Raw genomic sequence first — 57,671 nt, 5'->3', positions numbered from 1 at the left:
TCACCACACCGGCCGGCACCGCCCTGCGATCCAGCGCCTCCAGGGTCAACGCGGTGTGGTTGAGCGTGCCCAACCCGGCACGGGCGACCACCACCGCCGGCGCGCCCAGCGACACCGCCAGGTCGGCCATCGTCCACGGCTCACCCGACGGCCGCAGCCCCATCGGAACCAGCAGCCCACCCGCACCCTCGATCAACACGAGGTCGTGCTTGTCGGCCTCCGCACGGACGGCGTCCACCGCCGTGTACAACTCCAGCGGCGGCAGGTCGGCGACCCGTGCGGCGGCCAACGGAGCGAGGGGATCCGGATAGCTGGCCAGGGTCCGACCGGTCAGCGGCGCAGCCAGCCGGTTCACCGCGTCCACGTCACCGGGCTCACCGCCGGCCGTACCGGTCTGACCCGGTTTGACCACCGCCACCCGCAGCCCGGCAGCCTGCGCGGCGGCCGCGATCGCCGCGGTCACCACCGTCTTGCCGACCTCGGTGTCCGTCCCGGTAACCAGAACCGGCCCCGCCCACCCGCTCACGGCGCGACCTCGGTTCGCGACTGCGGGGCTCGCAAACCCGGCTCACTCCTCGCGCTCACGGCGCACAGTCCACGATGACGTCCAGCGCCCGCTCGAACGCCTCCCGGGGCACCCCCGCGCTGACCGTGAGGCGCAGGCGGGAGCGGCTGTCCGGGGTGGACGGCGGCCGGAAACAGCCCACCGCGACACCCCGGTCCCGGCAGTCCGCGGCCCACGCGGTCGCCGCCTCCGGCCCGGGGCGGTCACCGAGATCACCGCCGCGTCCGGGGCGGAGACGGTCAGCCCGGCCGCCCGCAGTCGACCGACCGCCAGCCCCACCCGCTCGGACAGCTCAGCACGCCTGTCATCGCCGGCCTGGGCGAGCCGCAGCGCGGCGTGCACACCGGCGGCGACCGCCGGCGGCAGTGCCGTGTCGAAGATGAACGTGCGCCCGGTCTCGACCAGATGTCTGACGAACTCGGCCGGGCCGGCGACCACGCCACCCGCGCCGCCGAGCGCCTTGGACAGGGTGGCGGTGACCACCACGTCCGGCTGGCCGCCCAGGCCGGTGGCCGCCACCGCGCCCGCGCCGGCCGGCCCGGTCAGGCCGAGCGCGTGCGCGTCGTCGACAAGCAGCAGCGCGCCGTACCGGCGGGCCACCGCGTGCAGCCGAGCCAGCGGGGCGAGGTCACCGTCGACCGAGAAGATCGACTCGGTCACCACCACCGCCGGGCGGCCGGGGGCGGCCGCGAGCGCGGCGGCGACCGCGTCCACATCGGCGTGCGGTGTGACAACCGTCTCCGCACCGGAGAGGCGGCAGCCGTCGATCAGCGACGCGTGGTTGTGCGCGTCGGAGACGAGCAGCGTCCGGGGTTGGACGAGCGCCCGAAGCGCACCGAGGTTGGCCAGGTAGCCGGAGGAGAAGACCAGCGCGCCGTCGGTGCCCAGCCAACGGGCCAGGTCCTCCTCCAGCGCCCGGTGGGCGTCGGTGGAGCCGCGCACCAGGCGCGACCCGGTCGCCCCCAGCCCGTACGCCGAGAGGGCCGCCGTGGCCGCGGCGGTGACCTCCGGGTGGGTGGCCAGGCCGAGGTAGTCGTTGCCGGCCAGGTCGGTCATCCGATCGTCGGCCGGACGCGGATGCAGTCGCCGGGTGAGCCCGGCCTTCGCCCGCAGCTGGGCGCGGCGGTCGAGCGCCGCCAGCCAGTCCGCCACCGTCACCCTCCCCCGCTGTACGTGCCGGTCAGCCCGACACCCGCCGGGCGAAATTACCACCCGCCGCCACCGGCCCGACGAATCCACTCGGTGCGAGCTGTCCGCGAACTGCCAGGGCATTCCGGCTGATCGGGGGGCCCGAGGCCCGTGCGAGAGCCCTCGGCCGGCCTGCGACGGGCCCAGACAACGACCGGCCGCGTTGGATGTTCGTCCGGATACAACACCGGTATCCAGACGAACATCCGCCTCGCCGGACCGCCGCCTGGACTCCGTCTCGGCTCGACCCAGGGCTCTCGCACAGGCCTTGTAGGGTACGAGCCATGCCAGAGATCCTCGACCAGGCCCGGACCCAGGTCCTGGGTGACGGTGTCGGCCTCGATCAGGCCGGCATCCTCGCCGTGTTGAACCTGCCCGACGAGCACCTGCCCGCCGCCCTCCAGCTCGCTCACGACGTGCGGATGCGCTGGTGCGGCCCGGAGGTCGAGGTCGAGGGAATCGTCTCGCTCAAGACCGGCGGCTGCCCGGAGGACTGCCACTTCTGCTCGCAGTCGGGCCTGTTCACCTCGCCGGTCCGCTCGGTCTGGCTGGACATCCCGTCGCTCGTCGAGGCGGCGAAGCAGACCGCCGCGACCGGGGCGACCGAGTTCTGCATCGTCGCCGCGGTGCGCGGCCCGGACGCGCGGCTGATGAAGCAGATGCGCGAGGGCGTCGCCGCCATCAGGGCGGCTGTCGACATCCAGGTCGCGGCGTCGCTGGGCATGCTCACGAAGGAGCAGGTCGACGACCTGGTCGACATGGGCGTGCACCGCTACAACCACAACCTGGAGACCTGCCGGTCGTACTTCCCCAACGTGGTCACCACGCACTCGTGGGAGGAGCGCTGGGAGACGCTGCGGATGGTTCGCGACTCCGGCATGGAGGTGTGCTGCGGTGGCATCCTCGGCCTCGGCGAGACCGTCGAGCAGCGGGCCGAGTTCGCCGCGCAGCTCGCCGAGCTGAACCCGCACGAGGTGCCGCTCAACTTCCTCAACCCGCGCCCCGGCACCCCGCTCGGTGACCGTCCGGTGGTGGAGGGCAAGGATGCGCTGCGGGCCATCGCCGCGTTCCGGCTGGCCATGCCGCGCACGATTCTGCGGTACGCGGGTGGTCGCGAGATCACCCTCGGCGACCTCGGCACCCGCGATGGTCTGCTCGGCGGCATCAACGCGGTGATCGTCGGCAACTACCTGACCACGCTGGGTCGACCGGCGACGGCCGACCTGGAGCTGCTCGACGAGCTGAAGATGCCGGTCAAGGCTCTCTCCGCCACGCTGTGACGACCATGACGACGACGGAGCTGTGGTGCGACAGGTGCGGTGAGCCGGCGACGGCCACCGCCCACCCGGCCTGTGCTTCGGCCCGTCAGTTGGAGCCGCCCCGGTTCTGCCCCCGCTGCCGACGCCGGATGAAGGTGCAGGTGCTGCCGGTGGGCTGGTCGGCGGTCTGCGTCGAGCACGGCGAGATCCGGGGCTGAGCCGATGCTGCGGGGGCGGGCGGTGACACTACGACCGGCGACGGTCGCGGACGTGCCGGCCCTCGCGGCGATCCGGGCCGACCCGGAGGTACGCCGGTGGTGGCGGGGCGGCGACGACCTGGCCGATTCGGTCCGCGCCGACCTCGGCGACGACGACCTGCACGTGTACGCGATCGAGCACGACGGCCGGGTGATCGGCGCGATCCAGTGGTATGCCGAGGCGGACCCGGACTACCGGCACGCCAGCCTGGACGTCTTCCTCGACCCGGCGGAGCGCGGTGCCGGCCTCGGTGGTGACGCCATCCGTACCCTGGCCCGGCACCTGATCGACGAGTACGGCCACCACCGCTTCACCATCGACCCGGCGGCGGCGAACAGCGCCGCCATCCGGGCGTACGCGAAGGTTGGCTTTCGCCCGGTGGGGGTGCTGCGCCGCTACGAGCGCGGCGCGGACGGGCGCTGGCACGACGGCCTGTTGATGGACCTGCTCGCCGACGACCTGGTGGAGTGAGCGGGCACCCTCACCTTCGTCGCATTTTATCCCATAACACCCATATCGGGCTTATCGTGCCCTGGTGGCGGTGGAGACGAGGGGACCAGACACGCGCGCCGGCCCGATCCTCGCGGGCCGGTTCCGTGGTGACATCGAAGGGCTGCGTGGGCTCGCGCTCGTGCTGGTCCTGGTCGGGCACGCGGGGGTTTCCGCGCTCCCCGCCGCGTTCGTCGCCGTCGACGTCTTCTTCGTGATCTCCGGCTTCCTGATCACCGGCCTCCTCGTCGACGAGATCCGCCGGACCGGCGGAATCCGCATCGTCGACTTCTACGCCCGACGCGCCAAGCGGTTGCTGCCGGCCGCCAGCGTCGTCCTCGTCGCGAGCCTCCTGCTCACCTACCTGTTCCTGCCCCCGATCCGCTGGTCCGAGACCGCCCGGGACGCCCTCGCCAGCGCCGTCTACGCGATGAACTGGCGTCTGGTGGAGCAGTCGACCGACTATCTGCGCTCCGAGGAGGCACCCAGCATCCTCCAGCACTTCTGGTCGCTCGCCGTCGAGGAGCAGTTCTACCTGGTGTGGCCGCTGCTCCTGCTCGTCGTCGCCCTGCCCGTCTCGCGCCGCGCGTCCCGGCGTACCGACGCGCGGCGTCCGACCCCGGGTGACCGGTCGGGCCGGCACCGCCGACCGTTCCTCGGCGACCGGATGTCCCCGTGGCTGCTCGCCACCTTCGCCCTGGTCGGCATCCCGTCGCTGGCCTGGTCGATTCACCTGAGCCAGACCGAACCCGCGCGGGCGTACCTGGTCACCACCACCCGCATGTGGGAACTGGCGTTGGGCGGTGGCCTGGCGATCCTGGGTGGGCACCTGACCCGGTTGCCGCGCCCGGCCGCGATCACGCTCGGCTGGGCCGGGATGGCCACTGTCGCGCTGGCCGCGACGCTGATCCGACCGGAGACTGCGGCCTACCCGGGATATCTGGCGTTGCTGCCCACAATCGGTGCCGTCGCGATCATCGCGGCTGGGCCCGGCGCCGGACGGTACGGGCCGGCCCTCCTGCTCAACAGGCGCCCGACGCGCGCGGTCGGCGCCGTGTCGTACTCGTGGTATCTGTGGCACTGGCCGCTGCTGGTGGTGGCGGAAGCGCGGTGGGGGCCGCTGGGAACCACCGCCGGACTCGCGATGATCCTCTGTTCGGCGGTCCCGGCGGTGCTGACCTACCACCTGGTGGAGAATCCCTTCCGGTACGCACGGATCTCCAAGGCCGGCGTGCTACGGATGGGACTTGTCGCCACCAGCGCCACAGTCCTCACCGGAATCGGACTGCAACTGGCGGTCCGACCACCCACCTCCGGTCAGGCGCCTCTCGCCGGAGGCCCCTCGGCGGGGGCGTCACCCGGGGGCGAGCGAGCAGCGGCACCGGTGGACCGGTTCGTTCGCATCACACCCGATCCGCTCGATGCCCGCGACGACCTGCCCGACGTCTACCGGGACGACTGCGTCACCCAGGCACAGGACGCGAGCCTGCGCAGCTGCACCTACGGCGACCGGGACTCGGCGGTCGAGGTGGCCCTGGCCGGCGACTCGCACGCGGCACACTGGGTGCCGGCCCTCCAGGTCATCGCGGCGGAGCGCGGCTGGCGGCTGGTCACCTACATCAAGACCACGTGCTCCTTCCTGACCGCGCCGATCAGCATCGCCGGGCGCCCGGACCACAGCTGCACGGAGTGGAACCGCAACCTCCGGAGGGCGCTCACCGGCGAGCGGCGTCCCCGGCTGCTCATCGTCTCCAGCGTGACCCAGATTCCGCTGGTGGACAGCAGCACGCCGCCACCGGGCCCGGCGACGGCCGACGCGCAGACGGCCGCGTTGTCGCAGACCTGGTCACAGGTGACCGGGGCCGGCCTGCCGCTTGTGGTTCTCCGGGACACCCCGTCGTTCACAGTGGACATGGCCGAGTGCGTCTCGGCCCATCGCGAGCGGCTCACCGCCTGCGCGCAGCCCCGGCAGCGCGCGCTCGCGTGGGGCTTACCGCAGGAGCGCGCCGCGGCCGCGGTGCCCGACGTGCGTCTGGCCGACCTCAACGACGCCATCTGCCCCACCGAACCGTGCCCCGCGGTGATCGACGGGTTGCTCGTCTACCGGGACGCCCATCATCTGACCGCCACGTACGCCCGCAGCCTCGCCGCGAGGCTGCACGACCGGCTGCGTCAACTCGCGTCACAGCACCTGCCGTAGGACGCGTGTCCGCTTGCAGATCTTGGACAGTTTCCGTTCCGGCCGAACGGAAACTGTCCAAGATCTCAGAGTCGGGACGGGGTCAGGCGATGGTGCAGGGGGTGTTGTTGACGGTGAAGGCCGTCGGTTTCGGGTTGGCGCCGCTGTACGTGCCGTTGAAGCCGAAGCTCACCGACGCACCCGCCGCGATCGAGCCGTTGTAGGACAGGTTCGTGGCGGTGACCGCCGCGCCGCTCTGGCTGATCGCCGCCGACCAGCCCTGGCTGACGCTCTGCCCACCGGGGAAGCTGAACCGCAGGGTCCAGCCGTTGATCGCTGTGGTGCCGGTGTTGGTGATCGACACGTTGGCGGTGAAGCCGCTGCCCCAGTCGGTGGTGGCGTACCCCACCGTGCAGGTGCCGCCGACCGGCGGGGCCGCGGTGGTCACCGCGACCGGTGCGGACGCCACGGAGGTGTTGCCCGCCGCGTCCACTGCCACCACGTAGAACTGGTACGCCGTCGAGGCGGTCAACCCGGTCACCGCCTGGGTGGTGCCGGTCGGCGAGGCGACAAGCACGTCGGTGGCGCCTGCCTCGCGGTAGACCCGGTAGCCGGTGACGCCCACGTTGTCGGTCGACGGGGTCCAGGCCAGGGTGAGCCCGGTGGCGGTGACGGCCGAGGCGACAGGCGTGCCGGGGGTGCTCGGCGCGGTGGTGTCGGCGCTGCCGGTGGGCGGTGTGGTCACGCTGAGCGTCGGCGAGGACGCCGACGTGTTGCCCGCGCCGTCGCGGGCCACGACGGTGAACTGGTACGTCCGTTCGGGCAGCAACGTCGAGATGGTCAACGTGATGCCGGTGACCGGCCGGATCACCACCACGTCGTTGCCGACCATGAACTCGCGCACCTCATAGCCGGCAAGGCCGCTGCCGCCGCTGTCGGTGGACGCCGCCCAGGTCAGCGTGACCGCGCGGGGCGCCAGGCCAGATGCCACAGGGGTGCCCGGGGCGGTCGGCGCGGTGGTGTCCGGTACGGCCGGACCCGGCTCCTCGCCCCAGACGCGGGTGCTGCCGGAGTAGAGCGGTACCTTCCGGTTGGGCCCGGCGGTGGCCTGGTACGACGGGTCGTTGGTCGGGTCCCAGGTGCCGCCCTCCGGCACGCCGACCTTGAACTGGACCTCCATCCGGTGCTGCGACTGGCCCGCCGGGGCGATGGTGTACCCGGCGCAGTCCACCTCGACGTACCAGATGTCGCCGCTGAACTGCTTGGCCGTGGTCGGGGACGGGCAGCCCTGGGTGTAGCCGGCGGTGACCTGCACCGGGCCGGTGCCGTCGGGCCGGAAGTAGTACCGGAACCGGCCGTCGGTCAGCGCACGGGCCGGGAACGCGGACTTGTTGTAGACCATCACCTTGAGCCCGGTGGCCCGAGGTTCGGCCTGCGTCACGGTGGTCTCCACGGTCAGCTCGTCGATGTCCGGCGTCTCGGCGACCGGGAAGTTCGCCAGCGGCGTACCGCCGTACTCGGAGGTCAGCCGGACCAGCGCGGACGTGAAGCCGGCGTTGTAGTCGGTGGCCACCTCGTTCATCACGTAGTCCGACCGGCTGTCGCTGTACGCGTCGTTGGCCGAGGACGGGCCACCGACCAGCGCGCCGTAGAGGGTGTGCCGGGTCTCCACGGGCACGGTCTGGCTGTCCCACCAGGAGCCGTGCGCGGTGCGGTGGTGCGGGTTGCGCGGCGAGTTGGCGCCGAACCCGATGACGTAGCTGGAGTTGCGGGGGTTGTCGCCGAGCGCGTAGTTGATCTGCCGGACGGCGAAGTCGTGGTAGCGCGCCTTGCGGGTGGTGTCGGTGGTCTTGTCGCTGTAGACGAGCGCGGCGAAGGAGGTGTTCGCGGCGTAGCGCAGCGCGCCCCACGAGTCGAGCACCGCCATCCCGCCCGGCGAGTACGGCACCCGCTGCCCGTTCACCCCGACGGTCCAGTAGTCCAGCCACCGGTTGGCGTCGTCGACGTACTTCTGCTTGCCGGTCAGGTTGGCCAGCAGCACGTACGCGCCGAACTGCTTGTTGTCCCAGGCGATGGTCCACTTGTAGGAGCGGGTGGTGGACTGGTTCTCGGTGCCGAGCTTGTCGTACTCACTCTCGGCCTTGGCCAGGTAGCTGGCCTCGCCGGTGGCCCGGTGCAGCCAGATCGCGGCCCAGACCAGCTCGTCCTGCCAGCCGCTCCACGAACGGTAGAAGCTCGTGGCGTCGGTGATGCACTCGTGGTAGGACTTCCGCACGTTGTCCGCGAAGGTGTAGAGCTGCCGGGCGTGCCCGAGCAGCTTGTCGGCGTAGGTCGCGTCGGTGGGCCGGAACACCATCGAGGAGGCGGCCATCGCAGCCGCCGTCTCCCCCGCCAGGTCCGCGCCGCCACAGCTCGCATCGATCTTGTACGCGGGCCGCGCCATCTGCATCACCTCGGCCGGGCCCCACCACTTGTGGTCGTCGTCGCCCTTGCCGACCTGTCCGTAGAGGACGTTGGCCGAGGGGTGCGCCTTGATGAAGTAGTCGTTGACGAAGCGCAGGTTGTTGAGCAGGTGCGGCAGTTGCCCGGACGAGGCGTAGCCGCTGCGGTATTCGACAGCGCCCCAGGCGAGCATGGTGGCGCTGAACGCCATCGGGAAACCGAACTTGACGTGGTCGCCGGCGTCGTACCAACCGCCGGTGAGGTCCACACCCGAGCTGGCGCCGTCGGTGAGCGCGCTGTCTCCGCGCCAGGAGACCCGGTTCCAGTCGGGCAGTTGCCCGGACTGCTGCGCCTCGTAGAAGAGCAGCGACTTCTGCAACGCCTCGGCGTAGTTGTAGGTCGCGGCGGGCGCGGCGGAGGCGGGCCCGGACGGCGGCGTGGTCACCGCGAGGGACGCGCCGGTGAGCAGCGCGACGCCGATGGCCAGCAGCCGCCGCGGCCAGGGCTGGTCGACGGCCGGTGACCGGCCAGGCTGGCCGCTGAACGGCCGGGTCAGGTGGCGCATGGGCGGGCTCCTGTCGGAGGCGCCGCCGGCGGTCGCACCGACGCGGGACGGCGTACGGGCGGCACGGCCACCGGCGACAGCGGGGGTGGCGGTGTGACCACGGGTCATGGAAGCGCTCCCATGGATAACCGACAATGTAATGCGCCCGTCATCGATTTGTGAAGGGGTACCCGGGCCCGCACGATCGCCACACCGTCGTCGCGTCCGCGACTAGCGTCACCACCAGGCGCTACGACGAGGGCGCCCGCAGCGAGCCGGGGGGTCACATGAGCATCAGCGCGCAGAAGTGGGCGCCCGATCGTTCCCAGGGCGATCGGCTCGCGCTGCACCAGTGGGACCTGCCCGAGCCCGGACCCGACGAGATCACCATCGCCGTACGCGCGGTAGGCATGAACCGGGTCGACGCGAGCAACGTGTCGGGCGGAGAGCCGGACATCGGTTACGAGGTGTCCGGAACGATCGCGGCCGTCGGACACGGCGTACGCGGCCATGACGTCGGCGATGACGTGCTGTCGTTCCGGGTGCGGGGCGGCTACACGACCGCGATCACCGTCGCGGCCCGGGACGTCTTCACGAAGCCGTCGAGCCTCGGCTGGGCCGAAGCGGCAAACCTGCTGCTCACCGGCACCGCCGCCGCCGAGATGCTCTACCGGACCGAACTCTCGGCGGGTGATGTCGTCCTCGTCCACGCCGCATCCGGCGCCGTCGGCATCAGCGCCGTCCAGCAGGCGAAGCTGGTCGGGGCGCGCGTGATCGGAACGGCGAGCCAGCGCAACTGGGACCTGCTCCGACAGTTCGGCGCCGAGCCGGTCGCCTACGGACCGGGCCTCGAACAACGCGTACGCGACCTGACGGACCACGTCGACGCCTCGTTCGACGCGGTCGGGACGGACGAGGCCGTCGACGTGGCACTCGCCCTGGTCGCCGATCGTCGGCGCATCGCCTCCAGCGCGGCATTCGATCGCGCCAGGTCGGATGGTTTCTGGATCGTCGGCCACGAGACCGACAGCGCGGCCTACCGGGACCGGGTGCGATCCCACCTGATCGAGCTCGCGGGCGCGGGACACCTCACCGTGCCCATCGCGAAGTGCTTCCCGTTCTCGAAAGCCCCCGACGCGCTGGACCTCGTGGCGTCGGGACACGCCGCTGGCAAGGTCGCCCTGCTCGTGTGATGTAGGCCAAACCGGACAAACGTTTTGTTGCTGGCCCCCTGCGCGGCGCGCGACAGTACGTTTCACCAGCGGTGCCGTCGACGCCGCCGCTCCCCGGTCAACCCTGAGGAGAACGCGATGGCACTACGACTCGCCGACGGCACCGCCTGGTCCGACGTCCTGGCCCGCGCGGTGGCCGCCACCCCGGAGGCCTTCGGCGCCGAGATCGACGGCGTCACCACCCTGCACAACCTGATCGAGGGCGAATGGCGGGCGGTCGGCCAGCCCGTTCCGGTCCACACCCCGGTGGACAACACAGTCCTCATCAACCTGCCCCGACTCGACGCCGACACCGCGCGCGCCGCGGTCGCCCACGCCGCCGCCGCACACCGGGCCTGGGCCCAGACCCCGCTGGCCGACCGCAGGGCACGGGTCGCCGACGCCCTGGACTCGCTCACCGCCCACCGCGACCTGCTCGCCCTGCTGCTGATGTGGGAGATCGGCAAGCCGTGGCGGCTGGCCTGCGCCGACGTGGACCGGGCGCTCGACGGCGTCCGCTGGTACGTGGGCGAGATCGACCGGATGCTCGCCGACGGCCGCGAGCCGCTACCCGGCCCGGTCAGCAACATCGCGTCCTGGAACTACCCGATGAGCGTGCTGGTGCACGCCGAGCTGGTGCAGCTCCTGGCCGGCAACGCGGTCATCGCGAAGACCCCGTCCCAGGGCGGCGCGGTCTGCCTGACCGTCGCGCACGCGCTGATGCGCCGCGCCGGACTGCCCGCCACCCTCGTCTCCGGCGGCGGCGAGGAGCTGTCCGAGGTGCTGGTCCGGGCACCCGAGATCGGCGCGGTGGCGTTCGTCGGCGGTCGCTCCAACGGTGGCAAGGTGGCCGCCGCGCTGCTCGACAGCGACAAGCGGCACTTCATCGAGCAGGAGGGCCTCAACGCCTGGGGCATCTGGAACTTCTCCCAGTGGGACCTGCTCGCCACCCACCTCAAAAAGGGCTTCGAGTACGGCAAGCAGCGGTGCACCGCGTACCCCCGGTTCGTTGTGCAGCGTGACTTGGTCGACGAGTTCCTCGACATGTACCTGCCGGTGGTCCGCTCGGTCCGCTTCGGCCACCCGCTCGCCGTCGGCGACGACTGGGCCGCCGGTGACCCGCTGCCCGAGCTGGACTTCGGGCCCCTGATCAGTGCCACCAAGGCCGACGAGCTGCGCCGCAAGGTCGACGAGGCGGTCCGTGGCGGCGCGGTGCCACTTCACCGGGGCAAGCTCACCGGCGCGCCGTTCCTGCCCGGGCAGGACACCTCGGCGTACGTCGCGCCGTCGGTGCTGCTCGCCCCGCCCGGCCGGTCCCGGCTGATGCACGCCGAGCCGTTCGGGCCGGTCGACACGATCGTCGTGGTGGACACCACCGACGAGCTGCTGGCCGCGATGAACGCCTCCAACGGCGCCCTGGTGGCCTCGCTGGCCTGCGACGACACCGACGAGGCCGGCAAGCTCGCGGTGGACCTCCAGGCGTTCAAGGTCGGCATCAACAAGCCACGGTCACGGGGTGACCGGGACGAGCCGTTCGGCGGCCGGGGCGCCTCCTGGAAGGGCGCGTTCGTTGGCGGCGACCTGCTGGTGCAGGCCGTCACCGTGGGCGGCGACGACCGGCTCTACGGCAACTTCCCCGACTACAACAGCTACCCCGCAACCTGACCGGCGGCGGCTGGAGGGGCACCGGCTACCCCGAGGTGCCCCTCTGGTCCGCCAGGACGGCGGCGGCGAGCGGGACCGTCACGGTGAGCAGCCCGCCGTCGCGCTGCACCGAGACGGGCCGGTCCAGTCGGCGCAGCGTCCGCAGCATCGGGTCGTTGCTGGCCTGGACGTGCAGCACCAGCGCCGCGTACCCGGACCGGTCGGCGTGCTGAACCAGCCGGCGCAGCAACGCCGAGCCGAGCCCGCGCCGCTGCCAGTCGTCCCGCACCAGCAGCGCCACCTCGGCCTCGTCGCCCTCGCCGAGCAGGTTCGCCATGGCGACCACCGACTCGGCAGTGCCGTCGACGCCGGTGGTGGTGGCGACCAGTGTCAGCCCTCGGCTCGGCTCCAGCAGCCGGCGCAGGCGGGCCGGCTGCGGCAGCGCGGCCCCGCCCAGATAACGCCGCTGCCGGCTGCGCGGTGAGCACGCCTCGTGCAGCTCCACGACGCCGGTCAGATCGTGCGCGCCGGCCGGACGGACGGCCACCTCCGCGCCGTCGGGCAGCACCACCGTGACCTGTTCGGCGGCCCGGCGCGCCACGGTGGCGGCCAGCTCGACCAGGGCCTGCGCCCGCGCGTACTCCGCCGGGGTGAAGTCGGGCGCGGCCCGGCGCAGCGCGAACGAACCGCCCGCCGGGTCGGCCAGCAGCATGCTGGCCCCGGTGATCCCCCGTTCGACGCCGACCGACGCTGGTCGCCAACTGACGACGTCGGCGGCGAGCAGGGTCCGCAACGCCTCGCCCGTCGCGTCCGGGTCACGCACCAGCCGGGTGGCCAGCCCGAGCACCCGGGTGGGCTGGTCGGCCAGACCACGCGCCTCGCTGCGCGCCACCCAGCAGTCCCGGCCGCGACCCCGCTCAACGGCGGCGATCAGTTCGGCCTCGTCGAGCGCGTCCGGCGCGTCGACAAGGAAGTCGTCCACCGCGCCCTGCTCGGTGGGTTGCACCTGCACGGTGAGGATGTTGACCCCGCGCAGCGCGAGGCTCGCCGTGAGCACCGACAGGTAACCCGGTCGGTCGTCCACCGTCGCTCGGATCCGCCACAACGTCATGGTTGGCTCCCTTCCCCGGTAAGAGCCTCACCCCGGCCTGTTGCCGCCGGGTTGCCCGGCGGTGTCGGCCCGGGAACTCCTCGGGCCGCTCAGGGGCCGGCGATCACCGGCGGCGCGCCGACGAGGTCGAGTCGGTCACCGAGGATCACCGCGCAGGCGCGGACGAGCTGGGTGAGCCGATCCACCTCGGTGCTGTGGAACGCCGCGGCGGAGAGGGTCTCGCTGTGCTCGCGGGCCGCCACCAGCACCAGGCCCGCCCGGCCGAACGGCGCGATCGCGTGGTGGGTGCCGTCGGGCGTGGTCATCGACCGGCCGCGCAGCGGGGTCACCTCCGGCAACCGCGGGGGTACGGGAGCACGCCAGCTCGCGTGCCCCACTGTCGCCCCGCCGCCTCCGGTCCGCGAGGCCCAGTCGACAGGCACCACGGCGGCCACGGCCCAGTCGGCGGCCAGCAGCCCGGGCACCGCGTCGACAAGGGTGGCCAACCCGTCGGCCGGGTTGGCCGCGACCTGGGCCAACAGCTCCGCGTCCTGGCCGGTGGTGGTGGGCGCGCCGATCGCCCGCCACACACCGTCCACCCGCACGCCCGGAATCGCCGCGAGGCCAGCCAGCAGCCGCTCCACCCGCGCCGCGCCCGGCCAGACGACTGTGAAATCGTCCACCGCGCGCCCGCCGAGCCGTTCGAGGACCACCACCTGGACGATGTCCGCCCCGGAGACGCCCAGCGTGCGGGCGACCTGACCGAGGGTGCCCGGACGGTCCGGCAGGGTGACCCGAACTCGCAGCAACATGTCTGTCCCTCCGCTCGGCGGGCCGGCGAAAGAGCGGCCGGCAGGCTGGTCCCAGCCTGGTAGTTGACCATTTCGTCCCTGTTGCAGGGGCATGTCCCGAGCGGAAATTCTGACCTTGACAACGTGAGCGGGCTGCCATCAACTAGTCGGATGAGCGATCCGGCCGTCGATGCGCCACGGCCGGAGGCCGTTCCCGCCTCCCCAGCGGGCCTGGCCCTGGACCGCCTCGCCGGTCATCTGGCGGAGCACCGGCCCGAGCTGGCCGTCGGGCCGCTGCGTGCCCAGCTGATCGCGGGCGGCAAGTCCAACCTCACCTACCTGCTGCACCTCGGCGACCGCGAGGTCGTGCTGCGCCGCCCCCCGCTGGGGCACGTGCTGGCGACCGCGCACGACATGGCGCGCGAGTTCCGGGTCATCTCGGCGCTGGCACCGACCGAGGTGCCGGTCCCCGGCGCGCTGCTGCTCTGCACCGACCCCGAGGTGATCGGCGCACCGTTCTACCTGATGGAGCGGATGCCCGGCGAGGTGTTCCGCACCCGCGCGCAGACCGACCCGCTGGGCGACGAGCGCCGCCGGTCCCTCGCGATGGCGATGATGGACACGCTCGCCGCGCTGCACAGCGTCGAGCCGTCCACTGTCGGGTTGGGTGACTTCGGCCGCCCCGAGGGCTACCTCGCCCGGCAGGTCCGCCGCTGGGCCGGGCAGCTCGACCGCTCCCGCAGCCGGCCACTACCCGGCATCGACGAGCTGCGTGACCTGCTCGCGGCGACCGCCCCGGAGGGCGCGAACGCCGGCCGGATCGTGCACGGCGACTACCGCCTGGACAATCTCCTCGCCTCGGCCGACCCGGTCGCCGTGCACGCGGTGCTCGACTGGGAGATGGCCACCCTCGGCGACCCCCTCGCCGACCTGGGGCTGCTGCTGACGTACTGGGACGTGCTCGGCGGCAGCGACACCGCCGAGGGCAACCCCGTCGCCGACGGGCTCGGCCCACGCGCCGGCTTCCCCACCGGCAGCGAGCTGATCGACAGGTACGCCGGACGCAGCGATGTCGACGTCGGGCCGCTGCACTGGCACGTGGCGCTCGGCTGTTTCAAGCTCGCGGTCATCTGCGAGGGCATTCACTACCGCCACACGCTCGGGCAGACGCTCGGCGAGGGCTTCGACCGGATCGGCGAGATGGTGGCACCGCTGGTCGCGCACGGGCTGACCGCCGCCAGGGAGCGGTGATGGACTTCTCATTCGACAGCCGGACCGAGGAGCTGCGCGACGAGCTGACCCGGTTCCTGACCGAGCACGTCTACCCGGCCGAGGCCGTGCACGCCGAGCAGGTGGCCGCCGGGGACCCGTGGTCGCGTACCCCGGTGTTGGCCGAACTGAAGGCGGAGGCCCGCAAGCGCGGCCTGTGGAACCTCTTCCTGCCCGACCCGCGCTACGGCGCCGGCCTGACCAACCTTCAGTACGCTCCGCTCGCCGAGCTGACCGGGCGCAGCCCGCACCTCGCGCCGGAGGCGGTCAACTGCGCGGCACCGGACACCGGCAACATGGAGCTGCTTGCCGAGTTCGGCTCGGAGGCGCAGCGACAGCGCTGGCTGATGCCGCTGCTGGAGGGTGAGATCCGCTCGGCGTTCTGCATGACCGAGCCGGACGTCGCGTCCTCCGACGCCACGAACATCGCCACCCGGATCACCCGCGACGGCGACGAATACGTGATCAACGGGCGGAAGTGGTGGTCGTCCGGCGCCATGGACCCGCGCTGCGAGATCTTCATCGTGATGGGCAAGACCGACCCCACCGCCGACCGGCACCGCCAGCAGAGCATGGTGCTGGTCCCCCGGGACACCCCTGGTGTGGCAGTGCGCCGGGGCATGACCGTCTTCGGTTACACCGACGGATCGCACGGCGGGCACGCCGAGATCGACTTCACCGACGTCCGGGTGCCCGCGGAGAACCTGATCGGCGCCGAGGGCACCGGCTTCGCCATCGCCCAGGCCCGGCTGGGGCCGGGCCGGATCCACCACTGCATGCGATTGATCGGAATGGCTGAGCGGGCATTGGAGCTGCTCTGCAAGCGGGCGCTCGAGCGCGTCGCGTTCGGCCGGCCGCTGGCCGAGCAGGGCGTGGTCCGGGAGTGGATCGCCGAGTCGCGGGTCCGCATCGAGCAGGCCCGGCTGCTGGTGCTCAAGACGGCGTGGCTGATGGACACCGTCGGCAACAAGGGCGCGCACACCGAGATCCAAGCCATCAAGATCGGCACGCCGGCGATGGCGGAGTGGGTGATCGACAAGGCCATCCAGGGGTACGGCGGCGCTGGCGTCAGCCAGGACACGCCACTGGCCGCCCTCTGGGCGCAGACCCGCACCCTGCGCCTCGCCGACGGCCCCGACGAGGTCCACCGCAACTCGCTGGCCAAGCGCGAACTCCGCCGCTGGACCCGGTAACCCCACCCTAGTTGATCATGAAGTTATTGCCCGCCGCATCGGCGTGTCATGGCAATAACTTCATGATCAACGGCGCAGCCCGAGTGGGTGGGTCAGGCGGAGGCTCGGTGGACCAGTTGGGTGTCCAGGAGGATGTGGGAGGCAGGTAGCTCCTCGCCACGGATCCGGGCCACCAGCAGGCGGGCCATCTGCCGGCCCATCTCCTCCACGGGCTGGAAGACAGTGGTCAGCGGCGGTTCCGCCTGTCGGGCGATGGTCGCGTCGTCGAAGCCGATCACCGCGACGTCCTGCGGCACCCGGCGGCCGGCCTCGCGCAGGGTACGCAGCGCGCCGAACGCCATGAGGTCGGACGCGACGAACACCGCGTCCAGGTCCGGGCAGGCGTCCAGAAGCCGGCGCATGCCGGCCGCGCCGCTGCCCTCGCTGAAGTCGCCGTACGCGATCAGGTCCGGGTTGACGCTGGCACCGGTGGCCTTGACCGCGTCGGTGTAGCCGGCCAACCGGGCCAGGCCGGCACCCATGTCCTGCGGACCGGCGATGGTGGCGACGCGTCGCCGCCCCTGCCGCGCCAGATACTCCACCGCCTGCCGGGCCCCGCCAACGTTGTCCACGTCGACAAACCAGGCCGGTTGGGCGCCGGGTTGCAGCATGCGGGCGGGCCGACCGCCGAGCACAGCGGGCAGGCCGCGCTCCTCCAGCAGGGTCGGCAGCGGGTCGGAGTCGTGCAGCGACAGCAGCAGGACGCCGTCGACGTGCTGGTTCGTGAGGTGGTGCTCGACCCGCTCCCGCTCGACAGGCGACTGGGCCATGGCCAGCCAGAGCTGCATCGGCGTCTCCAGCAGCCCGGAGCTGATCCCCCGCACGATGCTGGCGAAGAACGGCTCGGTGAAGACCCGCTCGCCGGATTCGGACACCACGAGCGCGACGGAGTCGGTCCGCTGGGTGACGAGCGCACGGGCCGCCCGGTTCGGCACGTACCCCAGCTCCGCGATGGCCTGTTGGACCGCGGCCCGGGCCTCCGGGCTGACCTGGGGCGAGCCGTTGACCACGCGGGAGACCGTGCCCCGACCGACACCGGCACGCGCCGCGACCGCGTCGAGGGTCGGGCGCCCGAGCGACCGGGTGCGCTGCGTTGTCATCGTCTGCTCCTCCGACGGCGGGCGGACCCGGCGCCACCTGCGGGAGGTGAACGCCGGGGCCGTCCTGATGGCTGGCCCGAGCCTATTGTGCGGCCAGACCGTTGCGCCGGATCACCGAGGCGTACCACTTGGCGCTGGACTTGGGGGTGCGGACCTGGCTGTCATAGTCGACGTGGACCATGCCGAACCGCTTGGTGTAACCCCAGGCCCACTCGAAATTATCCATCAACGACCAGGCAAAGTATCCCCGCAGAGGCACCCCGGCGTCGATCGCCTCGTGTGCGGCCCGCAGGTGGGCGTCGAAGTAGGCGAGCCGATCGACGTCGTCGACCTGCCCGTCGACCACCGAGTCGACGAACGCGGAACCGTTTTCGGTGACGTACAGGGGCAGGTCGGTGTACTCGTGCACCCGGCGCAGCGTCTCGGCCAGGCCCGGGGCGTCGATCTCCCAGCCCATGTCGGTGACCGGGACGCCACGGCTGACGAACCGGACGTCCTCGCTGCCCGGCCAGCACGACGGGGCCGGGTCGGCCTCGACGCCCTCGACCGCTGCGGCGACCACGTGCCGGCTGTAGTAGTTGACGCCGACCAGGTCCAGCGGCGTGGCGATGGTCGCCAGGTCGCCGTCCCGCACGTGGTCGAAGTCGGTCACCGTGCTGAGGTCGGCCACCAGGTCCTCCGGGTACGACCCGCGCAGCAGCGGGTCCAGGAAGAAGCGGTTGGCCAACCCGTCGATCCGCCGGGCGGCGTCGGAGTCGGCGGGGGTGTCGCTGGCCGGGTCGACCGGGTAGAGGTTGACGGTGACGCCCACCTCGGCGGTCGGCCGGGAGGCCCGCAGCGCCTGCACGGCCAGGCCGTGACCGAGCATCAGGTGGTGGCCGGCGCGCACCGCGTCCGCTCCGTCGGTGCGGCCGGGCGCGTGCACGCCGGAGCCGTAGCCGAGGAACGCGGAGCACCACGGCTCGTTCAGCGTGGTCCAGTAGCGCACCCGGTCACCGAGCGCGTCGGCCACCAGGCCCGTGTAGTCGGCGAAGCGGGCCGCGGTGTCCCGGACCGGCCAGCCACCGGCGTCTTCCAGCGGCTGCGGCAGATCCCAGTGGTAGAGGGTCAGCCACGGCTCGATGCCGCTGGCCAGCAGTTCGTCGACCAGCCGGCGGTAGAAGTCCAGGCCCTGCGGGTTGGCCGCGCCGGTGCCGCCGGGCTGCACCCGGGACCAGGAGACCGAGAAACGGTACGACTTCAGGCCCAGCTCGGCCATCAACGCGACGTCGTCGCCGAGCCGGTGGTAGTGGTCGCACGCCACGTCCCCGGTGTGCCCGGCGACGACCCGACCCTCGGTGTGGCTGAAGGTGTCCCAGATCGACGGGGTGCGGCCGCCCAGGGCCGCGGCCCCCTCGATCTGGTACGCCGCCGTCGCGGCCCCCCAGAGGAAACCGGGTGGAAAGGTCAGCCCGGGGCGCTCGTCGAGGACATCGACGGCGAATGGGCTGGCGGGGTTGCTCACGACTTGACGGCACCTTCCATGATCCCGCCGATGATCTGGCGGCCGAACACGAGAAAGACGATGACCAGGGGGATGGTGCCGATCGCCGTGGCGGCGAACACCTGGGAGTAGTCGGTGTAGTAGGCGTAGGAGAGGAAGGAGAGCGAGACCTGCAGGGTCGGGTTCTCCGGGGTGAGGATGGCGTACGGCCAGAGGAACGAGTTCCAGGTCTCCATGAAGGTCAGCAGACCGAGGACGCCGGCGGCGGGACGCAGCGCGGGCAGCACGATGCTCCAGTAGATCCGGAACGTGGTCGCCCCGTCGACGCGACCGGCCTCGATCAGCTCGTCGGAGATCGCCTGGCTGGCGTACTGCCGCATCATGAACACGCCGAAGGCGGTGACCAGGAACGGCACGGTGACCGCGTAGAGGGTGTCGTACCACCCCAGGTCCTGCATCATGCCCCAGAGCGGGATGAGCCCCATCTGGGTCGGGATCATCATGGTGACGATGATCGCCAGCAGGAGGGCGTTGCTGCCCCGGAACTTCAGCTTGGCGAAGGCGAACCCGGCCAGCGAACCGGTGAGCACCACCGACACGGTGACCACCGACGAGACGATGATCGAGTTCATCATGCCGGTGAGGAAGTTGGCGGCGTCGTTGTCGAGCACCCGCCCGAAGTTGTCACCGAACGCGCCACCGGGGGTCAACGGCGGCGGCACGTCGTTGATGTTGTCCAGGCTGCGAGAGCCGATCACCAGCATGTAGTAGAACGGGTAGATCGACAGCAGCGCCGCCAGGACGAGCGCCAGGTAGGTCAGCGGGCTGGTGCGCCACAGGCGCTGGGAAGCCGAGATCATCGATCTCTCCTCACTTCGCCGAGCGGCGGACGAGTAGGAAGTTGAACAGCGACACCACGATGATGATCATGAAGATCGCCCAGGCGACCGCCGCGCCGTAACCGGCGGTGTTCAGGTTCACGATGCCCATCTCGTACATGTACATGGCCAGCGTCTGGAACTCCCGCTGGTTGCCGCCGATGATGTTGCCGTTGCCGAAGAGCAGGGGCTCGGTGAAGAGCTGCATGCCGCCGATCGTGGAGAGGATGACCACGAAGATGAAGGTGGGCTTGAGCATCGGCAGGGTGATCTGCCAGAACTGCCGCCACGAACTGGCGCCGTCGATCTCCGCGGCCTCGTAGAGGTCCTTCGGGATCGCCTGCATGCCGGCGAGCAGGATCAGGGTGTTGTACCCGGTCCATCGCCAGTTGACCATTGAGGAGATGGCCGTCCAGGAGCTCCACCGGTGCCCGTCCCAGTCGACCGGGTCGACACCGACGAAACTGAGCAGCCAGTTGAACAGGCCGAACTCGCGCTGGAACAGCATCCCGAAGACGATCGCGACAGCGGCCACCGACACCACGTTCGGCATGAAGATGGCCATCCGGAAGAAGGTCTTGGCGCGCAGGAGGCTCCGGTTGAGCAGGTTCGCCAGGAAGAGTGCGAGCAACAACTGCGGGATGGTCGACAGGGCGAAGATGCCGAACGTGTTGACCAGCGCGTTCCAGAAGTACTCGTCCGACACCAACCGGGTGTAGTTGTCGAAGCCGATGAACGTGTGCTCGCCGATCATGTCCCAGTCGTGCAGCGACATCCAGGCGGTACGCAGCATCGGGTACAGCCCGAAGACGCCGAAGATCAGGAAGAACGGGGCGATGTAGAGGTACGGCGAGTACTTGACATCGAGGCGGTTGAGTAACCTTCCCCGTCGACGTCGGCGAGAGACGTCGGGAGAAGGCGGTGCTGCTGGCGACGGCCGTGCCGTCGTGGCCGACAGGCTCATGCGAATTTCCTTTTCCGGCGAGGCCCGGGGGCCCTCGCGCAGGGCGCTACGCGGAGGGGACCGGCCGGTGGCGTCCGGGAGACCCCGAACGCCACCGGCAGGGAATCACTCAGAAGGCACCCTGAGTCTTTGCGTCCTTCGTGAACTGCTCCCAGGCCTTCGCCTTGTCGGCCTGCCCGTTCTCGAACGCCCGCAGGGCCGGCTCGAGCGCGTTCTCCTTCACCGCCTGGTGCTTCGGGCCCAGGTGGGTCGGCTGGATCTTGGCGACGCTCTCCCCGAAAATCTTGCCGGTCGGCGCGTTGCTGAAGTACTCGTTGGTGTAGCCGATGAACGCGTCGTTCTTCAGCGCTTCCAGGTTGGTGGGCAGCGGGCCCTTGAGCTTGAATGCCTCGACCTGGCTCTTCGCGTTGGTCAGGTACTCGGCGAGCTTCGCCGCCTCCTTCGGGTACTTGCTCTGCGCCGGAACCGCGAGCCACGAGCCGCCCCAGTTACCGCCGCCGCCCGGCACTGCCGCGACATCCCACTTGCCCTTGTTGGCCGGACCGGAGTTGTCCGACACGATGCCGAGCATCCAGGACGGGCAGAAGGTGGCCGCGAAGGTGCCCTGCTTGAAGCCACCCGACCACTCCGGCGACCAGGTGGACGCCTTGGCGGAGATGTCGGCCATCGAGGTGGCGGTGTCCCAGGCGTTCTTCACCGCGGGGCTGGTGTCCGCGATGATGTTGTCTTCCTTGTCGTAGAACAGGTCACCGTTGCCCTGGAAGAGCACACCGTTGGAGACGGCGGTGATCGAGTCGATGAACGCCTTGCCGCCGCTGCCCTGCTTGTACTTCAGACCGGCGTCGTGGAAGCCCTTCCAGTCCGGCCAGAGCGCCGACACCTGGTCGCGCTCGGTGGGCAGACCGGCCGCCTGGAACAGGTCCTTGCGGTAGCAGACGGCAAGGCTGCCGACGTCGGTCGGCAGGCCGATCAGCCGGCCGTCCGGCGCCTTGCCCAGCTCCCACTTCCAGGGCAGGTATTCCTTCGAGTGGTCGGCGACCAGCGGGGTGAGGTCGGCCCAGTTGCGCGCGTTGGGCTTGAACTCGTTGAGGATGCCCTCTTCCAGGGCGGTGACGTCGGCCGCGCCCTTGCCGGTGGCCAGGTAGCGGACCAGCTTCGGCCGGTACTCACCAAGCTGAGCGGTCTTGCGCAGCTCGACCTTGATGCCGGTGTCCTTCTCGTACTGCTTGACGAGCTCGTCGTAGCCCATCTCGCCGAAGGTGTCGACGACCAGCTTGGCGGGCTTCTCGCCGGCCGCTGGCTTGTCGTCGTCGTTGCCGCAGGCCGCGAGACCGCCGATTGCGGTGATCGCGGCCAGGGCAGCGGCCGCCAGGCGGGTACGCCGCGTGGTGACACTCATGCGCTGACCCCTCTTTCCGGTGGTGAGGCTGATGTGTGTGGTGGGGGGTGCTCAGTCGCGCCAGGCCGGGGGATGCGTGAGTGACCCATGCCACCCTCGGGAGCGCTCCCATGAGATTGCCGGCGGGTAACGGGAGTGTCAATAGGGCGTTGGGAGCGTTCCCAGATCGTTACCGCTGATCACTCTGACCCCGCCCACCCCAGCAGACCCCCGCCTCCACCCCTGTCGATCAAGAGGTTCCGGTCAGGAATCGTGGCCCTGCTGACGCGAACTTCTTGGTCAACAAGGCGGCGCCCGGCGGGGCTGGTCAGCAGAAGCGGCGGAGGAGGGTGGTTGCGCGGTCGGCGTCGAAGTGGGACGGGTCGAAGGTGGACCCGGCCCAGTCGCGCAGCACCGCGTGGCGGGAGCTGACCAGGTCGGCCGTGGCGGTCTGCTCGTCCAGGGCCTCCAGGAGCGCCTGGTAGCCCAACGGCCCGCCGACACCCTCCGGCGGGCAGGCCCGGTCGCCGGCCCGGCAGATCGGGTACCGCTCGTCGGGGTCGACGGTCAGCGCGTCCTCCACGACCAGGTCGTGCTCCCACCAGTCGCCGAAGTCGTACGTGTAGGAGAACCGGCTGCCCTTGCCGAGCACCGCGTCGAGCCGCACGTCCAACTCGTCGTGCAGCGCCAGCTCCCCGTCCGGGTCGGGCTCGCCGTACTGCACCGCGTCGATCTCGAACGAGTGCAGGTGGCAGTCCCGCCAACCCATCGCGTGCTGCACCACCCGGTGCAGCCGGTCCAGCGTGTAGCCGGCCGGCACGAGCACCCGGCGCCACACCGGCGGGCGGGTCCCGGCGAGGGACATCTTCAGCTGGAAGATCTGACGCGGCATGCTGTCCTGTCCTCCCGCGGCTTAGGCTGCGAGCATGATCTGCCGAGCGTGCCGGGCCCGGCGACACGACGACTGCCCGGGCCGGAACTGGTGCGACTGTCAGCACCGTACCGCCGAACCGACCCCTCCGGTCACCGGTCCGGCCGGCGAATGACCGTCGGAATTCCGATCCGGCGGCTCTGGCCGGAGCCGTCCACGCAGCCGCTCGACGACGCCGCGCTGACCGCTCTCTACGGCCGCGCCGACGAGCCCCGGCTGCGGGTGAACTTCGTGGCCAGCCTGGACGGCGCGGTCACCGTGGACGGCTACTCCGCAGGCCTCTCCGGCGAGCCGGACAAGCGGGTCTTCGGCCTGCTGCGGATGGTCTGCGACGCCCTGGTGGTGGCCGCCGGCACGCTCCGCCACGAGGGGTACCGGGCGGTCCGTCTCGACGAGCGCCGCCGCGCCTGGCGTCGTGCCAACGGGCTGGCCGACTACCCGACGCTCGTGGTCGTCTCCAATTCGCTCGACCTGGACCCGGCGCAGGCCGCCTTCGCCGACGCGCCGACCCGCCCGGTGGTGCTCACCCACGCCGACACCAGCCCACCACCCGGGCTGACCGACGTCGCCGACGTGCTGCGCTGCGGCGCCGAGCGGGTCGACCTGGCCGCCGGTCTGGCCGAGCTGCACCGACGCGGGTTCACTGAACTGCTCTGCGAGGGCGGCCCACACCTGTTCGGCGCGCTCACCGCCGCCGACCTGGTGGACGAGCTGTGCCTCACCGTCTCACCGCTGCTCGCCGGGCCCGGACCGGGCCGGATCACCGCCGGCGACGCCGCGCCGCCCCGGCACCTGCCACTGCGGCACGTGCTCGCCGCCGAGGACGGTGTCCTCCTGCTCCGCCACGCCCGCCGGTGACCCGCAGTCGCCCGGCCACACACCCACCGTCGTGAGTGTGACGGCGCATGGTGTCGTCCGCCGCGTCGCGTGGCGACCTGTCGTACTCCTCGGGCAGGATGCAGGGCATGCGCGCCGACCGTGATGCCCGAACGACCCGAGTCGCCCGATGACCGACGCCGACCTCGACAGCCCGGGCGAGGCGGTCGGGCGGGTGCTGGGCACCGCCGACGCCACCCCGTTGCAGTTCTGGACGGCCGTGGCCCCCGGCAGCTACCTCCAGCTCGACGACGTGGTGGTCACCCGGCGCGAGCTGCCGAACCGGGAGCCGGTGACGATCGCCGGGGTGGTCACCCAGGTCCGCGCTCGGCACGAGGGCGCCCAGTTCGATTCCGACGTGTTCGCCATCGCCGACGGCACGCTGCCCGCCCAGGTGCAGGAGGCGGCCGAAATCACCACCACCCGGGTCGATCCCGAGCTGTACGTGCCGCCCACCCCGGGCGCTGTGGTGCACCGGGCCGAGGGTGACGCCCGGGCGCGCGCGCTGCACTTCGACCGGATGGAGCGGCGCATCCCGATGGGGATGGGTCGAGACGGGGTCCCGGTCTATCTCAACGCCGACTTCCTCGACGGCAGCCGGGGCGCGCACGTCTCCATCTCCGGCATCTCCGGGGTGGCCACCAAGACCAGCTTCGCCACCTTCCTGCTCTACTCGGTGTTCCGCTCCGGGGTGCTGGGCGGCGACGCGGTCAACGCCAAGGCACTGATCTTCAACGTCAAGGGCGAGGATCTGCTCTTCCTGGACCACCCCAACACCCGCCTCGACGAGCCGACCCGCGCGGCGTACGCGAAGCTCGGGTTGAGCGCCGGCGCCTTCCCCGACGTGCGGGTGTACGCCCCACCCCGGGTCGGCGACGCGGCCGGCACGCCGGATGTGAGCAGTCGGCTCACCGGGGTCGACTCGTTCTACTGGACGCTCAGCGAGTTCTGCGCCGACCGCCTGCTGCCGTACGTCTTCGCCGACGCCGACGACGAGCGCCAGCAGTACACGATGGTGGTCCACTCGGTGGCCGCGCACCTGGCCCGCTACGCCCAGCCCGCCGACGGCGGGGTGAGCATCGACGGGGTCCGGCTCGGCTCCTACGGCGACCTGGTCGACCACATCGTCGACCAGCTCAACGACGACGAGACGCGCTCCGACTGGGCGGGCAGCGCGGTGGGTCTGGGCACCGTCAACGCGTTCGCCCGGCGGTTGATCGGCAGCAAGAAGGACCTCGCCCGACTGATCCGTGGTGACCTCGCGGCCCGCCGCCCCCACTCGATCAACACGAGCGAGTCGGCGCAGGTCACGGTGGTCGACCTGCACAACCTCCCCGACCGCGCGCAGCGGTTCGTGGTCGGTGTGACGCTCAAGAGCGAGTTCGAGCGCAAGGAGAAGTCCGGCACCGCCAAGCCGCTGCTCTTCGTCGTCCTCGACGAGCTCAACAAGTACGCCCCCCGGGAGGGCTCCTCGCCGATCAAGGAGGTCCTGCTGGACATCGCCGAGCGGGGCCGCTCGCTCGGGGTGATCCTGATCGGCGCGCAGCAGACGGCGAGCGAGGTGGAGCGGCGGATCGTCACCAACTCGGCGATCCGGGTGGTCGGCCGGCTCGACCCGGCCGAGGCGTCCCGCCCGGAGTACGGCTTCCTGCCGCCCGCGCAGCGCCAGCGCGCGTTGCTGGCCAAGCCGGGCACCATGTTCGTCAACCAGCCGGACATCCCGGTGCCGCTCTGCCTGGAGTTCCCGTTCCCGGCCTGGGCCACCCGGGTCTCCGAGGCGGGTCGGGCACCATCGGAGACGCTGCGCTCGATCACCCAGTCCGCCGACCCGTTCGCCGTGGTGGGCTCCGGCGGCGGCACCGACGACGACATCCCGTTCTAGCTAGGGGCCGGCACACCCATGAAGATCCTGCACACCTCCGACTGGCACGTGGGAAAGGTGCTCAAGGGGCAGTCCCGGGCCGACGAGCACAAGGCCGTGCTCGCCGGGGTGATCGAGATCGCCCGTGCCGAACAGCCGGATCTGGTGATCGTCGCCGGTGACCTCTACGACACCGCCGCGCCCAGCTCGGAGGCGACCCGCCTGGTCACCCGGGCGTTGACGGCGCTGCGGCGTACCGGCGCGGACGTGGTGGCGATCGGCGGCAACCACGACAACGGCCCGGCGCTGGACGCGCTGCGGCCGTGGGCCGATGCCGCCGGCATCACGCTGCGCGGCGGCGTGCGGGAAAACCCGGACGAGCACGTCATCGACGGCACCACCGCCGGTGGCGAGCGGTGGCGGCTGGCCGCGTTGCCGTTCCTGTCCCAGCGGTACGCGGTGCGCGCGTTGGAGATGTACGAGCTGACCGCCGCGGAGACCAACCAGACGTACGCCGACCATCTGGGCCGGGTGCTGGGGCGACTCACCGAGGGCTTCACCGAACCGGACCGGGTGCACCTGGTCACCGCGCACCTGACGGTGACCGGCGCGGCCACCGGTGGCGGCGAGCGCGACGCGCACACCGTGCTGGGGTACGCCGTTCCGGCCACCGTCTTCCCGGCCACCGCGCACTACGTGGCGCTGGGTCACCTGCACCGGGCACAGCGGGTCGCGGGCCCCTGCCCGGTGCGGTACAGCGGCAGCCCGCTCGCTGTCGACTTCGGTGAGCAGGAGAACGTCCCCTCGGTGACGATTGTCGAGGTGACCGCCAGCACCGCAGCCCGGGTACGGGAGGTGCCGGTGACGGCGGCGAGCGCGCTGCGGACGGTGCGGGGCACCCTGGCCCAGCTCGCCGAGATCGAGGCACCGGACGCGTGGTTGCGGGTGTTCGTGCGGGAGCAACCCCGCGCCGGCCTGCGCGAGGAGGTCCAGGAGCTGCTCCCCCGGGCCCTGGAGATCCGGATCGACCCGGAGCTGTTGGCCGCGCCGGGCAGCGGCGCGGCCATCGCCCAGCGTTCGGGGCGTTCGCCCCGCGAGCTGTTCGCCGACTATCTGGACAGCCGGGGCCACTCCGACGAGGGTGTCCGGGAGCTCTTCGACGAGCTTTTCGAGGAGGTCGAGTAGTTGTCAACTATCCCTGACTTGCGCATCCGCTGGGGGTCATACGTACGTTCAGCGACGGTCATGCGTGTTCCGCCGCCTCACCGAAACATTCAAAGGCAAACTCTCATCGCCGCGAGGGGCCGACGGTGAAAGTTACCCGAGTTGCGTACTCGACTGCCCTCAACCGCGGCAAATATGCGGAGTTGGTGGAGCAGGCTCGTCGGTTGGGTCGGGTACGCAGCGAGGTGTGGCAGCGGTATGGTTCGGTCGCCGGTATCGGGTCAGGATTGACGGACCGGCAGGTACGGGATCAGTGGATGACCGACGGTACCCACGAGCGGTTCGGTCTATTGGCGAACGCCTGGAAGGAAACCGTCCGCGACGCCATCGCGGACATGAGGGCGAACATGGCGGCGGCCACGGCGCAGGTTCGCCGGACGATCAACCGACGAACGAGCGATACGACCGAGCGGAAGCGACTGCTGACGGCGCTGAGGTCTGGCTGCTGGGCGACTGATCCGTTCCTGGCTCGGCAGATGCGCAAGCGTTGGAAACGTGGCCGCAATCGCACGTACAACCAAATTGTGGTGCGCGCTGACCAGTACAACGTCGCTGTTGACGCACATGGAAACCTCTGGCTCGCAATTCCTGGCCTGCAACGTCGCAGATTGGTCAGGATTCCGTTGTCTACGATCGTCGCTCCGACCGGCACGCTGCGGTTGATGCTGCGGGGCGGCCGGGTGGAGGTGCACTACCAGACCGACGCATCGCAACTGCGGTCGTCACAGCGGCCGTGCGGCAAGCGTACGATCGGCGTCGACAAGGGCTACACCGAAGCGTTAACTGATTCCGACGGGGATCAGCACGGACGGCTTCTCGGTGAGATTCTTTCCAGCGAGTCGGATCGGTTGAGGGAACGCAATCGGCGTCGGGCGAGAATACGCTCGATCGCAAACAACGCCGCCTCGCGTGGTGACCATACGAAAGCACACCGGATCCGCTGCAACAACCTCGGCACCGTCAAGCGGAGCCAGCAGGCTGCCCGCCATCGCGCGCGGGTCCGCACAGAAATCTTCACTGCTGTGCACCGAGTCGTCGACAAGGCCGCCACCGTCATCGCCGAAGACCTCACCAAGCGCTTCGTTGGACGCAAGACGTTTGGCAAGAATGTCAACCGGCGCCTCGCCGCGTGGACCAAAGGAGTCACCGCCGAGGCGCTGACGAACGTGTCGGAGCGCAGAGGTTCTGTGCTCGTACACGTCAACGCCGCCTACACCTCACAAGCCTGTCACCGCTGCGGCAGCCTGCAACGACGTAGCGGGGACCGGCTTCACTGCAAGCCGTGCGGGGTGGTGTGGCAGGCCGACGTGAACGCCGCGATCAACATCCTGCAACGAGCAGTCGACCCCGACATCGCCCTGCACACCCCGCACCTCCGGGTGAAGCAGATCTTGCAGGACCGGACTGATCGCCACCGGACCAGACTGCCGGTCCAGGACTCCAGCCCGGTTACCACCGAGCGGAGAGCGAAACATCCGAACTGCTCGGCAACGAGCAACAGTAGGAAGCAGGTCGAGCACTGATGCGTCCGATGCGGTTGGACATGGCCGGGTTCACGGTCTTCCGGGACGAGACCACAGTCGACTTCACCGACGCCGACTTCTTCGCGCTGATCGGCCCGACCGGTTCGGGCAAGTCCACGGTGCTGGACGCCATCTGCTTCGCCCTCTACGGCATGGTGCCCCGCTGGGGTGGCGCCCGGGGGCTGGCGAACGCGCTCGCGCCGTCGGCGACCGAGGCGCGGGTGCGATTGGTCTTCGAGTCCGGCGGCGCCCGGTACGTGGCGACCCGGGTGGTCCGCCGGGACGGCCGGGGCAATGTGAAGACCGCGAACGCCGGGTTGCAGCTGATGCCGGCCGGCTTCGACGTGACCAAACTGGACACCGGTCTGAGCCCGGACGACCTCGGCGAGGTGGTGGCCGGCACTCCCGCCGAGATGGAGCAGGCGGTGCTGGAGGCGGTGGGGCTGCCGTACGAGCAGTTCACCAGCTGTGTGGTGCTGCCGCAGGGGCAGTTCGCCGACTTCCTGCACGCCAAGCCGGCGACGCGGCAACAGATCCTGGTCAACCTGCTGGGCCTCGGCGTCTACGAGGACGTGCAGAAGAAGGCGACGGCGCGGGCCGCGCAGGCGGAGGCCCGGCTGGAGGCGGTCGACCAGGTGCTCGCCGGGTTGACCGGCGTGGACGACGAGGCGTTGGCCGAGGCCGACGCCCGGGTCGACCGGATGGCCGAGCTGGCCGCGGCGGTGGCCGACGCGGTGCCGGAGCTGGCGACGGCCCGGGTCGCGGCACGGGAGGCCGCGGGGGCGCTGACCGCCCTGGACGCCGAGTTGACAGTGCTGACCGCTGTGCGCGCGCCGGGTGGGGTGACCGAGGTCGCCCGTGCGGTCACCGCGGCGCGGGCCGAGGCCGAGGCGGCGACGACCGGGGTGTCGCTGGCCGAGGAGCGCGAGGAGAAGCTGCGCGGCGAGCTGGCCGGCGCCGGTGACGAGAGCGCGCTGCGACTGCTGCTGCGGGCGTACGACGATCGGGACCGGCTGTCCGGCGAGGCCGACACGGTCCGCTCGACGGTGCGCGCGGCGAACGACGAGCATGCCGCGGCGGTGGCGGCCCTGGCCGCCGCCCGGGTGGTTGCCGAGCGGGCCGACGCCGAGTTGGAGGCGGCCTTCCGGGCGCACGAGGAGGCGAAGGCCACCGACCTGGCGGTGAGCCTGCGGGTGCACCTGCACGCCGGCGCGGCGTGCCCGGTGTGCGAACAGCAGGTGACCGAGGTGCCGACGGTGCCCGCCGATTCGGCGGTGGCGGCCGCGACGGCGGCCGGCAAGGCCGCGCGGGCCGCGACCAAGGCCGCCCAGGCGACGGTGCAGGAGCGGGACACGGCGGCGCGTGAGCTGGAGCGGCTGCTGGTGCAGGCGCGGGCCCGGCAGGAGCAGGTGGAGGCCCGGCTGGCCGAGCTGGACGGGCAGCTCTCCGGGGCGGCCGAGCCGGCCGTGCTGCGCCGGGAGTTGGCCGAGCACGCGCGGTTACGGCGCGCGTTGGAGGAGGCGGCGACGGCGGTCCGGGCCGGCCGCGAGACCGCCCGGCAGGCGCGGGCCGGGGTGGACGCCGCCGAGGAGCGGCTGCGGGCGGCGTGGCGGGCGTTCGACACCGCCCGGGACGGGTTGGCCAGGTTCGGCCCGCCAGCGACCGACCGGGACGACGTGGCCGCCGCGTGGGCGGCGCTGACCGGCTGGGCGACCACCGAGGCGGACCGTCGCCGTGCCGACCGGGCCGGTCGGGCGGCCGCGGTGGCGGAGGCCGAGTCGGTGGCCGACGGGGTGCAGCAGGCCATCGCGGCCATCTTCGCCGCCGCCGACGTGCCGGTCGGAGACGACCCGGTGCACGCGGCGACAGTGGCGGTGGAGCGGGCCGACGCCGACCGGCGGCGGCTGCACGAGCGTCGCGAGCAGGCCGGGACGTTGCGCGAGCAGCGGGCGGGGCACGAGCGGGAGGCGCAGGTGGCGCGCGCGCTCGCCGGGCACCTGCGGGCCAACAACTTCGAGCGGTGGTTGCTGGCCGAGGCGTTGGACCTGCTTGTCGACGGCGCGTCGGGGATCCTGCGGGAGCTGTCCTCAGGGCAGTACGAGCTGGTGCACGACAAGGGCGAGTTCGTGGTGGTCGACCACCACGACGCGGGGCTGCGTCGAGGCGTGCGCACCCTCTCCGGCGGTGAGACGTTCCAGGCGTCGCTGGCGTTGGCGTTGGCGCTCTCGGAGCAGTTGGCCGGGATGTCCACCACGGCGGCGAGCCTGGAGTCGATCGTCCTGGACGAGGGTTTCGGCACGCTCGACGCCGCCACCCTGGACACTGTGGCGGCGACTCTGGAGAACCTGGCGGCCCGGGGCGATCGGATGGTCGGCGTGGTCACCCACGTGTCCGCGTTGGCCGAGCGGATCCCGGTCCGCTTCGAGGTGCGCAAGGACGCCCGGTCGGCGCGCGTGGAGCGGACGGGCCGGTGAGCGACGCCGCGTTCTTCGTGGATTCGTGGGATCCGGCGTACGGGGCGTCGTTCGAGGCGTCCGCCGCCGGGCCGGCCGCGCCGAGCAGTGCCCAGGTCGACGCGGACGTGGAGTTGCCCGCCGTGGACTGGCGGGCGATCGGGGTACGCCCCGGGGTGCGGGCACCGGACGTGGTGTTGCTCGTCGACGGGGTTCGCCGTATCGACGCGAGCATCTGGACGGCAGAGACCGACGGTGGGTCGTTCCCCGGGTTGGCCGCCTCGTACGCGGCCGGGGTGGTCCGGTGTGACCTGGGCCGTGGTGCGGCGCAGTTGGCGGGCACCCGGGTTGGTCGGGGTCTGTTCACCGCGAGCCCGTCGGCGCAGGATGTGGTGGCGGGCGCGATCCGTTATCCGGTGCACCGAGTGGGTGGCACCGGTGAGCTGGCGAAGCTGCCGGCCGCCGTGCAGGGTCCGCTGACCGCGTTGGAGGTGGCGGTGTCCGACGCCGCCCGGGTCGACGGTGACCTGTTGGTGGTGGACGGCCCGTTGCGTAGTCGCCGGCAGTTGCCGCGCACTCTGGGCTACATCAAGACGCAGCACAGTCAGTACCTGGATGCCCGGCTGACCGCAGTGGTGACCGGTATGGCGTCGGGTGAGCGGTCTCCGGTGTTCCGGCTCGGCACCGCCTGGGGTGGTTGGTCGTGGTATTTGCGGCTGCCGGTGGCGATCGGTGCGCCGTGGGCGGGCGTCGTCCGGGTGGAGTGCTCGGCCGACCTGCCCGTCGAGGCGGCGATCGAGCTGGCCGACCTGTCGCTGGTGACCCTGCCGCGCTTCGCGTCCACCCCGTACAAGGATCCGCGGGCTCCGCAGAACCTGATCCCGATCGCCGGGCTGGAGCGTCGACTGCGTGCCCTGCTCGGTGATTCCCGGCTGCTGCACCGCGCGTTGACCGCTGCGGCCCGCGCGGCCCGTTGAGCGCGGATACTGGTTCCGGTGGGGCGTAAACGGGCGGCGGACCGGGTGGTCGAGCAGGTGGACACCGGGCTGGCGGAGCTGGTGCCGGATCCGGACCGGGCCGGCTCGTGGACGCTGCTGCTGGACGGCGCGCCGCAGTCGCACGTCGACCTGACCGACCCCACCCACCTGGAGTTCGAGTACGTGCGGCGGCTGGCCGCCGCCGTGGATCTGATCGCACCGGCCGGTGCGCCGCTGCGGGTGCTGCATCTCGGTGGCGGGGCCCTGACCCTGCCCCGGTACGTCTCCGCCACCCGTCCCGGATCGACCCAGCGGGTGTCCGAGGTGGACGGCGCGCTGGTGGAGTTGGTCCGTCGGGCGTTGCCGTGGCCGTCCGACGCCCGGCTGCGGGTCCGGGTGGAGGACGCCCGGGCGGTGCTGGCGTCCACCCGGGAGGCCAGCTACGACGTGGTGGTCGCCGACGTGTTCGCCGGTGCGCGTACTCCGGCTCATCTCACGTCTGTGGAGTACGCGGCCGAGGTGGCCCGGGTGCTCCGTCCCGCCGGCTGGTACCTGGCGAACCTGGCCGACGGCCCGCCGTTGCGGCACGCTCGTGGGCAGGTCGCCACGGTCCGTTCGGTGCTGCCGCAGGCCTGCCTGGTCGGGGACGCGGCGGTGCTGCGCGGGCGCCGGTACGGCAATCTGGTGCTGGTCGCCGGGCGGTCCACACCGCCGGTGCCGGAGCTGACCCGGCGCGCTGCCGGCGACTGGTTCCCCGGCCGGGTGGTGGCCGGCGACGAGCTGGACCGCTTCGCCGGTAGCGCGCCTGTCGTGCGGGATGCCGACGCGACAGGCTCCGATCCGCCACCACCGGGGCTGTTCTCGGTGCGCCGCTGACCGGCCAATCAACGGCGGCGGAGAAACTTTTTCCCCGTTTGTTGATCCGCTGGGACGGGTGCTGCGTACCACCGGGCGGCCCACCTCGTGGGCTGGCGTTGGTCACGGACATCCCGGAGGTCTGCATGCACGCGGTGGCGGCCGGTTGGCATGGCGACGCGGTACGCGCTGACTGGTTGTCGACGCGACCCTCGTCACGGTCGACCTCGTCTCCCCGGGGGGTCGACGCACGGGCGTCGACTCGCCAGAATGGTCCGGTGACGCCGCGACCGGCGCCCGGACGCCATCAGGCGACGACAACCGAGGCCAGCCACTCCGACCAGTTGATCCGTCAGCTCTATGCCGAGCACGCCGGCCCGTTGCTGATGTTCGTCATGCGCCTCACCGGGGGGGACCGGCAGCGCGCGGAGGACATCGTCCAGGAGACGCTGCTGCGGGCCTGGCGCAACGCGCACCGCCTGGGCACGCAGGGGCAGGGTTCGCTGCGGCCGTGGTTGGTCACGGTGGCCCGTCGCATCGCCATCGACGAGCACCGCAGCCAGGAGGCCCGGCCGCCGGAGACGTACGACCGGGACCTCACCGCGTTCGCCGAGGCGGACAGCACCGACCGGGTGCTGCGCACGATGACGGTGGCGGACGCGCTGCGTACGCTCAGTCAGTCGCACCGGGAGATCCTGATCTCGACGTACTTCCGGGGGCGGACGGTGCCGGAGGCGGCCGAGGAGTTGGGCCTGCCCCTCGGCACTGCCAAGTCGAGGGTCTACTACGCGCTGCGCGCGCTGCGCACGGCTCTGCAGGAGCGGGGGGTGACAGAATGAGCCGGCCGGACCACATGGACGTCGCGGCGTACGCGCTCGGTGTGCTCGACGAGCAGGACACTGAGCGGTTCGAGGAGCATCTCGCCACCTGCTGGGCCTGCGCGGCCGAGCTGGAGACGATGGTGCCGGTGGTGGGGCTGCTCTCCGACATCGACGGCGAGACGATGATGGCGCTGGAGCAGACGGCGACCGACCCGGCCCTGCTGGATCGGACGCTCGGCGCGGTCCGGGCCGACCGGCGGCGTACCCGGTTTCGTCAGATGCTCGCGACGGCCGCCGCGGTGGTGGTCTTCGGCGGCCTGACCGGCTACGGCTTCGTCAGCGTGGCCGGCAACGAGCAGCCGCCCGGGGTGCTCGCCGAGTCGACGCCGAGCGCGCCCAACGATCCGCCGACGAGCGGGCCGACGGCCGCGCCGAGCGGCCCGGGTGTGGGCGGCACCGAGGAGGAGGGCGACCAGGTCGAGGCGACCGACCCGACCACCGGTGTGCAGACCACCATGTTCCTGGTGACCAAGGACTACGGCACCCGGATCAATTTCAGCCTGCGGAAGCTGCCCGGCCCACGGACCTGCCGACTGGTGGTGGTGCGCAAGAACGCCAGCACCGAGGTCATCTCGACCTGGTCGGTGCCGGAGAGCGGCTACGGCACCAACACCCGACCGCAGGGTCTCGAACTGAGCGCCTCGACGTCGGCTCTGGCCGCTGACATCAAGCAGTTGCAGGTGCAGTCGGTGGATGCCAACGGAGTGGCGAGCCCGCTGGTCACCGTACCCATGTAAGCGTTCCCGCCGTATCGGCGCCGGTCATTGTCACAATGACCGGCGCCGATCTGTCGTTGCGGGAAACACTCCTCGCGGGGGCGTACGTATCGCGACCAGAAACGGTTCAATCGGTTTACGTGAAATTGACCACTGTTACTACTTCAACCTTGACAGCCTGCCCGCCGTACCTATGGGTGAACTGTCAAGAATGAGGAGGGCACGTGGCACAGATGAAGCGGACCGTCATCGTCGCGAGCGCGATGGTCGCACTAACGGCCTGCGCTCCCGCGGGTTACGACGGGGCGAACTCGAGCGCGGCCGAGCCGGTCGCCGTCGCCGCGGCCGAGCCCACCGCGACGGTTGAACCTGAGGCCTCGGCATCCGCGGAGGCGCCCGCCGCCGACGCCCCGCCCGCGGACGTCGACCTGACCGAGAAGTTGGTCGGCAAGAGCGTCGCCCGGATGGGCAAGGTGGTCACCGACCAGGACGGCTGGATCCTGTACCGCTTCGACAAGGACACCGCCGACCCGCCGTCGTCGAACTGCGTCGACAAGTGCGCCGAGGTGTGGCCCCCGGCCCTGACCGATGGCAACCCGGAGCTCACCGGCGTCTCCGACGACAAGGTCGGCAGCGTGACCCGGCAGGACGGCACCCGTCAGCTCACCGTCGGCGGCTGGCCGGTCTACCGCTACATCGGCGACAAGAAGCCCGGCCAGTGGAAGGGCCAGGCTGTCGGTGGCACCTGGTTCGTGGTCCAGCCGGACGGCAAGAAGAACCTGAGCTGCCTGCCCAAGGGCACGCCGAAGGCGGTCGCACCGCCGGCGGACAGCGGCACGAGCGACGCCGGCGGCTCGGGCTACTCGTACTGAGCCCGATCGCCCACAGGGGCACGGTGGTCGGTCGTCGCCGGGGAGGGCGCGACCGGCCACCGTCGTGTCCGGGGGGTGGGTCAGGCTCGTTCCCACGGGCTCGGCACCGGGAAGTACGTCTCCAGGAACGGGATGAGCAGCGCCAACTGCCCGTCGAGGTCCTCCTCGACGGAGAACGCGTCGTTCAGGCAGAACACCTGCCGATCCCGACGGGCGAGCAGGTGCGCCAGCCGGGCGGGTGTGTCCGGGTGGGACAGCTCGGCGATGGTGTACCGCAGGTTCCCCGGCGCCGCGCGACAGGTGTGGAACGCGTAGTAGTGGTGCAGCGACGAGGCGACCGAGATGTCGTCCATGCTGCGGAACTGACTCGCCGCGGTCCGCTGGTACTGCTGCGGGAACGCCTGCTCGATCTCCTGGAGCACGCTCCGCCGCAGCGCGTGCGGCATGTGCTTCATCTTCTGGGTCAGCACGGTGCCGAACCGCTCCGCGATCAACGCCCGGTTGTTCTTCCCGGCCGCCGACGACGGGATGTCCCCGGCGGTGGGTGGGCCCGGCGGCACCAGCGCCGGCGAGGGGAAGAACCGGGAGATGCCGTTGGCCAGGAAGAAGTCCTGGGGCAGCACCTCGGTGCCGAGGAAGACGTCGTCGTTGAAGTACAGGAAGTGCTCGGAGAGCCCGTCGATGTGGTGCAGTTGACTCTCGATGGCGTGCGAGTTGTACGTCGGCAGCACCGACGGGTCGGCGAAGATCTCCCGATGGCTGACCACCCGCAGCCCGGCGGCGGACGGGTCCAGCCAGGCCGGCACCTGGTCGTCGGTCACCACGTAGACATTGCGTACCCAGGGCGCGAACAGGTGCAGCGACCGGAGTGAGTAGCGCAGTTCGTCGCGGCTGAGGAAGCGGGCCGCGTTCGCCGCCTCCGCGTGGTACGGCACCCCGGCCACCTCGGCCCGTCGGCGTAGCCAGGCCGGGTCGGTGCCGTCTACCCAGGTGTAGACCACGTCGACCGGGAACGGCACGTCGTCGGGGCGCGGCGCGGCGAACTCCGGACGGGTCCAGGCGGTCGCGGGCGCGGCGGCGGGCGCCAGGCCGGTGAACCGCGACTCCGGTACGAGGACCAGCGGCGTCGTCACCGTCACCTGTTCGGCGACGGCGTTGGGTCGCGGCGCGACGAGCGTGTCACCCTCCCGGGTCCAGAACTCGACATCGCATCCGTACGCCTGCCCCAGCACCAGCCGCCGCTGGGGGTCCGTCCAGTACCAGGTCAGCCGCAACACCGGGGCGTCCGCCAGGCGGTCCCAGGTCTTCGGTTCGAACCCGGCGGCCGGCTGCCCGGTGCCGTCCGGCAGGCAGACGTAGCCGGGGACCCGACCACAGGCGGCGGCCAGTGCGCCGTACGCCCGGGCGCGGTGCGCGGCGTCGACGGCGACCACCGACGAGCGGTGGGTTTCGCCGCGTACCCGGAAGTGGGGTACGCCGGCCTCGTCGAGCGCCGCCGTCACCGCTGTGAGATTGTCCAGCCGCGCCAGCAGGGGTGTGACAGTCGCCCCGATCCGGGCCACCCTTGGTCCCCGGTCGGCGGTGACGACCACGCGGTCCGCGCCGGCCAGCAACTCCGGCTGGCGGCGGGCCAACCGTTCGCCCCGGCGCTCGGAGAGGTGACCGTCCCGCGCGGCCCGGGCGACCCACTGCTTCAGCTGGTGCCGGGCCCGGGGGCTCACCTTCGTCGCGATGGCACGGCGGGTCTGCGGGCTCAGCACCCGGCGGTACACCTCCACGAACCCGGTGGGTTCGGCCAGCGCGCGGGGTGGCTCCCCCGGCGGGGGCGTCAGGCCGGTCACCGCTGCGGGCCCGGCAGCGCCGCGATGGCGGCGGCCACCCGCTTGGAGTTGTCGCGGTCCTGCGTGACGAAGAAGTCCGTCGCCCGACGGGTGTACTCCTCCTCACGGACGCACCCGTTCTCCAGGTACCTGATGATCGCGTCCACCGTCTCCGACGCGTTCTCGCAGACCGGGCCGAAACCGTCCTCCCGGTGCTCGAAGTACCCCTTCTTGTAGCCGCCGATCGTCCAGAACTCCTCCGCGTCGAACTGCGCGTAGATCAGCGGGGTGCCGAGGTAGGCGACGTCGCAGGCCGTGGAGGAGTAGTCGGTGATGAACAGGTCGCACTGGCGCAGCGCGTCCTGCACGGTCCGGTTGGTCTGGTCAGCCATCGCGAAGCAGTCGTCGGTCGGCACGAGCCCGGCCAGCAGCGAGCGCATCTCGTAGTGCGGCAGGAGTTCGAGGGTGTACCCGTGCTGTCGCAGCGCCTGCCGCAACCGCTCGTCGCCGAACAACTCGGCGAGGAACACCTGGTAGGCGGAGCCCTCGAAGGCGACACGAGGCCGGGCCGCCTTGTTGTAGGACGGGGTGACGAGGTAGGTACGCCAGGTCGGCATGAACAGGATGCGACGTCGGCCCCGGTCCGGAGTCAACGCGTCGAAACGGGGCAGGCCCGTGTTCGCCACCATGTCGCCGTAGTCGAGATCCTTCGCCACGTACTCGGCCTCTCGGTCGGCCGAGGTCACGAAGAGGTCGAAGGAGGCCCGCCCACGGTGTACGCCGGCGCTGACGTCCTTCTCGATGACCCCGTGGTCGAGGAACACCCGGGTGGGGGCGATCCGCCAGTTCAGGTGCTTGAGGAAGGGCGACCGCTCCCAACTCGCCGGCAGCATGTAGGAGTCGATGTCGTACGAGTTGATCAGCTTGGTGGCGTGCAACATCAGGAACTTGTGCCGGAACGACCCGTGGGTGACGACGTTGCCCAACCCCTGCAACCGGTGCCGGTCCGGGCTCTCCTTCGCCAGCAGGTAGTACACGTTGCGCCGACGCTCCACCTGCCGCAGGTGCCGGAACAGGTGCGAGGAGTTGTCCTGCGCGGTGTCGGTGCGCTCGCCGACCAGCCACACGTCGCGCCGGCTCATCAGCGGAGCGGTGAGCGTACGCAGGAGTCGCTGTTTCCAGAACGGGCCCCGGGAGGCCGCGTGCCGCAGGTCCTTACGGAGCATCAGACGTCGCCACCGGCGCTGCCCGGCCACTCCGGCCTTCCGCTGGACCAGCAGCTCCGCGTTCTCCCGTCCGGTGAAGGTGGGCAGGACCCGAATGTTGCCGGCCAGCTTCATGGTGGCGTCGCGCAGGTAGGCCGCCGAGATCAGGCACTGCCGGGAGGCCTGCCCGGTCGCGGTCATGAACACCAGCCGCAGCGAGTGCTGGCCACCGCGGAGCTTGCCGATCGGGAGTTCGGCCGAGAAGCCCGACCACTCCCGGTCGTCGTCCCCGGCCTTGAGGTCCGCCCGCCGGTCGGCGGTGACCGGCACGGTGAGGCTGCTGCCCCGCACCCGCAGACCCATGGCCGTGCTCAGCGGAGCACGCATCGGCAGACCGTTGACCACCAGGTGTCCGGAGACCTTGAGCGTCTCCCCCGACGACGTGAGTCGTGTCTGCTCCAACCGCACCCCGACCGATGTCACCTTGGTCAGCGGGAGCAGCGCCGGCGTCACCGGGTAGTCGAGGTGCAGGTCACCGCCGCAGGCGACGACCCCCCGCAGCCGCTGCCAGGGGCGTGCGAACAACTCGAAGTCGTACAACTTGAACGCCAGGTACGGGACGCGGTGCCGGGTGTCGATCGTCCAGTGGGCGATGAAGGCGGGATCGATGTCCTGGTAGATCCGGGTGCACTTCTCGAAGATCTTCCACAGGTCCGCGTCCTCGAAGAGGGTGTGCGCCCGCATGGCGAAGCCCTGGTAGCTGCGGACGAGCCACCGTTCGAGCACCTCGCGGCGGAACACGTCCAGGTCGGGTCGCAGGTCGGCCAGGGTTTCGCACAGCTCCAGGTGATCCCAGAAGTTCTGCTCCCGGACGAAGAGGTTGTCCATGATGGAGCTGCTGACCGCGCGCTTGCGGTACTGGTAGACGACAGTGTCGACGAGGGCGATGCGCTCGGCCTTGAGCAGCATCGGGATGGCCAGGAAGGCGTCCTCGAAGTGGACGCCCTCGCGGAACCGCAGACCGTGCTGGCGCAGTTGGGCAAGGTCGTACAGCTTGTGGCACGGGCCGGCGTCGAAGATCAGATCCGGCGCGTCGACGACCGTCTCCAGCAGCCGGTCGCCCTTGCCGAACGGCTTCTTCCAGAGGAACGCCGTCGGCTTCGGGAAGGTGTCCATGTCGCCGATGGCGATGCTCGCCTTGTGGGTCACGATCGCCTTGAGCAGCACCTCGATGGCGCGCGGCGGCAACAGGTCGTCGGAGTCGACGAACGCCACGTACGGGGTGTCGGCCAGGTCGAGCGCCAGGTTACGGGCCGCCCCCGGCCCGCTGTTGCGCTGCTGCAGGGCTGTCACGTTCGGGTGCTCCGCGGCGAACTGCTTGGCCAGCAGGTCGGAGCCGTCGGTGCTGCCGTCGTCGACGAGGATGACGTGGCAGGTGCTGAAGACGGTCTGCGCCTCGATCGACTCGAGTGTCTCGGGCAGGTAGTCCGCGACGTTGTAGACCGGAACGATGATCGTGACCTGCGGGGCGGGGTCTACCACTCTGGACTCCACTGGAGAGGGTGCGGAAAACGCGGGCGGAACATCGGCACGCCGGGCGGGAACGGGCTCACTCGTCGCGCCCGAGCAGGACGGCCTTGAAGTCGGTGACCGTGTTGAGCATGTTGTTCGGCATGGTGGGCGCGTCGATCGGGGCGCCGCGACGGGCATCCAGCACCGGGCGGTACGAGCGCCGCCACAGCTCACCGGCTCCCACGCTCCGCCGCTCCGCCACCACGTCGTCAGGTAGCTCGAACGGGGCGGGGAAGGGCAGGTAGCGCGGCAGGAAGTCGGCCAGCATCCTCTCCTGCTCGGCGAACGACCGAGGGTCGGAGTCGGTGTCGTTGAGGCAGAAGACGTCGCGGTGCCGGCGGGCCAGCAGCTCGGCCAGCCGGGCGGGGGTCGAGGGGTGACCCAGGTCGGCGTACTCGTACTCGATGTCGCCGGGGACGGCCTGCGCGGTCAGGAACGCCCAGTACTGGTGCAGCGACGACGGGATGGACAGGTCGCCGTGGTGCCGGAACCGGTGCCGCGCGGTGGCCATCACCTCGTCCGGCAGCATGCCCTCGATCTGCTGCATGATGCTGCGGCGCAGCGCGAACGGGGTGTGCTTCATCTTCTGCGTGATGGTCACGCCGAACTGCCGCTGGATGTGCCGACGGTTGTTCTTCCCGGCGGCCTTCACCGGCGGGTCCTCCGGCTTCGCCTCCCCCAGGCCGAACTGGGCCGGCGACGGGAAGAACTTCGCGATCCCGTTGGCGTGGAAGAAGTGGTTGGGCAACAGCGGACGACCGAGGAACACGTCGTCGTTGAGGTAGAGGAAGTGCTCGGCCAAGCCGTCGATGCGGTGCAGCCGGGACTCGATGGCGTGCGAGTTGTACGACGACCGGCCGCCGAGGTCGGCGAAGAGTTCGGCGTGCGAGATGACCGTGATCATCGGGTGGCTCGGGTCGAGCCAGCTCGGCAGTTGACTGTCGGTGATCAGGAAGATCCGCCGCAGCCAGGGCGCGAAGCCGTGCAGCGACCGCAACGAATACCGCAGCTCGTCGCGGTTGTGGTAGCGCGAGGAGTTCGCGGCTACCGCGTGCAACGGGCCGTCGGGGGCGCCGAGCGCCAGTGACTTCCGCTTCAGCCACTGCGGGTCGGAGCCGTCGACCCAGGTGTAGACGGCGTCGATCGGGAAGCCGACCCGGTCCGGCGCTCGGACGGCCAGGTCTCGGCGGGTGCCGTAGGTGTGGTCGTCGGCCTCGGGCACGAAGTGGCTCATCAGCGCCGCCGCCACCCGGACCGGCTGGGCCCGGGCGGGCGCCTCGTCGACGACCCCGTTGCGCCGAGGAGCGCGGACCATGTCGCCGTGCCGGCTCCAGAACTCGATCTCACACGCGAACTGGGCACCGAGGACCACGCCGGCGCGGGTATCGGTCACCGGGAAGCAGACCCGGATCACCTCGGTCGGGGCGACGTCCGGTTGGTCGCGACGGGGCTGGACCTGCACCACCCGGACGTCGGCGCCGGCCAGTGCCGGCGCGGAGCGGATGAGGCGTTGCACCGCCGACCGTTGGTCGTCGAGGACCGCGACGGTGCTGCGCAGGTGGTCGTCGTTACGGATGCAGTGGTATTCGATGCCGGCGGCGTGCAGCGCGGTGGTGACGGCGGTGAGGTTGCGATGCCACTGCCCCAACGGCGTCGCCGCGGCGACGACCTCGGCCCGGGTTCGAACGCCGCCGTCGGTCAGGGCCACCCGGGCGCCGAGGGGATGCACTGTGTCGCCGCCGCGCGGCCGGGAGAGCGTCTGCACCAGGCCGATCCGCCGGTGCGCGGGCAGCAGACCCAGCAGCCGCCGCCGTGCCGACGACGGCAGGAGTCGGTAGATCTTCAGCGCGATCATGCGGTCGGCCGTCCGCTCGGTACGGCCGCCTCGTCAGCGGGCACCCGTCAGCCCTGCGGACGGGTAGCGGGCTGGCGTCCCACTCGCGATGATTCGGCAAACACTCGTGCAGCCATCACTGCATGCCCTTCCACAGATCCCCCGTTGACACCGCGTGACGATCTGGCATCGGCCGCACGCCGCCTGGTGGCGGCTGTCGACGGACACCGATCTCCGGGCCGGACCGCGTTCTTCCGTGCGCGGGAAGGGAACTGGCCGCCGCAGGTGGCCCGGGGCAGTGTGTTTACCTGCAGGCCATCAAACAACCACATGATCGATACCTGGCCCACCACCAAAAATGGCATAAGGGCGCTATGCGCCTATTCGCCGAAATAATCCTGGCCATTCGGGTGGTTCAACGACACCGGGACGGTCGGCCGAACGTGCCCTCGCGAAGCTCCTCAATCCCGCGCGGGACCGGTACAGCGGTCGCCAGCCCGTACCGTGACCTGGCAGAGTAGCGGGGTGACCGATACCGGACCCGCCGCGACCAGGGTGCTGCACCCACCTGTCGGCTACCGGCTGGCCGCCTCGGTCCGCGCGCTCACCTTCAGCCCGTACGACCCGTGCGCCCGGGTGGCAGCCGGCACCTTCTGGTGGGCCACCCGCACCCCGGACGGCCCGGCCACGCTCGCGCTGCGACCGGCCGCCGGCGAGTTGCTCGCGGAGGGATACGGGCCCGGTGCCGAGCACGTCCTCGCCCGCGCCGACGCGATCGCGGGGCTGCGCGACGACCTGACCGGCTTCGCCGAGCTGGCCGCGACGCACCCGCTGGTCGCCCAGCTGGCCCGGGAGCACCGGGGGCTCCGGATGCCCGCCACCGGGCAGATCTTCCCCCGGCTGCTGCGCGCGGTCTTCGAGCAGAAGGTCACCGGCAAGGAGGCCTACCGGGCGTATTCGGCGACGGTGCGGCACTTCCGGGACCCGGCTCCGGGCCCGCTACAGCCGCTGCTCCTGCCGCCCGAGGCCGCCGCGGTGGCCGCCACCCCGTACTGGGTGTTCCACAGGTTCGGGGTGGAGCAGCGTCGGGCCGACACGCTCCGTCGCGCCGCGGCGCTCGCCGACCGCCTGGAGCGCAGCACCGACGCCACCGACGCCACCCGCCGGTTGACCGCGATCCCCGGCATCGGGCCGTGGACGGCCGCCGAGGTGGTCCGGATCGCGTACGGGGACCCGGACGCGGTGAGCGTCGGCGACTACCACATCCCGAACACGGTGGCCTGGGCGCTCGCCGGCGAACCGCGAGGCGACGACGCCCGGATGGTGGCCCTGCTGGAGCCGTTCCGGGGTCACCGGGGCCGGGTGTGTCTGCTGCTGGAGGCGGCCGGCATCCGGGCACCGAAGTACGGCCCGCGCGCCCCGATCCGCTCGTTCGCCCGGTTCTGAGAACTCTCCGCCGGACGGCCGTCAGCGAGCCGCGCAGAGCCGACGCAGGGTGTGGCCGAGCCACCAGGCGTACGTGTGCTGCACGGCCCGAACCGCCGGGCCTCCCGCTCGGGTGAACCAGCGGTCCGGCAGGCTGAACGCGCGGACCTCGAACCAGACCGCGCCGGCGTCGTCGCGGCCGACCTCGAACGCCTCCTCGCCGCGCTCCGGGTGGCCCGGCAGGGTGCCGTAGCCGAAACCGGCGAGCGTGGGCGAGTCAGCACTCCAAACCACCTGGCACGGCCCCCAGACGCGGGCCGGACCGACACCGAGGCCGGCGGTCACCAGCACGCCGTCGGCGGCCCGCGCGGCATCGGTGCGCATCCGGACGCCGGCGGCGCGGTGCAGCCGCCAACTCAGCACCGCGTCGGCGGCGGTCTCGAAGCAGCCCCCGGGCAACGGATACCGGTGGCGCAGGTGGTGGTACCCGCCGGGCAACGGCCCGTGCCGGGTCGACCCCACCTCCGGGTACGTCAGCTCGGGCACCGTTCCCCCTCGACCTCGACCGGACACCGGCCAGGGTACGGCCGGTGCGGTCGGGTCGCCCGTCGATGGCGGCGGCGGCTGTGGTGTGCTGCCCGGATGAACGCCGAGGCGAGCATCGTCCCGGCCGGTGTCGTGGACGCCGGCGAGATCCTCACCGTGCAGCGCGCCGCGTACCTGAGCGAGGCGCAGCACTACGCCGACCCGTTCCTGCCTCCGCTGACCGAGACGCTGGACGAGGTCACGGCGGTGCTGGCCGGACCGAGCATCGTGCTCGCCGCCCGGTTGGGGGCCCGGCTGGTCGGCTCGGTGCGGGCCCACCTGGTCGGGGACACCGCGCACGTCGGCCGGCTGTCGGTCGCCCCGGACCAGCAGGGGCGGGGCCTCGGAGCGCAGTTGCTCACCGCCGTCGAGCGGGCCTGCGCCGGCCGGGCGGCCCGGTTCACCCTGTTCACCGGCGCGGACAGCGCGCGCAACCTGCGGCTGTACCAGCGGCACGGCTACCGGATCGTGGCGCACCGCCCCGACCCGAACGGCATCTCGTTGGCCGTGCTGGAGAAGCCTGCCGTCAGCCCCGCTCGCAGCGACGCCTGAGGCCGTCGGCCTCCATCCGCACGTAGCGGCGGAACAGCTCCCCGTACAGCCAGCCGATCAGGCCGGCCAGCGGACCGGACTGGTTGATGACGAGCTCGACGCGGGTACGCCCGTCGGGCTGCGGCAGCAGCCGGTGCTCTCCCGTGGTCCGCACCCCCGGCGCGTCGGAGACCCAGGTGAACTCGCGCCGTTCGGTCAGCTCGGTGACCCGCCAGACCGCCGGCCGCAGCTTCGGCTGGGTCAGGCGTGCGGTCGCGCCGACGGCAAGCGGCCCCGGCTCTCCCCGCTCGGCCCGGGTGACCGAGTCCGTCCACTCCGGCCAGCGCGGCACGTCGACCAGCACCGCCCACACCCGTTCGGCATCCGCGGCGATCTCGGTATCGGCCTCGAACCGCATGGTGTCCCCTCCCCCGTGGTGGCTCCGGACGGCGCCGCCACGGTTGCAGACGAGGCCGCCGGGAGCATTGTGACACCGGCGTCCGATCCCGTCCGTCCCTCCTGAGTGGAGGTTGACCAGGCCTGGCAGCCGGTAGCTCCCGGCCGCACACCGCCCGCCACGCGGATCAGGCGGCCTCGCGCAGGTCGGCCAGAGTGAGCGGGGTACGCCGACGCAGCAACTCCTCCAGCTCCGGCACCGAACCGACCTCGCCGAGCACGTTCCGGCCGCCGCCGAACCGCTCGGGGTAGCGGCGGGTCAGCCGGAAGCGGTAGCGGCCCCGGATCAGCTCGACGCTCACCCGCCACCGCCCGCAGCAGTCGCAGACCCACTCGGACACCTCGTGAAAGTAGCTCTGACCTGGGGTTATTCGATTCGCCCGGTCGGGACGAGCGACGCGTGGGCGGACACGCCGCCCCGGCACTCACGGTGATCTGCCTCACGACTGTCGGCACCGTCTGATTGACTGGTCGGCGTGGACCTGCCGATCAACCCGCCGGTCGAGCCGATGCTGGCCAAGAGCGTTCCCAAGCTGCCCACCACCCCCGGGGTGACCTACGAGCCCAAATGGGACGGGTTCCGGTGCATCGTGTTCCGCGACGGCGACGAGGTCGAGTTGGCCAGCCGGGGCGGCAAGTCGATGACCCGCTACTTCCCCGAGGTTGTCGAGCAGGCCCGCCGGCAGCTGCCGGAGCGGTGCGCTGTCGACGGGGAGCTGATCGTGATTCGGCGCGACGGGCCGAGCGGCCAGCCCCGGCTGGATTTCGAGCTGCTGGCCCAGCGCGTCCACCCGGCCGCGTCCCGGGTGAAGATGCTGGCCGAGACCACCCCGGCCGACTTCGTCGCGTTCGACCTGCTGGCGATCGGTGACGAGGCGCTGCTCGACCAGCCCTACCCGCGCCGCCGGGAGCGGCTGGTCGAGGCGCTGGCCGGGGTGCGCCCGCCGGTGCACGTCACCCAGGTCACCACCGATCCGGACACCGCGCGCCGCTGGTTCGACGTCTTCGAGGGCGCCGGGCTGGACGGTTTGATCGTCAAGCCGGCCGACCTGCCGTACGAGCCGGGCAAGCGACTGATGTTCAAGGTCAAGCACGCCCGCACCGCGGACGCGGTGGTGGCCGGCTTCCGCTGGCACAAGTCCGGCCCGGTGGTGGGTTCGCTGCTGCTCGGCCTGTACGACGACGCCGGGGTCCTGCACCACGTGGGCGTCAGCGCGTCGTTCAGCATGGCCCGCCGTGCCGAGTTGCTCGACGAGCTGGCGCCCTATCGGGACATCGGGGGCGAGCACCCGTGGGTGCACGGCGACCACGAGCGTGGCCAACGCATTCCGGGTGGGGTGAGCCGGTGGACCGGCACGAAGAACCTGGAGTGGGAGCCGGTGCGCCCGGAGCTGGTGGTCGAGGTGGGCTACGACGCGATGGAGGGCGAACGGTTCCGGCACACCGCCCAGTTCGTTCGTTGGCGTCCGGACCGCGACCCCCGCTCCTGCCGTTACGACCAGCTCGACCGGCCGATCCGCTTCGACGTGGACCAGGTGCTGCGCGGCGACCCGACGGCCACCGTGGACCGAGCCGCCACCGGCTCGGCGTAGCCTGGCCGTCGACCCGATCCCGGAGGACCACGTGACCCGCACCGCCGACCAGCCTCGGATGGCGACCAGCCGCCGGGTCCGTCGCACTCTGGCCGCCTTCGGCGTCGCCGCGCTGCTCACCGCCGGCTGCACGCTGCCGGCGTTCGCGCCGCGCACCGAAGTGGAGGGCGCGGCCGCCCCGACCGGCAGCGCACCGACCTGGCGGCCCTGCCCGGAGGTGCCCGACGAGTTGGTCGGGCGAAGCGCACCGAACATGCGCTACGAGTGCACCCGGATCGCTGTGCCCCGCGACTGGGGCACCGGCGGCGGGCCGAGCGCCGGCCCGGGCGCCGGGCAGACCTTCGAGATCGCCCTGCTGCGCGCCCGGTCGACGAAGCAGCGCGACCGGGTGGGCTCACTGGTGGTCAACCCGGGCGGGCCGGGTGGCTCCGGCGTCGACACCGCCGTCTACCTCTCCTTCGGCCCCCAGTTCGGCGGTCTGCCCGCCTCAATCACCGAGCGCTTCGACATCGTCGGCTTCGACCCGCGCGGGGTCTCCCGGTCCAGCCCGGTGAAGTGCATCTCCGACGCCGACCTGGACGCCAGCTTCGGCTTCGACCCGGACCCGGCGAGTCAGTCGGCATTCGACGGTTTCGTCGGCCTGAGCCAGCGGATCGGGCGCGGCTGCGGCGATCGTTACGGCGACCAGTTGCCGCTGTACGGCACCGAGCAGGCCGCCCGCGACATGGACGCGGTCCGCGCCGCCGTGGGCGACGACAAGCTCACCTACCTGGGCTACTCCTACGGCACCCTGCTCGGTGCCACGTACGCCCAGCTCTACCCGCAGCGGGTGCGGGCGCTGGTGCTCGACGGGGCGGTCGACCCGCAGCAGCGGCTGGTCGAGGGCTCGGAGAGCCAGGCCCGTGGCTTCGAACGGGCCTTCACCAACTTCACCCGCTGGTGTGCGGCGAACGCCGGCCGCTGTCCGATCGCTCCGGACGCACGCGCCGCGGTCACCTCGGCCATCGACAAGGCCAAGGTCTCCCCGGTACGCGGCGCCGACGGGCGGGAGGCCACCGCCGGCTGGGTGTTCTACGCGGTCATCTCCTCGCTCTACACCGAATCCGGCTGGCAGGAGCTGGCCCAGGCGATCGACAAGCTGGCCGAGGGCGACCCGAAGGACGTGTTCCGGCTCGCCGACGCGTACGCCGGCCGGGAGGACGACGGGCACTACTCGAACCTGTTCGACGCCAACCTGGCCATCAACTGCGCCGACGAGACGGAGAAGCCGAGCCGGGCGCAGATCCGGCAGTTGCAGTCCGAGTGGCGCGGAAAATACCCGCTGTTCGGGCCGGCGTTGGCGGTCGGCATGTTGAGCTGCGTCGAGTGGCCGGGCGGGCGTGACCCGTACCCGACCGGCAAGGCGAACGGCGCACCGCCGATCGTGGTGGTCGGCACCACCGGCGACCCGGCGACTCCGTACGAGCAGACCCCACGGCTCGCGTCGATGCTGGGCGTCGGTCGGGTGCTGACCTGGGAGGGCGAGGGGCACACCGCGTACCCGCAGACGTCCTGCATCACCAACGCGGTCGACGCCTACCTGCTCGACCTGACGGTCCCTCGGGAGGGCCTGCGCTGCCCGCCCCGCTGACCGGCCGAGTCGGCGGCAGCGCGGGCACCTCGATCCCCTGTCGGGCGGCCAACTCCTCCAGCAGCGCCCGCATCCGGCGCACGTCGGCCTTGAGCTGCTCCTGCTCCTCATGCTCGAAGGCGTCGTCGTCGACGATCAACCGGCTCGCGAAGTGCGCGGTGATCAGCGGGATGACCAGCAGGACCATTGTCGAGATGAGCAGCGCGGCCAGCGTCCGGCCGGCCCAGGTGGTCGGCGAGATGTCGCCGTACCCGACGGTGGAGGCGGTCACCACCGCCCACCAGACGGCGTCGGCCGGGCTGCGCTCCTCGACCTCCCCGTAGATGACCCCGGCGACCACGATCATCAGCAGGTACGAGGTGATCAGCGTGCGGGGCGAGTTGGCGAACCACACCAACGCCCGGTAGATCCAGCGGAACGGCAGCAGCACAAGCTCCATGCCGCCCCATGCTGCCCGTTGCCCGCAACCGGCACCGACCCATTCGCCGGTTTCGCTGTGCCAGGATCACCAGCATGAGCGACGTGATCTACCGGGAGGCGGTCCGGGCTGACCTGCCCGCCGTCATCGCCCTGCTCGCCGACGACGTTCTGGGCAAGGCCCGCGACTTCACCGAGGTCGACGAGGCGTACGAGAGGGCGTTCGCCGCCATCGACGCGGACCCGCGCAACCAGCTGATCGTGGCCGAGCAGGCCGGCGACCTCGTCGGTTGCCTGCAGATCACCTACATCCCCGGCCTGGGTCGGCACGGCAGCGAGCGATCGTTGATCGAGTCGGTCCGGGTCCGCTCCGACCGGCGTGGCCAGGGTCTGGGCCGGGACCTGATGACCTGGGCGGTCGACCAGGCCCGGCAGCGCGGCTGCGCGCTGGTGCAGCTCACCACCGACAAGACCCGCCAGGACGCGCACCGCTTCTATGTGAGCCTCGGCTTCGTGGCCAGCCACGAGGGCATGAAGCTCCCGCTCTGAGCCGGCGTCACGCCCCCACCCGGCGGGGGCAGCGGGGGTCGCCCCGACCGGGTTACGTTCGCTGCCATGAGCAGGCCGACCATGCCCGACGCCGCACCGTCGCGCCCGCCCTGGCGGCAGACTGGATCGGCGCTCCTGGCGGTCGGCGTCCTCCTGCTCGTCGTCGCGTTCTGGCTGCCCGCCTGGCGCAGTGTCTACCTGGACCGGACGGATACCACTGCGGGTTCGAAGGTGCTCGGCTGGGCGCTGCCCGTGCTCGCCTGCGGCAGCATCACCGGGACGTACTGGTATTTCAAGGCCGAGGACCCCTACGTCGAACACGAGTTGATCTCGACCGGGCCGGGCGTCGGTCTTCTCCTCGCGCTGCTGGCCTGTCTGCTGATCCCGCTCGCCGGATCCCTTCCGGACGGCCAGAAACGCACCGACCGGCGCGACCATGACCGGCCTGACCAGACGCAGTAGGGAAACGTCCTTGTCCTACCGCCGTACAAACGCTGTGGAGCTGATGTCGTAGACGAGTCACCGTCCGGCGATTCGTTTACGACATCAGCTCCACAGCGAGCGCGACAGCTCCACAGCGAGCGCGACCACCATCCGTCGCCCGACCACCCGTCGCCCGACCACCCGTCGCCCGACCCTTCGCGATCAGTCGTTCGGCAACGGTCAGCCGTCGACCAGGCGGCCGTCGCGCAGGACCAGCACCCGGTCGGCGAGGTCGATCAGGGCCGGGTCGTGCGTGGCCACCAGGGCGGTCATGCCGCGGGCGTGCACCACCGCGCGCAGCAGGTCCATGATGGACCGGCCGGTCTCCGAGTCGAGCTGGCCGGTGGGCTCGTCGGCGATGAGCAGGTCCGGCTCGTTGGCCAACGCCCGGGCCACCGCGACCCGTTGCTGCTGGCCGCCGGAGAGCTCGTACGGGCGCTGCGCGGCGTGCCCGCCCAGGCCGACCAGTTCCAGCAGCACAGCGACGCGCTCTTCCCGCTCCGCGGCCGGCACCTGGGCCAGCCGCAACGGCACTCCCACGTTCTCGGCGGCGGAGAGGATCGGCACCAGCCCGAAGGTCTGGAACACGAACCCGACAGTGCCCCGGCGCAGCCGCAGCAGCTCCGCCTCCCCGGCGGAGGTCACCTCGTGCCCGGCCACCACCACCTGACCGCTGTCCGGCCGGTCCAGCCCGCCGATCAGGTTCAGCAACGTGGTCTTGCCGGCTCCGGACCGACCTCGGATGGCGACCAACTCACCCCGGTTGGCGGTGAACGAGACGTCCCGCACCGCGTGCACGGCGTGCTCACCCCGGCCGAAGGTCCGGCTGACCCCACTGACCCGGACCACCTCGTCGGGGTGCGCACCGCCGAACCCGGCCGCGCCGGTCACCACCATGTTCTGCCGGCTCATGCCCGCGCCCCCCGCTCGTCCGAGGCCCGGTTGCCGGGCCGTACCTGCACATGGTCCGGCTCCAGGTCGAGCCGGACCCGCTCCTTCAGCGAGAGCGCGTCGACGAACGCCGCCGGCAGCTGCATCCGACCGTTCCGGTCCAGCACCGCGTACTCCTCGCTGACCAGCTCGGTGTTGCCGTCCGCGTCGATCCGCGCGGTCCGGCGTACCTCGGAGGCGGTCCGGCCGTCGCGGATCGCGACGGTCCGGCGGACCTGCGTGGCCACGGCGTGGTCGTGGGTGACGACCACGATGGTCACGCCCAGTTCCGCGTTGATGGTGCGCAGCGCCGCGAAGACATCCGCGCCGGTCGCCTCGTCCAGCTCACCGGTCGGCTCGTCGGCGAAGAGCACCTCCGGGTCGTTGGCCACCGCCACCGCCACCGCTACCCGCTGCTGCTCGCCGCCGCTGAGCTGCCCCGGCCGCCGATCGGCGCAGTAGCCCACGCCGACCAGGTCGAGCAGTTCCCGGGCCCGCTCCCGGCGGGCCTTGCGGCTGCGCTTGCCGGCCAACTGCATCGGCAGCTCGACGTTCTCCAGCGCGCTGAGGTACGGAAGCAGGTTGCGGCCGGTCTGCTGCCAGACGAACCCGACCAGTTGCCGCCGGTAGCTCAGCCGTCGCTTCGCGGACAGCGAGAGCAGGTCGTAGTCGGCCACCCGGGCGATACCGGCGGTCGGCGTGTCCAGGCCGGAGAGGATGTTGAGCAGGGTCGACTTGCCCGAACCGGACGCACCGACGATCGCCACCAGCTCGCCCCGGTCGATGACCAGGTCGAGCCCCTGCAGGGCGACCACCTCCACCCCCTCGGTCTTGAAGATGCGCACCAGGCCGTCGCAGACGATGTGCCCGCGTAGGCGGTCCTGCCCGCCGGCCCGCTCGGCGGCGCGTTGCGCTGCCCGCTGTTGCAGGGCGGCCAGGTCAGGCACCAGTGGAGTCTGGGCGGTAGCGGTCATCTCAGCTCTCCTCTCCGAGCCGAAGCACCTCTCCGAGGCGCAACCGGCGGTTGTTCAGGGCCTCGACGGCGACCGCGAAGCCGAGGGCGACCGCCCCGAGCGCGAGCACCGCGGCGACCAGGCTGGGCTCGAAAGCCACCCGGACGGGCACACCACTGGTGAACGCGGACAGGCCGAGCACCGGGTTGAGCAGCAGGGGCAGCACCGCGCCGACCAGCGCGCCGGTCAGCACCGACACCGCGACCAGCGGGGTCAACTCGACAAGCAACAGCCCTCGCCACTGCCGGCGGGACAGGCCGAGGGTGCGCAGCCGGGACAGCACCTGGCCCCGGGCGCGCGCGCCGGCCAGCACGGTGAACGCGATGGCCAGCAGCCCGAGCAGGGTGCCGCCGGCGGCGCCGGCCACGAATCCGAAGGCCAGCACCCCGTTGGCCCCGCCCTCGCCGAGATCCCGGCGGACGTCCGCACGGGTGTCGACGGTGACCCCGATCGGACGTTCCCGACCGGTCACCGTGCCGTCCCGCTGGTAGCGCTCCTGCCCCTGGTCGCCGGCGACGCGCAGCGCCTCGGCGTCCAGCGGGTCCCCGGCGATCAGCAGGCTGGTCGGCACGGGTGTGGTGTTCCGCGTCGGCAGGGCCTGCCAGGGCAGGATCACGAACCGGCTGGCGTTCGCCGCCAGCAGTGGGAACCCGTCAGCGGTGCCGGCCACCCGGAACTCGTACCGCTGGCCCTGCACCGAGATGAAGGCGGAGTCGTCCAGCCCGGCCTTCGCCAGATCGGCAGCGACCGCCGGTGAGACGATCGCCGGCAGCGGCCCCGGGCCGGGCCCGGCGGTGCGCAGCGCGGCCGGAACCGGCAGGTCCACCTGCGAGTCGCGGGCCACCGTGTCCAACCCCGAGCCGTCGATCAACAGCACGTCCGTCTGCTCGATGGAGGCGTCGGTGCCGAGCTCGTCGGACGCCAGCCGCTCGTCGTCCTCGTACAGCACCCGCGTGACGGCCTGGACCCCCGGCAGACGGCCCACCTCGTCGAGGGTGTCGGGTGCGAAGCGCTCCCCGCGGATCACCGCGTCGGCGGGCACGATCTGCGCGGCGGCCCGTTCCCGGCTCGCGTCGACACCGGCGGCCACGACCGCGCAGAACGCCGCGGTGCCGATCGCCAGCACCACCACGACCAGCGGGGCGGCGACCGCCGCGCGGCCGGCGCGGGCCGTGCCGAGGAAGGCCACGCTCCCCCGGGTCCGCGCGGCCAGCCGGCTGACGAGCAACAACGGCCAGGGGTACGCCCGCAGCGCCAGCACCGCCGCCGCGACCGCGAGCAGCACGGGCACCGACACGAGCAGTGGGTCCACCTCGCCGAGGGTCAGACCACGCCGGCGCAGCAGCACCGCGGCGAGCCCGGCCAGGAGCAGCAGGGAGACCTCGACGGTGATCCGACGGGCCGACGGACGTACCCGGATCAGGTCCCGGCGCGCCGCCCCTCCGGCCGGTACGGCCAGCGTCGCCAACGGCAGTGCCAGCGTGACGAGCACGGTCACCGCGATGACGTACGGCGTGGTCGGATCCGGGGCACCGGGGAACAGCGTGCCCAGCCACCAACCCAGCACGGCGGCGACCGGCACCACGAGCACCGACTCGGCGAGGCTGCGCCGGGCGCCGGCGGTGGCCCCGCCCCCACGGGCGCGCAGCAGCGCGAACTCCGAGCGACGCCGTCTGGTGGCGAGACTGGCCGCCAGCACGATGAGCCCCGCCAGGGTGGCCAGGACGCCGGCCGCGATCACCGCGAGCAGGGTCCGGACAGCGTCGATCTGGGCGGCGAACGCGCGCAACGGAACGTCGACGCCCTGGGTCAGGGTGATCCCCGCCGGCTGGTTGCGCTCCATCACCTGAAGGCCGTCGATCAGCTGGTCCAGCTCGCGTGCGTCGATCCGGTCGACGCCCAGTCGGTACCGCCAGCTGGACTGGATCGGCCAGCCCGCGGCGGCCCGCTTGTTGAGGGGCGACTGCGCGACCACGCCGACGATGACGAACGGCTCGCCGTCGCCGCGCGGTTCGATGATCCGCAGCAGCTGTGGGAGCCCGTCCCAGATACCGTTCGCGCGGTCGACGGGGCGGAACAGCCCGGTCACCGCCAGCGGGGCGCCGTCGACGAGTCTGCCCTTGTCATCGGTGTTGCCGATGCGCAGTTGGCTGCCGGCGCGCAGGTTGAGCTTGCGGGCCACGTCGACGTCGAGCGCCACCTCGATCGGCCGGTCGGGAACGTAGGTCTCGCTCGGCCACGTCCCCTCGACGAGGGTGCTCGCGCCCTGGATGTCGGGCATCGCCCGAAGGCCCATGTCGACAAGCAGGTTGCGGGCCTTCAGGTCCGGCCCGACCACGCGGGTTGCCGTGGTCTCGACGCTGTACCACCGCTCGGTCACCGCCGAACGCACCTTCGGCGGCATCTCGGCGGCCAGGGCGTCGAACCGTTCGGCAGCGTCGCCCATCGCCGTCCGCCGCGCCGTCGCGGCCCCCGGGCTGGTGGTGTACGAGAGGTCCCGGCGGGCGGCCGGCTCGCTGTTGAGTTGCGCCCGCAGCCCCTGTTCGGCGAGCCGGTTGACCAGTCGGGGCACTCCGCTGATCAGCAGCGTGACCACCAGGGTCAGCACCGCCAGCAGCAGGAACTGCCCCCCGTACGCCCGGACCCGCCGGACGGCTGCCCCGACGCTCATCGTTCTCCCCCGATTCGCAGCTGCACCGCCGCCACCCGCTGACGGATGCCGGTGGCGATGAACGCGCTGAAGGCGAGCGCCGCCAACAGCAGACCGACAGCGGTCAGGCCGATCGGCACCCAGGGCAGCACGAATGCCGCCGGGGGTGTCGGCCGGCCGGCGGCCGGGGTGAGGATGACCAGTGGGGCCATCGTCGCGCCGACCGCGGTGCCGAGTATCAGCCCGACGCCCACGCCGATGCCGGCGAGGAACGTCTGTTCGGCCAGCAGCGCCCGGGCCATCAGCCGGGGCGTGGCGCCGAGTGTGTGCAGGACCGCGAACTCACCGAGCCGACGCCGGGCGGTGGCCCACACGTCCACCATCAGTCCGACGAGGGCCAGCAGCACCGCGCCGAGCGCGGCGGCGAGCATTCCCGTACGCGAGCCGCGCCAGTACGGGTCGTCGGCGGCCGCCTCGATCGCCGCCTCCCGGTTGAGCACTGTGACGCCCGGGAGCGCGCTGGCCGCCTGGGCCGCGGCGTCAGCGTCGCCGGCGGCGACCCACCATTCCGGTACGGGGCGCACGGCGCCGCTGCTCCGGATCATCGCGTCGACCGCGGCCGGCAGGTCCAGCAGGACGCCTTCCCCGGTGGTGGCCGGCACGGCGGCCAGCTCCCCGACCAGGTGCACCGGCAGCGTCGCCCCGGAGAGGGTCAGGTCGACGGTGTCGCCGACGCGCAGGCTCAGCGCGTTGACGACCCCGGGGGTCATCAGCACCGGTACGGGCCTGTTGTCTCCGCCCGGCACGACGGCGAAACGGGTGGGCGGCTGGTACGCGAACTGCCCGCCGGGAATCACCTCGACCGAGCGGTCCGCGGCGAACCCGGTGCCGGTGGTCCGCAGCGGCGTGGGCTCCCGCCCGGGGACCGTCATCGTCCAGTCGCCGCCCAGTTCGGCCGGTCGGTTCGTGCCGTCGGCGTTGACCACCGTCAGCCCGTCCACCTGGAGCCGGTAGGAGTTGCCGGCGGCCAACCCGCCGTCGGCCTCGAAGCCGGCCAGCCGCAGCCGCGCCCCGCCCAGGTCGGGCAGTCGCACGGTGAACGGGGTGGCGCGCCCGTCGCCGTCGGCGTCAGCCGCCGGCAGCCGCAGGGCGAGCCCGTCGGGGGTGGTGACCAGCAGCGTCACCGCGACCTTCAGCGACCGGGCGGCGTTGCTCACCGGGGTACGGATCGTGCCGGTGACAGCACGCGCCCCGGCGGGCAGTTCGACGCCGGCGGGCGCGCCCCGCGCGCCGACCATCCTCCGGTACTGCTGCGACGCCGATCCGTCGCCGAGGCGGTCGGCGAGCCGAACGACGCCCGGGGCACTGGCCGGGTCAACACCGATCACGGTCGCCGGCACGTTCTCCCGCCCGACCCGGATCTCGTCCCGCCACGCCGGCAGCACGCGGTCCACGCTCGGCAGCGCGGCGAGCTCACCGGCCCGGGTGGGTGGGGCGCCTCCGTCCCGTTCGGTCACCCGCAGGTCGGCGCCGACCGTGTGTCCGGCCTGCTCGACCTGGGACCGCTCCCCGGTGCTGATCAGGGACCAGGCCAGGGTGCTGCCGCCGACGGCGAGGGCGAGCAGCAGGACCGGGCCGGCGTGCGGGCGCCGCCCGGCCTGCCACATGCCGAACATGGTGGCGGTCCAGGGACGTCTGTCGACGAACCGCTCCGCGAACCGGGTGAGCGGCGGGAGCACCCGCAGCGCCAGCACGGCACCGGCCAGCACGCCGAGCGTCGGGGCGGCGACCAGCAGCGGGTCGAGCCCGAGCTGGCCGCCCGAGCCGGCCAGTGGGGAGGCGTACCGGCGTAGCTGCACCCAGGCGAGCACGGCCAGCGCCACGAGCACCAGGTCGACGCTGGCGCGTTGGACGCTCGCGGCCCGGTTCGGCCGGGATCGGGCCGCCATGTCGGCGACGTACGTCCCGGCGCCGCGCAGGGTCGGTAGGACCATGGCGACGAGGCAGCCGGCTGCGGTGGCCGCTGCCGCCGCCCAGACCAGTGTGGTGTTGCCGCCGGCGGTGGAGAGGTCACCCGACCCGCCGGGTCGGACGTACCGCAGCGCCTCGCCGGCGATCAGCGGACCGAGCACGGCGGCCGGGGCGACCACCAGGGTCGCCTCCCGGGCGGCCAGGCCGGCCAACTGCCGACGGGCGGCGCCACGGGCGCGCAGGAGCGCGGTCTGTGGGCGGCGGTCCTCGTGCAGCAGCGCGGCGACCAGCACCAACGCGTATCCACCGAGCACCAGGATGAGCAGCAGCGGGGTTGCCAGCGACGAGCGACCCACCAGGTCGGCGCGGGCGATCCGGTCCAGCAGTTGCGGCATCTTGGTCATCGTCTGCCCGGAGCTGCCCAGTTGGGCGGCCTCGGGCGCGGCCGTGACCGCCTCGGTGAGGGCTTTCCGAACGGCGGGCAGGTCGGCGGTGTCGACGCCACCGAGGTCCGGTTGGGCCAGCCAGGTCGCCGACACCGAGCCCGGGAAGGTGGCCGCGAAGTCGGCCGGGTCGAGCGTGAACGGCCCGTACGAGGTGCCGGAGCCGACGCTGCCCGCGCCCACCCCGGGTGCCAGCAGCCAGTACGTGTCCGCCGGGTCGCGGGGCCGCCAGGTGCCGGCGAGCACCAGCTCCCCCCGTCGTTCGGTGGCCCGGTCGCGTACCGGGACGCGTTCGCCGACGGTCAGGCCCAGGGCGCCGGCGACCCGCTCGGGCAGGCTCACCTGAACGGGGTTCGCCCCGGGGCGGGGCCACGCGCCGCTGGTCAGCTCCGCGTGGTCGGTGAGGTCGTCGAGGGTGGCCAGGCTCGCGAAGACCGGTTCGTCGGCCGTACGCGGGATCTGCCCGAGGTCGCCGGTCAGCTCCCGGCCGGTGCCGTAACGGGCGGCGGTGACACTGACCGGGACGCCGCCGAGGCCGGTGGCGAACTCGGCTCGGACCGCCTTGTCACGGCTTGTGAACTCGGCCGCGTCCCGCCCACCCGAGCCGCTGACCAGAAGGCCGCGCTCCTCGGCGGGCGAGGCGGCGATCAGAGCCCGCTGCCCGGCGTCCACCGCCCGACGGTTGTAGTCGGACAGCCCCGTGACCAACGCGACGGCGACGAGGGCAGCGATCACCGCCGCGACCAGCAACCCTCGCGCCTCGCGGGCCCGCCTCCACACCAGCTTCATCCGACGCCTCCCCTGGCCCCGGCGGGCCGACGACCATCAAGACAGGCCACCCACCGGGAAAGGTTCGCGCCCGTTACATGATCGTTATTGGGAGAGGGGTCAGCTCAGGCCGGCCCGCGCGGCTGAGCGGTTAACTGCCGCCCCGAAGGTTGCGGATGCCGAACGCCACCGCGCCGATCACGAGTACGACGCCCAGGAGCTGGAGGCCCGGCGAGTCGTCGGCCTCCCCGTGCACGATGCCGGCGACGCCGAGCGCGACCACGAGAACGGCGGCGACGGTCAGGATGTACTTCATGAGGTCTCCTCCTCGACCCACTCCAGCAGGTCTCCGGGCTGGCAGTCGAGCACTCGGCACATCGCTTCGAGGGTGCTGAAGCGGACCGCCTTGGCGCGGCCGTTCTTCAGCACCGCCACGTTGGCAGGTGTGAGCCCGACGCGCTCGGCGAACTCACCGACGCTCATCTTGCGCTTGGCCAACTCCACGTCGATACGGACGATGATGGGCATCAGATCACCGCTTCCATGTCGGTGCGCAGCGTGGTGGCCTGCCGCAACAGCGCCCGCATCACCACCATGAGGAGCCCCAGCACGCTGACGCCCACCGTCAGCAGGAACAGCAGCAGCGGCAGACCCGGGTCGTCCG

Annotated in this window: 48 protein-coding genes and 1 pseudogene (2 of these 49 only partly in view); 24 read left to right on the top strand and 25 right to left on the bottom strand. The window is 71.8% G+C overall.

All coding sequences use genetic code 11. The features are described from left to right. Both bioD and ACQP0U_RS08380 read right to left on the bottom strand, forming a co-directional pair. On the bottom strand, nt 1–526 hold the 5' portion of the coding sequence (gene bioD / locus ACQP0U_RS08385) for a dethiobiotin synthase (RefSeq protein WP_433317237.1). The gene continues 200 nt to the left of window position 1, outside the view; 526 of the gene's 726 nt are visible here — the first part of the coding sequence; it begins with the start codon at nt 524–526; its stop codon lies beyond the left edge, outside the window. Between the two features lie 55 nt (nt 527–581). Beyond that, nucleotides 582–1,717, bottom strand: a pseudogene (locus ACQP0U_RS08380) (8-amino-7-oxononanoate synthase). Nucleotides 1,718–2,037: 320 nt separating this feature from the next. Here ACQP0U_RS08380 and bioB point away from each other — a divergent pair. The 4 genes from bioB to ACQP0U_RS08360 all read left to right on the top strand — a co-directional run bounded on the left by bioB (nt 2,038) and on the right by ACQP0U_RS08360 (nt 5,959). Then, complete coding sequence (bioB, locus tag ACQP0U_RS08375) at nt 2,038–3,033, top strand: biotin synthase BioB (protein WP_347663633.1); 996 nt, start codon at nt 2,038–2,040, stop codon at nt 3,031–3,033. Nucleotides 3,034–3,038: 5 nt separating this feature from the next. After that, entirely contained in the window at nt 3,039–3,230 is a 192-nt protein-coding gene (locus ACQP0U_RS08370; RefSeq protein WP_433317235.1) for a hypothetical protein, read from the top strand. A gap of 4 nt (nt 3,231–3,234) precedes the next feature. Then, nucleotides 3,235–3,741, top strand: coding sequence for a GNAT family N-acetyltransferase (locus tag ACQP0U_RS08365; RefSeq protein ID WP_433317233.1), 507 nt, complete (start codon nt 3,235–3,237; stop codon nt 3,739–3,741). Nucleotides 3,742–3,805: 64 nt separating this feature from the next. Next, complete coding sequence (locus ACQP0U_RS08360) at nt 3,806–5,959, top strand: acyltransferase family protein (protein ID WP_433317231.1); 2,154 nt, start codon at nt 3,806–3,808, stop codon at nt 5,957–5,959. 82 nt (nt 5,960–6,041) lie between these two features. Here ACQP0U_RS08360 and ACQP0U_RS08355 read toward each other — a convergent pair whose 3' ends face one another. Beyond that, on the bottom strand, nt 6,042–8,945 hold the full coding sequence (locus tag ACQP0U_RS08355; RefSeq protein ID WP_433320702.1) for a glycoside hydrolase family 9 protein: 2,904 nt from the start codon (nt 8,943–8,945) through the stop codon (nt 6,042–6,044). Between the two features lie 266 nt (nt 8,946–9,211). Here ACQP0U_RS08355 and ACQP0U_RS08350 point away from each other — a divergent pair, with 266 nt between their 5' ends. After that, nucleotides 9,212–10,117, top strand: coding sequence for a quinone oxidoreductase family protein (locus ACQP0U_RS08350; RefSeq protein WP_433317229.1), 906 nt, complete (start codon nt 9,212–9,214; stop codon nt 10,115–10,117). 117 nt (nt 10,118–10,234) lie between these two features. Further along, complete coding sequence (locus ACQP0U_RS08345) at nt 10,235–11,800, top strand: aldehyde dehydrogenase family protein (RefSeq protein WP_433317227.1); 1,566 nt, start codon at nt 10,235–10,237, stop codon at nt 11,798–11,800. A gap of 25 nt (nt 11,801–11,825) precedes the next feature. On the opposite strand, the gene ACQP0U_RS08340 is transcribed toward ACQP0U_RS08345, so the two are convergent. Then, nucleotides 11,826–12,890 carry a GNAT family N-acetyltransferase gene (locus ACQP0U_RS08340; protein WP_433317225.1) on the bottom strand — a complete coding sequence of 355 codons (1,065 nt, stop codon included), beginning with the start codon at nt 12,888–12,890 and terminating at the stop codon, nt 11,826–11,828. A gap of 89 nt (nt 12,891–12,979) precedes the next feature. Next, nucleotides 12,980–13,681 (bottom strand): amino acid-binding protein, encoded by a 702-nt coding sequence (locus ACQP0U_RS08335; RefSeq protein ID WP_433317223.1) that lies wholly within the window; start codon nt 13,679–13,681, stop codon nt 12,980–12,982. Nucleotides 13,682–13,831: 150 nt separating this feature from the next. Here ACQP0U_RS08335 and ACQP0U_RS08330 point away from each other — a divergent pair, with 150 nt between their 5' ends. Both ACQP0U_RS08330 and ACQP0U_RS08325 read left to right on the top strand, forming a co-directional pair. Next, on the top strand, nt 13,832–14,911 hold the full coding sequence (locus ACQP0U_RS08330; protein ID WP_433317221.1) for a phosphotransferase family protein: 1,080 nt from the start codon (nt 13,832–13,834) through the stop codon (nt 14,909–14,911). Continuing rightward, nucleotides 14,911–16,122: an acyl-CoA dehydrogenase family protein gene (locus ACQP0U_RS08325; protein WP_433317219.1), complete on the top strand. Its 1,212-nt coding sequence runs from the start codon at nt 14,911–14,913 to the stop codon at nt 16,120–16,122. Before ACQP0U_RS08330 ends, ACQP0U_RS08325 begins: the two co-directional genes overlap by 1 nt. Before the next feature lie 92 nt (nt 16,123–16,214). Here ACQP0U_RS08325 and ACQP0U_RS08320 read toward each other — a convergent pair whose 3' ends face one another. The 6 genes from ACQP0U_RS08320 to ACQP0U_RS08295 all read right to left on the bottom strand — a co-directional run bounded on the left by ACQP0U_RS08320 (nt 16,215) and on the right by ACQP0U_RS08295 (nt 22,856). Then, a complete protein-coding gene (locus ACQP0U_RS08320) occupies nt 16,215–17,261 on the bottom strand; it encodes a LacI family DNA-binding transcriptional regulator (protein WP_238683294.1) in 1,047 nt (348 codons plus the stop codon). Between the two features lie 82 nt (nt 17,262–17,343). Continuing rightward, nucleotides 17,344–18,765, bottom strand: coding sequence for a GH1 family beta-glucosidase (locus ACQP0U_RS08315; RefSeq protein WP_433317217.1), 1,422 nt, complete (start codon nt 18,763–18,765; stop codon nt 17,344–17,346). After that, complete coding sequence (locus tag ACQP0U_RS08310) at nt 18,762–19,604, bottom strand: carbohydrate ABC transporter permease (RefSeq protein WP_433317215.1); 843 nt, start codon at nt 19,602–19,604, stop codon at nt 18,762–18,764. The genes ACQP0U_RS08315 and ACQP0U_RS08310 overlap by 4 nt, the downstream gene beginning before the upstream one ends. Before the next feature lie 10 nt (nt 19,605–19,614). Then, nucleotides 19,615–20,586, bottom strand: a complete 972-nt coding sequence (locus tag ACQP0U_RS08305; RefSeq protein ID WP_433317213.1) for a carbohydrate ABC transporter permease — start codon at nt 20,584–20,586, stop codon at nt 19,615–19,617. Nucleotides 20,587–20,695: 109 nt separating this feature from the next. Continuing rightward, entirely contained in the window at nt 20,696–21,985 is a 1,290-nt protein-coding gene (locus ACQP0U_RS08300; RefSeq protein WP_433317211.1) for an ABC transporter substrate-binding protein, read from the bottom strand. A gap of 307 nt (nt 21,986–22,292) precedes the next feature. Further along, entirely contained in the window at nt 22,293–22,856 is a 564-nt protein-coding gene (locus ACQP0U_RS08295; protein ID WP_433317209.1) for a plasmid pRiA4b ORF-3 family protein, read from the bottom strand. 150 nt (nt 22,857–23,006) lie between these two features. Here ACQP0U_RS08295 and ACQP0U_RS08290 point away from each other — a divergent pair, with 150 nt between their 5' ends. The 10 genes from ACQP0U_RS08290 (at nt 23,007) to ACQP0U_RS08245 (ending at nt 35,133) form a co-directional block, all read left to right on the top strand. After that, nucleotides 23,007–23,753 (top strand): pyrimidine reductase family protein, encoded by a 747-nt coding sequence (locus ACQP0U_RS08290; RefSeq protein WP_433317208.1) that lies wholly within the window; start codon nt 23,007–23,009, stop codon nt 23,751–23,753. A gap of 148 nt (nt 23,754–23,901) precedes the next feature. Further along, on the top strand, nt 23,902–25,653 hold the full coding sequence (locus ACQP0U_RS08285) for an ATP-binding protein (protein ID WP_433317206.1): 1,752 nt from the start codon (nt 23,902–23,904) through the stop codon (nt 25,651–25,653). Nucleotides 25,654–25,671: 18 nt separating this feature from the next. Next, nucleotides 25,672–26,817, top strand: a complete 1,146-nt coding sequence (locus ACQP0U_RS08280; protein ID WP_433317205.1) for an exonuclease SbcCD subunit D — start codon at nt 25,672–25,674, stop codon at nt 26,815–26,817. Nucleotides 26,818–27,113: 296 nt separating this feature from the next. Next, entirely contained in the window at nt 27,114–28,379 is a 1,266-nt protein-coding gene (locus tag ACQP0U_RS08275) for an RNA-guided endonuclease TnpB family protein (protein WP_433317203.1), read from the top strand. Then, the gene (locus ACQP0U_RS08270; RefSeq protein WP_433317201.1) at nt 28,379–30,853 is read left to right on the top strand and encodes an AAA family ATPase; all 2,475 of its coding nucleotides are present in this window, start codon (nt 28,379–28,381) and stop codon (nt 30,851–30,853) included. The genes ACQP0U_RS08275 and ACQP0U_RS08270 overlap by 1 nt, the downstream gene beginning before the upstream one ends. After that, nucleotides 30,850–31,809, top strand: a complete 960-nt coding sequence (locus ACQP0U_RS08265) for a hypothetical protein (protein ID WP_433317199.1) — start codon at nt 30,850–30,852, stop codon at nt 31,807–31,809. Before ACQP0U_RS08270 ends, ACQP0U_RS08265 begins: the two co-directional genes overlap by 4 nt. Nucleotides 31,810–31,827: 18 nt before the next feature. Further along, entirely contained in the window at nt 31,828–32,685 is an 858-nt protein-coding gene (locus ACQP0U_RS08260) for a spermidine synthase (RefSeq protein WP_433317197.1), read from the top strand. A 125-nt stretch (nt 32,686–32,810) separates the two neighbouring features. Then, on the top strand, nt 32,811–33,503 hold the full coding sequence (locus tag ACQP0U_RS08255) for a sigma-70 family RNA polymerase sigma factor (RefSeq protein ID WP_433317195.1): 693 nt from the start codon (nt 32,811–32,813) through the stop codon (nt 33,501–33,503). Then, entirely contained in the window at nt 33,500–34,282 is a 783-nt protein-coding gene (locus ACQP0U_RS08250) for an anti-sigma factor family protein (protein ID WP_433317193.1), read from the top strand. Before ACQP0U_RS08255 ends, ACQP0U_RS08250 begins: the two co-directional genes overlap by 4 nt. A 203-nt stretch (nt 34,283–34,485) precedes the next feature. Continuing rightward, nucleotides 34,486–35,133, top strand: a complete 648-nt coding sequence (locus ACQP0U_RS08245; protein ID WP_433317191.1) for a hypothetical protein — start codon at nt 34,486–34,488, stop codon at nt 35,131–35,133. Nucleotides 35,134–35,213: 80 nt separating this feature from the next. Here ACQP0U_RS08245 and ACQP0U_RS08240 read toward each other — a convergent pair whose 3' ends face one another. The 3 genes from ACQP0U_RS08240 to ACQP0U_RS08230 form a co-directional block, all read right to left on the bottom strand. Further along, nucleotides 35,214–36,974: a stealth family protein gene (locus ACQP0U_RS08240; RefSeq protein ID WP_433317190.1), complete on the bottom strand. Its 1,761-nt coding sequence runs from the start codon at nt 36,972–36,974 to the stop codon at nt 35,214–35,216. Beyond that, on the bottom strand, nt 36,971–39,700 hold the full coding sequence (locus tag ACQP0U_RS08235) for a bifunctional glycosyltransferase/CDP-glycerol:glycerophosphate glycerophosphotransferase (protein WP_433317188.1): 2,730 nt from the start codon (nt 39,698–39,700) through the stop codon (nt 36,971–36,973). The genes ACQP0U_RS08240 and ACQP0U_RS08235 overlap by 4 nt, the downstream gene beginning before the upstream one ends. A gap of 67 nt (nt 39,701–39,767) precedes the next feature. After that, the gene (locus ACQP0U_RS08230) at nt 39,768–41,585 is read right to left on the bottom strand and encodes a stealth family protein (RefSeq protein WP_433317187.1); all 1,818 of its coding nucleotides are present in this window, start codon (nt 41,583–41,585) and stop codon (nt 39,768–39,770) included. A gap of 504 nt (nt 41,586–42,089) precedes the next feature. Between ACQP0U_RS08230 and ACQP0U_RS08225 the strand changes: the two genes are divergently transcribed. Further along, nucleotides 42,090–43,010, top strand: a complete 921-nt coding sequence (locus ACQP0U_RS08225) for a DNA-3-methyladenine glycosylase family protein (RefSeq protein WP_433317186.1) — start codon at nt 42,090–42,092, stop codon at nt 43,008–43,010. 21 nt (nt 43,011–43,031) lie between these two features. On the opposite strand, the gene ACQP0U_RS08220 is transcribed toward ACQP0U_RS08225, so the two are convergent. Next, nucleotides 43,032–43,535, bottom strand: a complete 504-nt coding sequence (locus ACQP0U_RS08220) for a DUF1990 family protein (protein WP_433317184.1) — start codon at nt 43,533–43,535, stop codon at nt 43,032–43,034. 96 nt (nt 43,536–43,631) lie between these two features. Between ACQP0U_RS08220 and ACQP0U_RS08215 the strand changes: the two genes are divergently transcribed. Continuing rightward, entirely contained in the window at nt 43,632–44,126 is a 495-nt protein-coding gene (locus ACQP0U_RS08215; protein ID WP_433317182.1) for a GNAT family N-acetyltransferase, read from the top strand. On the opposite strand, the gene ACQP0U_RS08210 is transcribed toward ACQP0U_RS08215, so the two are convergent. Together ACQP0U_RS08210 and ACQP0U_RS08205 are read right to left on the bottom strand one after the other, a co-directional pair. Further along, nucleotides 44,101–44,523, bottom strand: coding sequence for an SRPBCC family protein (locus ACQP0U_RS08210; RefSeq protein WP_433317181.1), 423 nt, complete (start codon nt 44,521–44,523; stop codon nt 44,101–44,103). The two genes, ACQP0U_RS08215 and ACQP0U_RS08210, sit on opposite strands and share 26 nt — an antisense overlap. 166 nt (nt 44,524–44,689) lie before the next feature. Then, nucleotides 44,690–44,902 (bottom strand): hypothetical protein, encoded by a 213-nt coding sequence (locus tag ACQP0U_RS08205; protein ID WP_124858806.1) that lies wholly within the window; start codon nt 44,900–44,902, stop codon nt 44,690–44,692. 135 nt (nt 44,903–45,037) lie between these two features. Here ACQP0U_RS08205 and ACQP0U_RS08200 point away from each other — a divergent pair, with 135 nt between their 5' ends. Further along, nucleotides 45,038–46,153, top strand: a complete 1,116-nt coding sequence (locus ACQP0U_RS08200; RefSeq protein WP_091400688.1) for an ATP-dependent DNA ligase — start codon at nt 45,038–45,040, stop codon at nt 46,151–46,153. Nucleotides 46,154–46,211: 58 nt separating this feature from the next. Continuing rightward, a complete protein-coding gene (locus ACQP0U_RS08195) occupies nt 46,212–47,783 on the top strand; it encodes an alpha/beta hydrolase (RefSeq protein ID WP_433320699.1) in 1,572 nt (523 codons plus the stop codon). Here ACQP0U_RS08195 and ACQP0U_RS08190 read toward each other — a convergent pair. Then, entirely contained in the window at nt 47,710–48,222 is a 513-nt protein-coding gene (locus ACQP0U_RS08190) for a potassium channel family protein (protein ID WP_433317179.1), read from the bottom strand. The genes ACQP0U_RS08195 and ACQP0U_RS08190 overlap by 74 nt on opposite strands. Nucleotides 48,223–48,296: 74 nt before the next feature. On the opposite strand from ACQP0U_RS08190, the gene ACQP0U_RS08185 reads away from it, so the two are divergent. Both ACQP0U_RS08185 and ACQP0U_RS08180 read left to right on the top strand, forming a co-directional pair. Then, nucleotides 48,297–48,749, top strand: a complete 453-nt coding sequence (locus ACQP0U_RS08185) for an N-acetyltransferase family protein (protein ID WP_433317176.1) — start codon at nt 48,297–48,299, stop codon at nt 48,747–48,749. A 66-nt stretch (nt 48,750–48,815) separates the two neighbouring features. Continuing rightward, complete coding sequence (locus tag ACQP0U_RS08180; RefSeq protein WP_433317175.1) at nt 48,816–49,211, top strand: hypothetical protein; 396 nt, start codon at nt 48,816–48,818, stop codon at nt 49,209–49,211. 201 nt (nt 49,212–49,412) lie between these two features. On the opposite strand, the gene ACQP0U_RS08175 is transcribed toward ACQP0U_RS08180, so the two are convergent. The 7 genes from ACQP0U_RS08175 to ACQP0U_RS08145 all read right to left on the bottom strand — a co-directional run. Beyond that, a complete protein-coding gene (locus ACQP0U_RS08175; RefSeq protein WP_433317173.1) occupies nt 49,413–50,144 on the bottom strand; it encodes an ABC transporter ATP-binding protein in 732 nt (243 codons plus the stop codon). Further along, nucleotides 50,141–51,136, bottom strand: a complete 996-nt coding sequence (locus ACQP0U_RS08170; protein WP_433317171.1) for an ABC transporter ATP-binding protein — start codon at nt 51,134–51,136, stop codon at nt 50,141–50,143. The genes ACQP0U_RS08175 and ACQP0U_RS08170 overlap by 4 nt, the downstream gene beginning before the upstream one ends. Nucleotide 51,137: 1 nt before the next feature. Next, a complete protein-coding gene (locus ACQP0U_RS08165) occupies nt 51,138–53,846 on the bottom strand; it encodes an FtsX-like permease family protein (RefSeq protein ID WP_433317168.1) in 2,709 nt (902 codons plus the stop codon). Beyond that, entirely contained in the window at nt 53,843–57,028 is a 3,186-nt protein-coding gene (locus tag ACQP0U_RS08160; protein ID WP_433317166.1) for an FtsX-like permease family protein, read from the bottom strand. The genes ACQP0U_RS08165 and ACQP0U_RS08160 overlap by 4 nt, the downstream gene beginning before the upstream one ends. Before the next feature lie 130 nt (nt 57,029–57,158). After that, the gene (locus tag ACQP0U_RS08155) at nt 57,159–57,323 is read right to left on the bottom strand and encodes a hypothetical protein (RefSeq protein ID WP_433317164.1); all 165 of its coding nucleotides are present in this window, start codon (nt 57,321–57,323) and stop codon (nt 57,159–57,161) included. Next, a complete protein-coding gene (locus ACQP0U_RS08150) occupies nt 57,320–57,535 on the bottom strand; it encodes a helix-turn-helix domain-containing protein (RefSeq protein ID WP_363751703.1) in 216 nt (71 codons plus the stop codon). The genes ACQP0U_RS08155 and ACQP0U_RS08150 overlap by 4 nt, the downstream gene beginning before the upstream one ends. Further along, nucleotides 57,535–57,671, bottom strand: the 3' end of a protein-coding gene (locus ACQP0U_RS08145) for a DUF2975 domain-containing protein (RefSeq protein WP_433317161.1). Its footprint extends 298 nt past the window's final position; 137 of the gene's 435 nt are visible here — the last part of the coding sequence; its start codon lies off the right edge, out of view; it ends in the stop codon at nt 57,535–57,537. The genes ACQP0U_RS08150 and ACQP0U_RS08145 overlap by 1 nt, the downstream gene beginning before the upstream one ends.

This window comes from Micromonospora sp. CA-269861, assembly GCF_050948505.1.
In the GTDB taxonomy this organism is placed as follows: domain Bacteria; phylum Actinomycetota; class Actinomycetes; order Mycobacteriales; family Micromonosporaceae; genus Micromonospora.
Note: the sequence above shows the minus strand (reverse complement) of the source record. Positions and strands in the feature narration are given on the sequence as shown.

Coding starts and splice junctions, on each gene's coding strand:
- ACQP0U_RS08295 (WP_433317209.1), bottom strand. CDS start 22,856: ATGCCGCGTCAGATCTTCCAGCTGAAGATGTCCCTCGCCGGGACCCGC.
- ACQP0U_RS08185 (WP_433317176.1), top strand. CDS start 48,297: ATGAGCGACGTGATCTACCGGGAGGCGGTCCGGGCTGACCTGCCCGCC.
- ACQP0U_RS08300 (WP_433317211.1), bottom strand. CDS start 21,985: ATGAGTGTCACCACGCGGCGTACCCGCCTGGCGGCCGCTGCCCTGGCC.
- ACQP0U_RS08325 (WP_433317219.1), top strand. CDS start 14,911: ATGGACTTCTCATTCGACAGCCGGACCGAGGAGCTGCGCGACGAGCTG.
- ACQP0U_RS08160 (WP_433317166.1), bottom strand. CDS start 57,028: ATGAAGCTGGTGTGGAGGCGGGCCCGCGAGGCGCGAGGGTTGCTGGTC.
- ACQP0U_RS08335 (WP_433317223.1), bottom strand. CDS start 13,681: ATGTTGCTGCGAGTTCGGGTCACCCTGCCGGACCGTCCGGGCACCCTC.
- ACQP0U_RS08255 (WP_433317195.1), top strand. CDS start 32,811: ATGCACGCGGTGGCGGCCGGTTGGCATGGCGACGCGGTACGCGCTGAC.
- ACQP0U_RS08150 (WP_363751703.1), bottom strand. CDS start 57,535: ATGCCCATCATCGTCCGTATCGACGTGGAGTTGGCCAAGCGCAAGATG.
- ACQP0U_RS08355 (WP_433320702.1), bottom strand. CDS start 8,945: ATGCGCCACCTGACCCGGCCGTTCAGCGGCCAGCCTGGCCGGTCACCG.
- ACQP0U_RS08170 (WP_433317171.1), bottom strand. CDS start 51,136: ATGACCGCTACCGCCCAGACTCCACTGGTGCCTGACCTGGCCGCCCTG.
- ACQP0U_RS08365 (WP_433317233.1), top strand. CDS start 3,235: ATGCTGCGGGGGCGGGCGGTGACACTACGACCGGCGACGGTCGCGGAC.
- ACQP0U_RS08230 (WP_433317187.1), bottom strand. CDS start 41,585: ATGATCGCGCTGAAGATCTACCGACTCCTGCCGTCGTCGGCACGGCGG.
- ACQP0U_RS08155 (WP_433317164.1), bottom strand. CDS start 57,323: ATGAAGTACATCCTGACCGTCGCCGCCGTTCTCGTGGTCGCGCTCGGC.
- ACQP0U_RS08280 (WP_433317205.1), top strand. CDS start 25,672: ATGAAGATCCTGCACACCTCCGACTGGCACGTGGGAAAGGTGCTCAAG.
- ACQP0U_RS08165 (WP_433317168.1), bottom strand. CDS start 53,846: ATGAGCGTCGGGGCAGCCGTCCGGCGGGTCCGGGCGTACGGGGGGCAG.
- ACQP0U_RS08270 (WP_433317201.1), top strand. CDS start 28,379: ATGCGTCCGATGCGGTTGGACATGGCCGGGTTCACGGTCTTCCGGGAC.
- bioB (WP_347663633.1), top strand. CDS start 2,038: ATGCCAGAGATCCTCGACCAGGCCCGGACCCAGGTCCTGGGTGACGGT.
- ACQP0U_RS08310 (WP_433317215.1), bottom strand. CDS start 19,604: ATGATCTCGGCTTCCCAGCGCCTGTGGCGCACCAGCCCGCTGACCTAC.
- ACQP0U_RS08210 (WP_433317181.1), bottom strand. CDS start 44,523: ATGCGGTTCGAGGCCGATACCGAGATCGCCGCGGATGCCGAACGGGTG.
- ACQP0U_RS08215 (WP_433317182.1), top strand. CDS start 43,632: ATGAACGCCGAGGCGAGCATCGTCCCGGCCGGTGTCGTGGACGCCGGC.
- ACQP0U_RS08320 (WP_238683294.1), bottom strand. CDS start 17,261: ATGACAACGCAGCGCACCCGGTCGCTCGGGCGCCCGACCCTCGACGCG.
- ACQP0U_RS08330 (WP_433317221.1), top strand. CDS start 13,832: ATGAGCGATCCGGCCGTCGATGCGCCACGGCCGGAGGCCGTTCCCGCC.
- ACQP0U_RS08190 (WP_433317179.1), bottom strand. CDS start 48,222: ATGGAGCTTGTGCTGCTGCCGTTCCGCTGGATCTACCGGGCGTTGGTG.
- ACQP0U_RS08340 (WP_433317225.1), bottom strand. CDS start 12,890: ATGACGTTGTGGCGGATCCGAGCGACGGTGGACGACCGACCGGGTTAC.
- ACQP0U_RS08180 (WP_433317175.1), top strand. CDS start 48,816: ATGAGCAGGCCGACCATGCCCGACGCCGCACCGTCGCGCCCGCCCTGG.
- ACQP0U_RS08290 (WP_433317208.1), top strand. CDS start 23,007: ATGACCGTCGGAATTCCGATCCGGCGGCTCTGGCCGGAGCCGTCCACG.
- ACQP0U_RS08350 (WP_433317229.1), top strand. CDS start 9,212: ATGAGCATCAGCGCGCAGAAGTGGGCGCCCGATCGTTCCCAGGGCGAT.
- ACQP0U_RS08305 (WP_433317213.1), bottom strand. CDS start 20,586: ATGAGCCTGTCGGCCACGACGGCACGGCCGTCGCCAGCAGCACCGCCT.
- ACQP0U_RS08345 (WP_433317227.1), top strand. CDS start 10,235: ATGGCACTACGACTCGCCGACGGCACCGCCTGGTCCGACGTCCTGGCC.
- ACQP0U_RS08250 (WP_433317193.1), top strand. CDS start 33,500: ATGAGCCGGCCGGACCACATGGACGTCGCGGCGTACGCGCTCGGTGTG.
- ACQP0U_RS08275 (WP_433317203.1), top strand. CDS start 27,114: ATGACCGACGGTACCCACGAGCGGTTCGGTCTATTGGCGAACGCCTGG.
- ACQP0U_RS08370 (WP_433317235.1), top strand. CDS start 3,039: ATGACGACGACGGAGCTGTGGTGCGACAGGTGCGGTGAGCCGGCGACG.
- ACQP0U_RS08285 (WP_433317206.1), top strand. CDS start 23,902: ATGACCGACGCCGACCTCGACAGCCCGGGCGAGGCGGTCGGGCGGGTG.
- ACQP0U_RS08195 (WP_433320699.1), top strand. CDS start 46,212: ATGGCGACCAGCCGCCGGGTCCGTCGCACTCTGGCCGCCTTCGGCGTC.
- ACQP0U_RS08175 (WP_433317173.1), bottom strand. CDS start 50,144: ATGAGCCGGCAGAACATGGTGGTGACCGGCGCGGCCGGGTTCGGCGGT.